We start from the raw sequence: 57671 nt of genomic DNA, 5'->3' as shown, positions 1-57671 counted from the left end.
GCTTCTACATCATCCGGACGGACACGACCAAGTGGATCACGGGGACTAATTGCATTTAAATCAATATTCAACTCACGCGCACGTTTCCTTGCTGCTGGTGATGCCATAACATCCGATTTATTTGCACTAACCTCTTCTTGTTTTTCAGGTACTTTCACGGTTTCTTCCATCGCTTCTACTTTTGCTGGTCCTGCTTCTTTTCCCGAAGTTGCGCTTGCTGTTCCGCTTTCATCAAGCTTGGCAATTACATCACCAACTTGAACATCCTCGCCTTCCCCCTGAATAATTTCCGTGATGACGCCAGTAAAATCCGAGTTCACTTCCACGTTAACCTTATCCGTTTCAAGTTCAACAATTGCGTCACCTTTCTCAATCTTATCTCCCTTTTGAACGAGCCATTCTGCAATTGTACCTTCTGTGATTGATTCTGCGAGTTCTGGTATTTTAATTTCCTGCACTTGAATTTCCCCCTTTTGAAAACTTGATTGCTTGTTGTATTATTAGATTTTGTTCATATTTATGGACATTTGGTAAGCCTGTAGCTGGAGCAGATCGGTCTGGACGTCCAATATAACGCAATTTCTGTCCCTCTTGTAAATGCTCCTGTAAATAGTCTTCAACAAAATCCCATGCACCCATATTCTTCGGTTCTTCTTGTACCCAAACAATTTCTTCTATATTTGGTAATTCATTGATTACCTTTTCTAGTTCCTCTTTAGGAAACGGATAGATTTGTTCAAGACGTAATGCACGTAACCAATCATAATTTTCTTCTGAGTTTTCAATTGCTTCTTCAATCTCAACCATTACTTTACCACTGCCAATTAATAGGCGTTTTGCACTTCCCTTGCTTATTTCTAAGTTTGGTTGGTCCTTTAAGGCTTCAAATCTTCCTTCTGTAAATTCATCTGCTGCCGATGAAACACGATTATTTCGAATTAGACTACTCTTCGGCGTCATCACAATTAGTGGTCTTGCCTCATCATGACCACCCATTGCCGCCTGTCTACGAACTAAATGGAAGAACTGCGCAGATGATGATGGATACGCAATGATTAAGTTATTCTCTGCAGCCATTTGCAGATATCTTTCCAATCTTGCACTTGAGTGTTCGGGTCCTTGTCCTTCATAGCCATGTGGTAAAAGGATAATTAAATTCGATTTATCGCCCCACTTTGCACGTGCAGCTCCAATAAATTGGTCGAAAATGATTTGCGCAACGTTAGCGAAATCACCAAATTGTGCTTCCCAGATTACCAATGTTTCTGGTGACTGAATACTATAGCCATATTCAAATCCAAGCACTGCTACTTCTGATAATGGACTATTGCGAATTTCAAATGATGCATTTGCTTCATCAAGTCCATGAAGTGGTACATACTTTTCACCTGTTACCGTGTCGTTCAGTGCCGCATGACGATGTGCAAACGTACCACGCTCTGAATCTTGTCCTGTAAGGCGTATTGGGATGCCATCTTTTATTATCGATGCATATGCTAATGCTTCGCCTGTTCCCCAATCTACTTTATTCCCTTCATCAAACGCAGCTTCACGACGTTTCAGAATTTTCTCCGTCTTTTTGAAGCCATTAAAGCCCTCAGGTCGCTTCATTAACCCTTGACTTAATGCTTTTAATGATTCTAAATCAATTCCCGTTTCGTAGATATCAAGATCGCTTAATAATGCTTTCGGCATATTTAGGACCTCTGTTTCAACTGTTTCATTTTCTTTCATACTCGTATAAATTTCTCGTAATTCCTTATCCACATTCTCTTCCAATTCCTCTAAATGGTTTCCTCCGATAATATTTCTCTCCTTCAGTGCCATGGCAAATACTTTTGTCACCGTTGGATGGTTATCGATTTCTTGATAGAGCTTTGGTTGAGTTGTTCTTGGTTCATCCATTTCATTATGGCCATAGCGGCGATAACCAACAAGATCAATAAGAAAATCTTTATTGAATTTCTTCCGGTATTCATAAGCAATCTTGATTGCCGAAATACAGGAAATAGGGTCATCAGCATTTACTCGGATAATTGGAATTTCAAACCCTTTTGCCAAGTCACTTGCATAGCGAGTGGAACGACCATCCTCACGGTCCGTCGTATAACCTAAAAGATTATTCGCGATAATATGAACCGTTCCTCCAGTATTGTAACCAGGCAGCCCACTAAGATTGAGTGTCTCCGCAACAACACCCTCACCAATAAACGCAGCATCCCCATGGATTACCACACAGAATGCCTTATTGACATCTCTAATAGGATTGCCCTTTTTCGAGCGATCATCCTGCGCTGCTCTTGTAAATCCTTCGACTACTGGATTGACAAATTCTAGATGGGAAGGATTATGTGCTAGTGTAATTCTTGTCGTTTCATCGCCATCCTTCACTTCTCTTTTTGCTCCGAAGTGATATTTCACATCCCCTGTCCAACCATAATTTATACCCCTTGATCCCTCGGAAGGAATCAATTCTTTATTTGGTGAACTATGAAATTCAGAAAAGATTCTATCATATGGCTTTCCCAGTACATGTGCGAGTACTGCTAAACGACCCCGGTGAGCCATTCCCATCATAATATTTTCCACCTTGTCAGTTATCGCATCATTCACAATCTGATCCAGCATCGGCACCATTACCTCTAACCCTTGGATAGAAAATCGCTTTTGCCCGACAAAGGTTTTCTGTAAGAAGTTTTCGAAGCCTTCAACATGTACTAAACGCTCTAATATTCGTTTTCGTACACCAGGAGATAACTCTAATCGAGCATTACCTGATTCAATTAATTCAAATAACCACGCACGTTCTTCATCATTATTCACATGATCATATTCAAAGGTAATTGTACCCGTGTAATATTTCTTTAATGTGTTAACAACATCCAGACCATTCTCCACGTCACTTGGTGCTTTCTCCCAAAGCCACGCCGCTGGAATCTCCTCTAAATCTTCTTCTGTTAGTTTATAGGTTGATGGATCAATTGCTCTCAGGTCATTCTCGTCCTTATACTCACCTACTGGGTAAATATCTGCAGCCTGATGACCGTAACGTCTAATAGCCTCAACAAGTTTCAATGCTGAGGAAAGCTTTTTTACTTTGTTTATTGTTAAATTGATTGATGTTCCAGAAATATCTTGGACATTATGATTCATCCATTCAGGTGCACCATATGTATCAAAGATTTCTTTGATTGAAGCCTCAACAGCATCTGGATTCTGTTTGTATAAATCATATTGTTGCTCAATATACCCCTTATTCGGTCCATAAAACTGTTCCCAGAATCTTTTAGTAGATTCCCTAAATTCTACTATCACGATGTCTACCTCCATAAAGTCATTCCCGTAATGTAAACGGTTAATATTTACATAAATATTATAAACTGCCCCTACAACTACTAATATACCCTATTTTCTGATAGTGTTCAATAAATCTATAAGAAAAGAATTATTCTAATTACCCTTTATTTCCCCAATTCTAAATTAAAACGCTATTTTCATATTTATTTATTCACTTTAACTTTATTATTCGTTATAATGAGGGTATTATTGGTAGTTAAGTAAGTATATTAACTTTCTTACTACATAAGTCAACTAAGGCAGTCAGTTTTCTAATAAATATGCTCTTTAATACATATTGATTGTAAGGGAGGATTTACGGATGAAACTAGCGTTAATATTCGGTGTCATCATTACATTTATCATTGCTGACTTCACTTCCGGTTATGAAGCTAAACCAGGAGTACCTAAGAAAAATCAATAAAGTGAAACTTCAATCGGTGGGTTTTTTTCCATCCCCACCGATTGTTAGTTGAACCGAATCGGACATTTACGGGATAAAGTGAGTCTACATTATCATCGTTAATATGCAAAAGACCACCAGGGTACCGACCCCCGAAAGTTAGAGTAGAAAATCTAACTTTCGGGGGTGTTTTTATGGCCAAATATAGTGAAGAATTTAAAATAAAACTTGTCACCGAGTATTTGTATGGGAAGATTGGATATCGATTATTGGCAAGAAAATATAATATGCCTAGTAGTACCCCATTAAAAAATTGGGTGAGCTCCTATAAAGCACGGGGTATGGATGGATTAAAACGAAGAAAGACGAAGAAGGAGTATTCTGTTCAATTTAAATTAGATGCGGTACAATTTATGTTAGAAACAGGTGCTTCTTATCAGGAAACTGCTGTTCAATTTCAATTGAACTACACTTCCTTAATTGTACGTTGGTTGAAAGCATTTCGTGAACAAGGAATAGAAGGCCTGAAACCAAAATCAAAGGGGCGACCTTCTATGTCTAAGAAAACCAATAATCAAAAGAAAAAAGAAGAGAAGAAGTTAACACGTGAAGAAGAATTAGAACGCGAGATTGAATTATTGCGACTGGAAAATGCGTACCTAAAAAAGTTGAGAGCTTTTCGGGAGAATCCCAATGCCTTTCTCGAAAAGCACAAACAAAAGTGGCATTCGAACTTAAAGAAGAAGGATTCCGATTAAAGGATATTCTCCTTGTCGTAGGCATTCCGGAAGCAACCTACCACTACCATGTGAAAAATTTTGGCAGAGAAGATTCGGACGTAGAAATAAAAGAAATCATTACAGATCTATTTAAAAAGTTTCATGAACGCTATGGTTATAAACGTATCACGAAAGAATTAAAGAAATTAGGACATTCTATCAACCATAAAAAAGTGTATCGTATTATGAAGGAACTAGGATTAAAATGTGTGAAATTTATGCGGAAATCCCGTAAATACAATTCCTATAAGGGAAAGGTTGGAAAAGTGGCAAAGAACAGATTATCCCGCCGATTTAGTACACCTATCCCACTTCAGAAATTAGTAACCGACATTACAGAATTCAAGTGCCGAGGCGAAGAAAAGTTATATTTAAATCCGATTCTCGACCTTTATAACGGAGAAATTATTGCGTATGAAATCAAGAAACGTCCAACGTTAGATCTTGTCATGAAGCCTTTAGAAGAAACAATAGAGATAATAAAGAATCGTGCAACCTACCGCACCACCATCCATTCCGACCAAGGCTGGCATTATCAGCACAATCAGTGGGTGAGGACATTAAAAGAAAATAAAGTGTTCCAGAGTATGTCACGTAAAGCAACTTGCGCAGACAATGCTTCGATGGAGAACTTCTTTAGCATTTTAAAGCAAGAAATGTATTATGGGGAAGAATTAGTAAGCTATGAAGAATTAAAAAGTCGGATTGAAGAATATATCTACTGGTACAACCATGAACGATCAAAAGAAAAATTGGCTGGATTGAGTCCAGTCGAATACCGAACTCAATCCAGCCAATCAGCTGCATAATAAAAACTCTAACTTCTGGGGGTAACCACCCAGCTATAAACTCGCCTGGTGGTCTTTATCTTTGGATCATTTTTATGGTTCTTCATATTTTAAGTAAGGGTTGGAAAGCCTTGTTGCCTAAGCGCTTCATATATAATGATTGCAGCGGTGTTCGATAAGTTAAGTGACCGTACTTTATCATTCATATGGATCCGTAGACATTTATCTTCTTTACCAATTAGTAAATCCTTTGGTATTCCAGTAGTTTCCTTTCCGAATACAAAGAATATATCCTGCTCTGAATTACCGAAATCATAATCGGTATAATGCTTCGTACCGAAATTTTCAATATAATAGAATTCTCCATTCGGATATTGTTCGTAAAGATCCTCAATTGAAGCATATTCTTTCACATTCACATTTTTCCAATAATCTAATCCTGCACGACGAAGCATTTTATCATCGGTTGAGAAGCCAAGTGGATGGATTAAATGTAAGGTTGTATCGGTTGCTAGACAGGTTCTTCCAATATTCCCAGTATTTGCTGGTATCTCTGGTTGAAATAATACGACATGTAAACTCACTTTATTCATTCTCCTAACCATAATCATTTCAACCAATAGTATACCACTACTCCCCACTAATTCTAAAAAATTTATATTGGATATTCGGTGTCCATGCAGTGGAATCCTCGTAAGACCAATAACGATGCCTGCTATTATCCGTATGTGCATTCACTAACGGCATCCCATAAGCATCCTTGGCAACAACAATCGTATTATGATCCCATTTGCCATTCCCTTGAAAATCATAACAAATGACATCTCCAGGAATCAGTTTCGCTGCATCCATCATTTCTTTTGCCTGTAGTCCTTGTCTCGACCCACTCAAATACCATCTTAATGAATGTGCTACCGCCCAACTGAAGCTCCAGTTATTACCCACATACCACCAGCCACGTTCCCTAACGCTTGCACCATGCATCGGCGCCCCCCCAGCACGTAGGCATTGGGAAATAAAATTGGTGCAGTCGACGGTAAATTTATGATACTCAGGATTATAGCCATTCCACCAACGCTCTGCATATTGAACTGCTGCTAGCCGATCATATGAAAAACGTGCAACAATCGCTTCTGCTTCACGTTCTGGAAAGGTGATTTCCCCTTCTTCTACTTCTCTTTCTTTTATCTTATCATGGTTCATTATCTCGTTTCGTGAATTGATAGAAAATTGATATGGGATGACCTGCTCCTCAATATGAAAATGCTTATCCTGTTTGATTAAGTACGTAAGATGGATTAAATATCGGTCATGCTGTTCATGATCGAAGCGAATCTTTTCAAATACCCGACCATTTCCCTCGATCCGAACAATTTCCCCTCCTCGTTCCTCCCATAGCGCTTTCTTTCGATTCCACCAGCTATCCTCATTCTGTTCCTGACGAAAAAAGTCCAACCAAAAAGCTTTTATTTTCTCCATGAAAAATCCCCTCCATATCAATTATATGGAGAGGATGCTTGACCTAAATCCTATTTTACAATTATTAATTAGCTACCTGTCTTTCTTGAAATTCTAAACCTTTTCTCATTTCAAACAATACTTGTTCGTCTTGTTCTGTTTCCATCGCTTTATTTATTGCTTCAAAAGCCTCGTCCGTTCCAATCTTCCCAAGTGACCATGCCGCTGTTCCACGAATAACAGGTCTCGGATCATCCCTCATCACGGTGATCATTTCTTCAACCGCTGTCCTATCTTTATAATGACCAAGCGCAATTAATGCATTCCGTTGAAGTGGCTTCTTCCCACGCCACGATCCGGAAATATGACCAAATGTCTCATTGAATTGCCGATTGGACATTTTTAGCATCGGTTTTAGTTTTGGCTTTGCGATGTCATGTACTGGTTCAAATTCTGGAGTAGTATGAAAATCAATCCCCTTATTTCGTGGGCAAACCTGCTGGCACGTATCACAGCCATATACTCGATTACCAATTTTCGTACGGAATTCATCTGGAAGAAAATCCTTTGTTTGAGTAAGAAATGCAATACAGCGCTGCGCATTTAATTGTCCACCTTGAACAAGCGCACCAGTTGGACAGGCATCCATACACTTTGTACATTCCCCACAGCTGTCTTCAATTGGATCATCGGGTATAAACGGGATATTAGTAATCAACTCACCTAGATAGACAAACGAACCGAATTCGGGCGTAATGATTGATGTATTCTTTCCACTAAAGCCAATACCAGCACGTTCTGCAACCGCTCGATCAGAAAGTTCACCAGTATCTACCATTACTTTATTTTTTGCATCAGGAATCTTTTCCATTATAAAAGCTGCGAGTTTCTCTAAGCGATCCTTCATCACAACATGATAATCGATTCCCCAAGAGGCTCTTGCAAATATCCCACGTCGCTCTTCTTTTGTACTTCTCGGCGCATCCTTCATTCTGGAGGGATAGGCGATTGCAATTGAGATAATGGATTGTGCCTCAGGAAGCAATCGTACCGGCTCTGTTCTTTCTTCTACCGAACCCTTTTCAAATCCAGATTGAAAGTTTAATTCTTGTTGACGTCTTAAACGTTCTCTAAGCTCACCAAAGACATCTGCCGTTGTAAAGCCAATTTTATCGATGCCAATTTCCTTCGCATAATCGATTATCTCTTGTTTAAGTTCTGCGGTACGCATGAACACACCCTCCTTCCAGTCTAGCTATTAATACCTATAGATTTAACAATACCCTAGCATATGCATATAATATTAAAAAACGAGGGTTTAATCAAGCTTCTAGGTGACAACCTTAGTTGCACTTAACTCGTAAATAAAAAACGCAACACTTCGTAGACTAAGTACGAAATACTGCGTTAAGACATATGTATGGAGCGGGTGAAGGGAATCGAACCCTCATCATCAGCTTGGAAGGCTGAGGTTTTACCACTAAACTACACCCGCAACATATTCAATTAAACTAACTTGCTAATTTGATGACAAGAAATAGTATATCAAATCCATATTAAGAAATCAATAGGTTATTATAAAAAATATTAACAGCAGGCTCTTATCTTAAAAATTATTGCTTGATTTGGAAACCGAGTTGGCAACTTTATCTTAAGGTAACAACCCTAGTTAAACTACTAAAGCAAGAATATTTTCTTCTAATCTGGCAGGCAATAATTGATACAAAGTGCGAACTACTTTAATGTACTAAAGGATCTCGGACCAGTCGCTCCAGAAATACACTACGCTTTACGCGGGGAGCTGGTGAGCCTACTCGCGCTATCGCACTTCGTAGTCTCACCTAGGCTCTTCTTCCCACAGGAGTCTCCGTGTATTTCTTCCGCTGGGGTTGCAAACAATCACATATAAAAGAGTAGCTTACCACTGACAATCGACGTTGATTGAAGTGAAGGAATAGGATCTTTTGTGTGAATAGCAACTTCTCTACAGTTCTGAAATAATAATTATCACTAATTCGCACTTGATATCGACTGTAATTTGAAGTTTTAAATGTGTCATTTGAAATAATTTTCAATCTGTAGGTTAATACACTAACTAACAGATAAATCAAGATAAACTAATCATTTACAATATTAAGCAATCAAGATAAACTATACTTACGGTTTTTTAAGGAGGGTGTTATGCATGTCTGTATATCCAATAATCATGACCCAGTCAAAATTTATTCATCAAGATCATTTATCCTATCCATTCGAGGAACGGGGTTTACAATTTGGTGACGGAATTTATGAAGTAATTCGAATTTACAATGGAAAATATTATCTATTTGAGGAACACATCGATCGATTATTCCGCTCAGCAGCCGCAATAAAAATCAACCTACCTTTTTCAAAGGATGATCTTTCAAACCTATTACTCCAATTATTAGATAAAAATAAAATGAAAACAGATGGAAAAGTTTATATGCAAGTAACTAGAGGTTCTGCACCTAGGGATCATGTCTTCCCAATCGATGTACTACCGAATATCTACGCATATATCGAAGACTTACCAAGAAAATTGGAGAATCTTGAAAACGGTGTGAATGCCATTACTGAACGAGATATTCGCTGGGAAAATTGCTATATCAAGAGTTTAAATCTCTTACCAAACGTATTAGCGAAGCAAACAGCAAAAGAAAATGGATGCTATGAAGCGATTTTGCACAAAGATGGCCTTGTAACAGAATGCAGTTCTTCAAATGTGTATCTAGTTAAGAATGAAGAAATCTATACCCATCCAGCAACAAATCATATTTTGCATGGTTGTGTTCGCATGGCAATTGAACGCTTTGCCCACGAGCTGAATATCCCATTCCATGAAGATGGATTTACAGTTGAAGATATCAGCTTGGCGGATGAGCTCTTCTTATCAAGCAGCACCTCAGAAATAATGCCAATTGTCAAAGTAGATAACACCCAAATCAGTACTGGAAAACCCGGTAAAGTAACAAAGCAATTACAAGCAGCATATGAAAAAGATGCCCATATTAACGTGAATAAAGCAACACAAACGATTTGAAGAACGGGCGCCTGCGCTGGACGTGGCTGTTCTCGGTAATTAAGTTATCCACAGCGTCCAATTTTGTAGTATCCTAAGCTAAAATGAAAGGAGTGATTCCAAAATGAGTCACTCTTTTTTCAATTCTATGACAGGGAGGTTAGCTTCTATGAAGAAAATAGCAATACTCGGCGGTAGTGGAGCTGGAAAGTCAACATTAGCAAAAAAGCTCGGCACATTCTTGAATATCTCAGTCTATCATCTCGATGCAATCCACTGGCAACCAGGCTGGCAAGCACTCGACCGTGAAGTTTTCAATGCAGAACAGCAGAAGATTTTGGACGAGGATGCATGGATAATCGATGGAAATTATAGCAGGACGATAGATTCGCGGTTACAGCAAGCAGATACTATCATCTTCTTACATTATCGAACGATTCGCTACTTATATGGAATAATCAAGCGCAGAATTCAATATCGTAATAAAACAAGACCAGACACGGGCAAGGATTGTCCAGAAAAAATCGATTGGGAGTTTTTCATCTGGGTTTTAAGGTTTAACAGCAATCAGGCACCTGCTATTTATCAGGAACTAAATCAGATTCATGATAAAACCATTCTAATCTTTCATTCTCCAAAACAATTAAAACGGTTTTTAATGCAATTAGATACAGCTCATCATGACAATCTAATTGATTCGTAACCCGAAATAGTTTAGAATGATGTAAAGTTCAGATAATTAGGAGGATTGATTATGATCAATCGCAAACGTGCGATAACAGCAGAAGATTTTACTAGAATAGAGGTCTTTAGTGACCCACAATTTACTCCGGATGGTAATGCATATACATATGTGTCTACAATTATCAACGAAAATAATGAATACGAATCAAATGTATTTTTTCAAAATATAGGCGAGAAAGAAAGAAAACAATGGACGTTCGGTCATGATAAGAATAGCAATCTAAGATTCTCGCCCGATGGAAGATCAGCTGTTTTTCAGTCAAATCGCAGTGGGGTAGACCAGCTCTGGCTTATACGTGCAGACGGCGGTGAAGCACAGCAGCTCACGACATTTAATAATGGAGCGGGTAACCCAATGTGGTCGAAGAATGGAAAATATATTCTGTTTAGCGCTTCCCTCGATTTAGAAGATGATGTTCAGAATCAAACAGAACTGTCCAAAGAGGAGCGCCAACAAGAGCTTGAGAAGAAAAAGAAAGAGCCGTTAGTTGTCGATCGTTTACAATATAAATCAAACGGCAAAGGATTCCATGATCATAAACGGACACAAATCATCCTTTATGATATCGAGGAAAAAATATACACTCAACTTACTACAAATGATGCAGACCATGGAATCCAGGATATTTCACCTGATAGCAGTCAAATACTTTTTACTGCAAATTTAAATCCCGATGCAGATTATGAAAATACAAATGATTTATTTCTTTTCAATCTTTCAACCAAAAAGCAGTCAAAATTAACGGATAGCAAAGGAAGCTACTACAATGCTCACTTCTCACCAAGCGGAAATAAAATTTCCAGTTTTGGTCATGAGTACCAATATGATGGTGCTACACTGAGTGAAATCTACGTTTTTGATATCACAACTGGTAAACGAACCTGTCTTAGCGAGACATGGGATTTCGAGCTCGGGGATGCAATGGCCGGTGATACGAGATTAGGTCAATCAACAAATGGTCCGATATGGTCCAAGGATGAGAATAGATTGTTCTTTCTTGCTACCGATTTTGGCGCAACTGGATTTTATCAAGTTACACTCGACCATGAATTAACTATCCTTTATAAAGATGACAATCATGTATTTGGATTTTCTTATGATGCCAATTCAGAATCGTTTATTTTGGGAATTAGCACACCAACCAATCCTTGCAACTTCTATCGATTAGGAAATGATAGAAAGTTAACACGTTTAACGAACGCGAATGCGGCATTTCTCGACGAAGTTGCAGTGATTGCCCCAGAAACCATCACAATTCCTACTGAAGACGGCTGGGAAATTCAAGGCTGGCTCCTTAAACCATACGGATTTGAAGAAGATAAGAAATACCCATTCATTTTGGAAGTTCATGGTGGGCCGCATGCCATGTATGGGCAAACGTTCTTCCATGAGCTTCAATTACTCGCCGCAAAGGGATATGTAGTGTTATATACGAATCCTCGAGGGAGTCATGGTTATGGGCAAACATTTGTTGATGCCGTTCGTTCGGACTATGGGGGCGGGACTATGGGGATTTAATGGATGCAGTTGATTATGTATTGGATCATTATGCATATATTGATAAAAATCGACTAGGTGTCACTGGTGGTAGCTATGGCGGATTCATGACAAACTGGATTGTCGGTCATACAAATCGTTTTAAGGCAGCAGTAACACAGCGCTCCATTTCTAATTGGCTAAGCTTTTATGGTGTAAGTGATATAGGTTACTTCTTTACGAAATGGGAGCTTGGGCATCACTTATTAGAAGATCCCGCAAAATTATGGGACTTCTCTCCTTTGAAATATGCAGACAGAGTGGAGACGCCATTATTAATTTTACATGGCGAATTGGATTACCGTTGTCCAATCGAACAAGGTGAACAGCTATTTATTGCCTTGAAGCATCTACGAAAAGATGTGGAATTTGTTCGCTTTCCTGGTGCAGACCATGAATTGAGCAGGAGCGGTGATCCAATGATGCGAATCGCGAGACTTGAGCAAATTTGCCGTTGGTTTGAGAAGTATTTGTAAATATGTAAAAAGTGAGGGTTTCATCCTCACTTTTTACATCCATATTATTAGTTTTTCACAGATAGTTGATCTAAATAATTTTGAATTGACAATGGAATTGCCACCACATTTTGATTCCGCTGGCAATCCAACATTGCTTGTAATGTTTCCAAACTAGTAAAGTATGGCGTTTGATACCTCACAGACAATTCACGTATATAGAAACCAATTTTTTCCTTTTCCCTTCCCTGATTAGGGATATTTAGTACTATATCAGGGGCTTTGTCATGCCAGTGTTGCAGTAAATCCTTTTTATTCTTCATCATTTTACTCGTATGGATTCCGTTTTCCGCTAAAAATTTAGCAGTACCTTCTGTTGCTGTGATATTCGATCCGAGCTTAACAAATTCATGAATTAAATCAAGACTCGCTTGTTTCATTCGATCTGAAATTGAAACAAATAATTGAATCGACTCCATACCTTTTTCCTCAATGTTACCAATATACGAAGCAACCTTTTTCAAAGCTTGATTTTTAGTCCAACCTAACCCGATAATTTCACCGGTTGATTTCATTTCTGGTCCAAGTACATGGTCAACACCCTTTAATTTGCTTGCTGAGAAAATCGGTGCTTTAATTGTCATATAATTCGGCTCTGGCAACAAATTCCTTTCCTCTGTAATCTCACCAATCGACGTCCCGAGTTGGGCCCTAACTGCCCATTCAATAATTGGTATACCTGTAACTTTGCTCATGAGCGGCACCGTTCTTGATGAACGAGGATTCACCTCTAGTACATAGATAATATCTTGGTGAATAACGAACTGAATATTCATTATACCAATAATTGGCACGGTCTTACTTATCTTAGATGCCATCTCAACCATTTGATCTTTCATCTGTTCTGTAATGGTAATAGGCGGAAACACACTGATGCTATCGCCCGAATGGACACCAGCTTTTTCAATATGTTCCATTATTCCAGGGATGACAATATTGCTTCCATCACTGATTACATCCATTTCGCATTCCAATCCCGGTAAATACGAATCAATTAGCAACGGCCAACAACGATTAAATGTATCTTTTTGAATTCGCTCTACATAGCCTCTTAATTCTTCTTCCTTATTACAAATAAACATCGATTGTCCGCCAATCACATAGGATGGTCGAATCAATACAGGAAATCCTAATTCCTTTATTGAAGTTGATAGTTCTTCTGCAGTATGAACAATTCTTCCATTTATATGAGGAATTTCCAACTGTTCTAATACGCCATAGAATTGTTCCCTATCCTCCATTTGATCAATCTGTTCTGGAGTGGTTCCATAAATATGGACACCTTCCGTCCTTAAATCATTTGCTAAATTAATTGCGGTTTGTCCGCCGAATTGAATGAGTACACCAGCAATGTCTTCTTTTTCGATAACAGTGAGCACATCTTCAATCGCTAGCGGTTCAAAGTATAAATCGTCCGCAACATAATAATCTGTACTAACTGTTTCTGGATTATTATTAATAATTACGGCATCATAACCTAGCTTCTTCACTGTTTGGGCTGCATGAACCGAACAATAATCAAATTCAATCCCTTGCCCTATGCGAATAGGCCCGGAGCCAAGAACGAGTATTTTCGGACGTGCAGACTCCACCTCCACTTCACTTTCTTCCTGCTGCCACGTTGAGTAGTAATATGAGTGAATGGTATTCGTCCCACTTACACCAGATTTTACTTTTTTATATGCTGGCTTCATCTTTATTTTTTTATAATAGCTTCGCAAATTCCCCGCTGTTGTTCCTACCAACTCCGCTATCCGTACATCGCTAATATTTAAGCTTTTTGCTTCCAATAACTTTTCTTTTGTAACATCTGGCCAGTCAAGCTTCTGTAATGATTGCTCACATGCAATGATTCCTGCAATCTTTTCTAAAAACCATGCATCGATTTCTGTGTGACGCCGGATTTCTTCAATATTCATATGTCGTCTAAATGCTTCGCCAATCGCAAACAGACGCAAGTCATTTGGATTCTTTAAAAGCTCAACAATTGCCGCCGATGTTAATTCATTCATCCCCGGCCAGCTTAAACTTGTGACATTCATTTCCAAGGATCGAATTGCTTTATTTAATGCACCAGCAAACGAAAGTTCCATTGCCATTACTTCCCCAGTTGCTTTCATTTGCGTACCAAGCGTCCGATCCGCTTCAGTAAATTTATCGAAGGGGAATCGTGGAAGTTTAACAACGACATAGTCTAATTTCGGTTCGAATGTTGCATACGTTTCCCCTGAAATTGGATTTATCATATCATCTAAATGGTAGCCGATTGCACATTTCGTTGTAATCCGAGCAATAGGATAACCTGTCGCTTTAGATGCTAATGCCGAGGAACGGCTCACCCTGGGATTCACTTCAATAATGCAATAATCATTTGTCTCTGGATTTAATGCAAATTGGATATTACATCCACCAACAATTTCTAATGTGCGAATTACTTTAATTGAGGCAGCCCGCAATAGCTGATATTGGCTATCTGTTAAGGATTGAGAGGGGGCAACAACGATTGAATCACCTGTATGGACACCAACAGGGTCCACGTTTTCCATATCACAAACAATCACACATGTATCAGAAGCATCTCGAATCACTTCAAATTCAATTTCCTTCCAGCCTTTAATGCTTTTCTCAACTAATACTTGGTGAATCGGACTTAGGTTTATCGCATTATCCAATAAATTGATGAGCTCTGCTTCATTATATGCAAACCCACCGCCTTCCCCACCTAATGTGTAAGCTGGACGAAGGATAACTGGATAACCAATTTCTGCAGTAAATTCCAATCCATTTTCAATTGATTCCACAACCTTAGATTCGGCAATCGGTTCTTCAATCGCAATCATCAGCTGGCGGAATTTCTCTCGGTCCTCTCCATTTTGAATCGCCGTAACAGAAGTGCCTAATAGTTTAACATTATATTTATCTAAAATCCCCTTTTCATCTAGTTTGATCGTTAGATTTAAACCTGTTTGCCCACCTAAACTGCCAATCATGCCATCCGGTCTTTCTTTAGCAATTATTTTCTCTAATGTCTGAGTGTTGAGTGGTTCCATATAAACATGATCCGCAACATTCGTGTCTGTCATAATTGTTGCTGGATTATTGTTCACGAGAACAACTTCGATTCCTTCTTCCTTTAATGCCAAACATGCTTGTGTACCTGCATAGTCGAATTCTGCTGCCTGCCCAATTACAATTGGTCCGGAGCCAATCACAAGTACTTTATTTAAATTCTTATGCTTTCCCATTGTTGTGAACCCTCCCTTTGCTGAAACAAAAATTAATACTTATATTCTTTCGTTTTCAATCAGTAATTCTTGAAAAATAGCAATAAATTGTGCGAGCTCTTCTTTTGTTGTTGTTAATGGTGGTAAAATTCGCAGCACATTGCTGCCTGCTGATAGGACAAGAATTCCTTTTTCTCTAAATTTCGTTATCCAGGTTCCTGCTTCACTAGTCATTTGCACACCGATTAACAACCCTAAACCTCTAATTTCTTTGATACTAGAATGTGATTCTTGTAATTCATTAAGACTGCCTAAAAACCATTCCGATTTCTCTTTAACATTAGATAAAAAGTCTTTATCCAACATGGTTTCTATTGTTGCTATTCCCGCAGACATTGCAATAGGATTGCCACCAAACGTACTGCCGTGGGTGCCAGGCTGGAATGATTCTGCAACTGAATCTTTAACAATCAATGCTCCGATTACGATTCCTGAGCCTAACCCTTTTGCCAATGTCATCACATCGGGTTCAATTTCAAATTGCTCATAAGCAAATAATGAACCGGTTCTGCCCATCCCTGTTTGAATCTCATCTACCATCAGTAAAATATCATGCTGTTTGCAAATTGCTTCCAGCTGCTTAATCCAAGAACTATCAACAGGGTTTACGCCACCTTCCCCTTGAACAAGTTCGAGCAGTACTGCAGTTGTTTTTCCATTATCAATTACCTCAAGTGCATCGGGATCATTTAAAGCTAAATAGCGGAATCCGGGTGTTAATGGTGTAAACCCTTCGTGGATTTTTGCTTGTGCTGTTGCTGCCATCGTTGTTCCTGTTCTCCCGTGAAATGAATTGCTGAAAGTAACAATTTCTACCCGCTGATCGTTTCCATGATCCTTTGCATACTTTTTCGCAATTTTTATTGCCGCTTCATTTGCCTCTGCACCACTATTACAGAAGAATGCTTTATCAAAGCGACTATTATCGACCAACAGTTGCGCAAGTTCTTGTTGAGCAGGAATATCATACAGATTGGAACAATGCCACAGAAGGTCTAATTGGTCTTTCACTTTTATTTGTACTTTTTCTGGGACATGCCCTAAATTACATGTAGCAATGCCCGAAGTATAATCCAAATATTTAGCATTGCTATCTGTCCAAACATAACTCCCTTTTCCTTTGACGATTGTTACAGGAAACCGATTATACGTATTGATGACTGCTGATGTTTCCACTAAAGCTTCAGACATGGTAAACCTCCTCCTTAATTACTTTAGTTCCTACTTCTTCGCCATGAATATATTTCTTTAAATCAATTGGTGTAAGTCCATTGATAATGATCGATTCTTCTACTCCTTCCGCTAACCCTTGTAAAGCTGAACGGACCTTTGGAATCATCCCACCGTGGATTACGCCTGAAACAATTAAGTCTTCTATTTTTGATTGCGTAAGATATTTATGAACAATTGCCTCATTATTAATTTTTTCCATTACCCCAGGGATATCACTAATCAATACGAGTCTTCCCTTCATGGCACTAGCGACAGCTGCTGCGGCAATATCACCATTGATATTATAATGTTGGCCCGACGCATCCATCCCAATCGGTGAAATAACTGGAATGGCACCATAACTCATGAGATGCTTGAGTAGCGAAGTATTGACATCCGTTACTTTTCCTACAAAGCCCATTTTCCCCGTTTCATCGAAAGGTTCCGACTGCAGCAGTGAACCATCGACACCACTAAGCCCAATTGCCCCCGTTCCAGCCTTTTGCAAGTCGGTGACGATTTTCTTATTAATGGAGCCACTCATGACCATTTCTACAACGTCCAATACTTCTTTCGTCGTTACACGTAATCCATCAATAAACGTACTTTCAACCTGCATTCGTGCTAATGCTTGATTAATTTCCGGCCCACCACCGTGAACGATAATTGGTTCACATTGACGGGATCTCTTTAATTCGGCGAGCATCTCGTAAAAAGTACTTGGGAGTTTAGCCAAAATACTTCCACCGATTTTCAAAATAATGACATTCAACACGGTCACCTCACGTCCGGTAAGAAGCATTTATTTTTACATAATCATAGGTTAGATCGCAGCCCCATGCAGTTGCTTCCCCTAATCCATTTTGTAAATCAACATTCAGCAACACCGTATCCTTTTCTAAATAGCGTTTTCCATCACTTTCATCAAAAACAACTGGACAGCCATCTTTTACAACCTCAATATCTCCAAGGGAGACACATATTTTATCTGGATCAATCGGTTGTTCACTGTATCCGATCGCAGTGATGATTCTCCCCCAGTTGGGGTCTGCGCCATATACTGCTGTTTTCACTAAGTTAGAAGAAATGATTGCTTTTGCCACCTGCTTTGCCGCAAGTTCTGATGGTGCGCCCTTTACATTCGCTTCGATCAATTTAGTAGCACCTTCCCCGTCCCTAGCAATTGACTTGGATAATCCCTCACTTACCATTTGTAAAGCCTGTAAAAATAATGACCACTTCGGATGTGCTTCGTTTAATGGCATATTCTCCTGCTGTCCATTCGCCATGAGCAGTACCATATCATTTGTGCTACTATCGCCATCAACCGTGATCATATTAAATGACTTATCAACGACGGTACGTAAAGCATGTTGTAAACTATCCGGCTCAACCGCGGCATCCGTTGTAATAAAGCCAAGCATCGTCGCCATATTGGGATGAATCATTCCCGATCCCTTTGCAGCTCCACCTATTGTAATTATTTTTTCGTCAATTTCCAATTGTACTGCCACGTGCTTTGTCACTGTATCGGTTGTTAAAATTGCCTCTTCAAAATTTTCTACACCAGCATGCTCTGGATTGCCCATCTCCTCAATCCCAGTACGTATTTTGTCCATTGGCAAGGATACGCCAATCACACCTGTGGATGCTACAGCAACATGCTCAAGGGCCACCCCCATTTTCTTCGCAGTCAATTCCTGCATTTCTAGTGCATCCAATAAACCTTGCTTACCAGTGAATGAATTCGCATTTCCAGAATTAACGACTACCGTCTGGATTAGCTGCCCTTTATTAATACATTCCTTCGTTATCTTCAATGGTGCTGCTTGAAAGGCATTTAATGTGTATACACCTGCTGTCGTCGCAGGATTATCAGAATGGATCCAACCAAAATCTAATCTTTTTCTCCTTATTCCACAATGCAGCCCACCTGCGGAAAATCCTTTCGGCATCGTGACATGGCCATTTTCTACTTTACGAATATCTTTTACTTCCGTTGCAATCATCTAGGTTCCCCTTTCTTTATGGAAAAATTGGAATTGCGTCTAATCCTTCTGTTTCTTCCCATCCATTCATTAAATTTGCATTTTGAATTGCCTGCCCTGCCGCTCCTTTGACGAGATTATCTATCGCAGAGGTGATAATTAGTTGATTCGTTCTCTCGTCAACATGCAAGCCAATATCGCAAAAATTACTGCCGTAAACATCCTTCGTTGTCGGAAAGATACCAATTTCCTTGATTCGGACAAAAGGATGGTTCACATAATAGGTTTGATATTGATCGATAACCTCTTCTGTCGATATGTCCCTTGCTAGTTCAGCATACATCGTACAAATCAAGCCACGCGTCATCGGAATAAGATGGGTGGTAAATGTGGTATGAATCGTTTCCTGGGCTATCTCTGATAAGGTTTGATCAATTTCAGGAATATGTTGATGTTTGCCGATTTTATATGGTGTAATATTTTCGTTTGTCTCAGAAAAATGCGTCGTTGCTGTTGGCGTTCTTCCGGCACCAGATACAGCTGTTTTTCCATCGATAACAATATGATTTGGAGTAATTACGTTATGCTCTAATGCGGGGATTAACCCAAGCAAAGCAGACGTCGGAAAGCATCCTGGATTCGAAATAATTTTAGCTTCTTTTACCTGTTCTTGATAAATTTCTGATAATCCATAAACAGCTTGATTTAATATTTCCTGTGGTGCTGCTTCTTTACCGTACCATTGTTCATATTGTTCCTTCGAGCGAAGACGTAAATCACCTGATAAATCAATGCATTGTACCGTTGAATCTGCAAATTTTGGAATGAGATCTTTCGCCACACCAGCTGGCGTTGCGAAGAAAATTATATCCACTTCTTCTATCAAGTTATCAATCTCTAATTTTTCCATTGGCTCCTCAACAAACCCGGTTAGATGTGGATAAACAGACGTAATCCGTTCGCCAAATTGTGAATGTGATATGATTTTCTTCACTTGTAGATGCTTATGGGCATGTAGTAGTCGAATTAGCTCGATTGCGCCATAGCCTGTTCCACCGATAATTGCTACGTTCTTCAACTTTCCCATCCCCCTTCTCTGTATTTTTGAATTATTCACTATTATAGATTTAAGTGATTTAGATTGCAAGCATATTTATGAATAAATATAAATATTTATGCAAAACTATCTCGTTTTAAAGCTATTTTATGCATAACATTTGTATATTTCCTGTTTGAATTGTTCATTATTAAATAATATGAAAGAACAAAAGCTTAAAACAAGTTTGAGCTGTGTACGGAGGTAAGGGAAGTCTCGCTAACGCTTAAGCGCTGGAGCTGGACGTGGCTATTCTCAGTAATTAAGTTATCCACTGTATTCAAATTTTATAGTTCCCTAGACAGCAAAAAAAAAAGAAGGCATTATGCCTTCTTTTTACTATCACGCAACATTTGATTGCTTGTTTTGGGTAATACAAGTATCGGTGCTGCGTTTATTAAGATTACAAGAACAATTGCACAAAGAATCGAAGCACCTAGCATTGCACCGCCGTTAACGATGAAGGAGTAGACATATGGTGACATTCCTTCTGGCGCATAGCTTCCCCAGAAAATCACTCCCGCAACGAAATGCCAAAAATAGCGGGAAAAACTACCGACAAAGACTGCAAGAATGATCCAGGACAAAGCCTTCTTCTTCCCATTCTGTAATGCATTTTGAACGACAGGATAAAACAAACCTGCAAAGCCTACAAATGCAAACGCAATGAAATATTCAATAAAAAATTGCGAAATCGTTAGAATGTAAACATCACCAGTCACAACCTGTAATAGCCCCCAAAGAAAACCCGACAAAACACCACCCTTAACCCCCCCAGCGTAGAGCCATAATAAAAATTGGCACCATCGCAATAGAAATAGATACAGCAGGTGTTAATCGAATCGAAGGCAACAAGTCTAGAATAAGTGCAAACACCGCTAGAAAAGATGCCTCAATCATCATAACTAGATTTCTGTTCATAAAAAAATTCCCCCTTTGATTAATCGAAACCACGGGGAAACGCAAAAAAATAAGAACGAATAAGTGTAACTAGTGCTGTCACCTAAAAGCTTGGGTTTTACCTTAGTTTTCTAATATTCATCCACATCCCTACGCTAGAATTAACTAACAGGTTCAAAGGGTTAGAGTGGATCTCTCCACTCAATCTCAGCAATATGCTCCCCCTGTGGTTCGTATCATATTTATATATCCAAATCATTGTAGCTCAAGTTATCTAATATTACAAGCAAATCAAAATTACTATGAATTTATGAAAAAAATATACATATATTAATCCACCACATACTTGCCTAAAAACTGTTCTAATCTCTTAACATATGTATCATGATCCATTACAATTGCTTCCCCATGACCTGCACCATCAACAAGTAGGAGTTCAGCATCACTCTTTGTATTTTCATATAGTTCCATTGTCATTTCTGTCGGTACAAATGCATCTGCCTTACCATGAATGTACAAAATTGGGACTTCTGCCTTTTTCACCTGCTCCAGCGCCGAAGCTTCTTTTAGTGAATATCCTGCTTTAAATTTCGTTACAAGTCCAGTTGTTGGTATGATTGGTATTTTCGGCAAATGGAACATACGCTCAAGCTGGTAGCCAAATAAATCCGCTACGCTTGTATAAGGACTATCAGCTACAACTGCTTTTACATTGCTGGGGAGTTCTTCACCACTTGTCATCAACACTGTTGCAGCTCCCATGGAAACACCATGTAACACAATTTCTGTGTCAGGACCAAGCTCCTTAACAATCCGATTGATCCAGCCTAAATAATCCAATCGATCATGCCAGCCAAATCCAATATAGTCCCCTTCACTTTGACCATGACCACGTAGATCAGCTGTAAACATATTATATCCAAGCTCTTCGTAGTAATATTGACCAAACAATGCCATATCACTTGCACTTCCTAGATAACCATGGGCAAAAACCACAGTTTTATTCGTAGGCACTTCCGCTTCCAAATAATACCCTTTTAGCTTTAAACCATCATAGGATTCCATTTCCCATTGCTCAAAATCTTGATTAGCCGCCCATGTGCGCCAATCCCCTTCGATAAATACATCCATCGCTTCAGCCGAAACTTCTAAATCAGCATTACCAACGAGAAAATCTTTTATATTCCGCTCAATTGCTAGATTATAAAAGAAAAATCCAGCAATGATATCTAAAATAAACAGAAGGCTAAGAAGCGCTATTCCCAGCCTCCACCAAAATTTCTTTCTCTTCACAAATCAGCCACTCCCTTATGATTCTAGTTCTATTATACTAGAATCTATAATAGAGAGAAGGTAATTTGAGATGGTAGTTTTTAGAAATAGTTTTAATACAGTATGATTTAGATAAACTGCGTACTAGTATTGTGCTTAGGGGTCTCAGGCTAGTCGCTCCAAAAATACCCTTCGCTGGGGTTAGTGCAAGAAATATTTTTACTATCTCTCTATAAAATGAGATAGTACTTCCTCTCTTATGGCTGTTGATTGTAGCGGAGGATAGGAGACTCCTGCGTTGCCCGTGGAAAGCGACTGTCCGGAGCGAAAATCAACTTTGCTCCTAATCCACAGTTTATTTCAACTATTAATTTAGAACCTAACTTTGATAAAAGCAAATAGCTACTAGTGGATTATTAGATATGCCTTCTCTCCATCAAATGAATGCCAATACCAATAAACACAACGCCCATTAAGAGCAGAATACTTATTGGAAATAATAGTTCCTTCAATGGATACTGATAGACGACAGCGCCGTTTAGCATTTCCATTCCATACGTAATTGGATTCAGCTTCGACAAGGTTATTAAAAACTTAGATTCTACTATCTCAAGCGGCCAATATGCACCACCAATCATTGCAGAACTAACTGCAATTATCGGGAGCACTGCATTAAATTGTGCGACCGTCTTGACAATCGCTGTCAGTAAAATTGATAGGGCGACGATAGCAAATACATAAACGCTCATTAATAACAAGGTTTCGATAAATCTGCCATGAAAATCAACACCAATAATAAAACGGAATACAGAAAAAATAATCCCCACTTGCAAGTATCCCACTAGGAAGCTATAAACTAAATTTGCAACGTACATTTCCCATTTTTTCACTGGAGATAAAATGATGCGATCCCATATCCCTTCCTTCTTCTCCACCAAAATTGGCAGCACATTATATGCAATCGTGTAAATAGCGAAAAATAACGTGAAGCCAAATAATGTCTGGAATGTATTATCATAGATAAATGCATCTTCCCCTCTAAAGTTTTCCACTTCAATGTTGAACACTGGAGCTGCAATTGATGCCTGCAACTCATCTAATATTGCTTTTTGCCCGGCAACTGTGGTTGCACCTGAAGCTGCCACGATATGTTCATATTGTGCTTGCTTGGCATATGCTTCTTCAATCGTTTGTTCAATAATCTTAGCACTGGGCGTTTCAACACCAACTATCATTTGAAAATTATCCTCACCCAATGCTGCTCCTGCTTCGGCTTTATTACTCGATAGCTGTTCCATTACCTCTGCCTCAGATGACCATACAAATGTATAGGTATCTGAATCCTCAAGAATATCGCCAATGATTGAATTCTGAATACCTTCACTAGTCGTATAAACTGGTACTGTAATAGCTGTATATGCACCTGTCCCGCCGATGATTAATGCGAAGCCAATGGACATCGCCGTCATCATCACAAATACCCATGGGCTGCGAATAAACATTTTGATTTTTGCCTGAAAAATACCAATCATGCTGCAGACCCCCTTTTTGGAAAACTAAATGCAGCTGCAACAATTAAGACAACAGCAAAGATAATTAAGAATAAGAGATGGTTGGAAATATCCGCTAAGCCTTCCCCTCTTATAATTCCTAAATACGCACTCATCGCTGCCCCATTAGGAGTCAGATCACCCAGCAGTTGGACAAAGGACGATAATTTACCAATCGCAAAGAAGCTGCCACCTAATGTTGCAAAGATTGTGACCACAATACTTGAGAAAAAGTTCGTAATCATCTCTGAATTAATCCTGTAACAGATGGCAGTCAATAAAACAGCTACGCCCCCGACAGCAACTGCAAATGCCAATGTAACCGCAAAAAAGGCAAGTAGATCTGGCCAAGTGACACCATAAAATATTCTGGAAAATCCAAAAATTATCAGCAGATGGAGAAAACCAATAATTGTACCAGAGAGAAAAATACCAATAAAATAGATCCAGCGTGACACATTAGCAAGAATGATTCGGTTAAATACATGGTTTTTCTTTTCTTGGAATGCTATCGTTCCAATTGTCGACGCAATAAACAGGACATTCATCACTGCCATCCCAATTGCATAATAGTCTCTTGCTGATGTCGGTTTCTCTTGATTAATTGAAATTATCTCACCAAATTGCTGTTCGCCAATTTCAGCCACCTGCAGTTCCATTCCCTTTTCACTGACAAAGCTACCAATTGTAAATTGCTCCTGGTATTGCTCAAGCATCTCCTGAACAATACTCGCTCCTAATGCTGCTTCATTTTGATACACCTTTAAGGACGGATGGACATCCTCTGCAAATATTAAAAAATGTAACATGTCATACGTAAAATTCTTCGGAACCTCAATAATCGTTGAATAGGAACCATCTTCCAATAATTTCTCTATTTCGTCAGCGTTTGCTAACTTGAGCTTGATAATATCCTCCATCGATTCGTTACCAAATACCGATTCTTTAAGTGTTTGAATTGGCGTAATCTGAGCGACACTCGACCTGATTTCCGCTACAGCTTCCGCTGGCAATCCTTTCTCATCAGCATCCCTTATAAAGCGGTCAATCTGTTCTTGCTCATCTTCTTCCTCAATGAGTGCTATCTTTAAATCAATTTCTACTGTTCCACCTTCCATAAAACTGGATAATGCTGTTCCCAGTATTGCAATTAAGATGATTGGCAGGCCGATCAGCAATAGGAGCTGTACGCGGCTTCGCAATAATAATAACAGTTGTTTCTTGATAATTTGTCCAACCATTCCAGCTCCCCCTAATCTCTTAATGCTCTGCCTGTCAGATGAAGAAATACATCTTCAAGTGTAGGTATTTTGATATCGACCGAGTTAAGTTCGATTTTCGCATCCTCTGCCATTTTTACTAATATCGGAAATATATTAATCTCTTTCGGAACCATAATCGTAATCTCTTTTTCTTCTTTAATTACTCGATTAATCGTCGGATTCTCGTGTAAAAAATTGATAAATGTATCATTCAATAACTCAGCCTGTATCAATATCGTTTTCTCGGCAGATAATATTCGTTTAATTTCATCTTTTGTTCCCGAAGCAATCATATTTCCTTTGTCCATGATATAAATACGGTCACAAAGATACTCCACTTCCTCCATATAATGACTCGTATATAATACAGTCATCTGCTTTTCCTGATTGAGTCTTTTCACAGTTTCCAATATATAATTTCTTGATTGCGGATCAATCCCTACTGTTGGTTCGTCCATAATAATTAATTCAGGTTCATGCAGCATTGCAACACCTATGTTCAATCTGCGCTTCATCCCACCTGAAAAAGTCTTGACAATATCCCTCCGGCGGTCTGTTAAGCCAATTTGCTCTAATACTTCATCGACTTTTCTTTTTAATAGCTGCCCTTTTAATCGGTATATTTTTCCGAAAAACTGTAAATTTTCCTCAGCAGTCAAATCCTCATACAGTGCAATTTCCTGTGGCACGACACCAATTATTTTTCGCAATGGTGCTGGATTTTTAATGATGCTCTTATTATGAAAGCGTACGTCACCTTCTGTTGGTTCAATTAATGAAGAAAGCATTGAAATTGCTGTTGATTTCCCCGCTCCATTCGGACCTAGCAAGCCAATGATTTCCCCCTTTTCAATAAACATATTTAAATTTTTCACTGCATACATATGTTTAAACTTCTTCGATAAATCGACTAACTCTAACACAACATCGCCTCCCCTGTTATTTTCAGTTTACGATGAATCAATAGCAATGCATACTGACCTGAGTCATAAAATATTTGTGTGTGGGATGACCTCATTCAATTTCCCTTAAAACAGCATAACCTCCACATCGAAATGAGGAGGTTATGATTGATTTTCTATATCATGTTTTACAGCATAAATTGCTAATTGTGTCCGATCACGCAATCCTGTTTTTTGTAAAATTGCTGTCAGATAATTTTTTACCGTACCGACAGACAGAAAGAGTGCCTCAGCAATTTCCTTATTCGTTTTCCCATCGCCAATTAATTTTGTTATCGCTATTTCTCTTGGTGTAAGCTCAATCGTCGTTTCTGGTTTATTCGCAGATCGCAGCAGCCTCGGCATAACTTTCGCCGCTACTTCATCATGAAGCGTTAATCCGCCATTCATACAGCTATGTACTGCTTCAATTAATTTCTTCGGCTCCGATGTTTTCAGTAAAAAGCCATTTGCTCCTTCTTTCAGTGCATGTAATGCATATTCATCGTCATTAAAAGTCGTTAAGATTAAGATTTTAATATTTGGCCATTGCCTTTTTATTCTTCTCGTTGCTTCAATTCCATTCATTTCAGGCATTCTGACATCCATCATAATAAAATCAATTACATTTTTTTCCAAAGCCTTGATAGCCTCTAATCCATTCTCTGCTTGATGGGTGACTTTTATATTTTCGTCTTGTTCTAAGATAACCTTTAACCCTTGTCTCACAATTGGCTGATCTTCAACTAATAATACGCGCCACATTCTATGCCCCCTCTCGCGGAATACTCCCTGCAACAACAAACTCTGTTTCTGTCTGGTAAATTGTTACCGTCCCCTTCACCTCATTAATTCGTTGCTTCAAATTTGTTAGGCCAAAGCCGTATGTAAAAGGGGTGGGGTCAAAGACGGTATTCTTAATTTCAAAGGAAATATCTCCCGTTGCTGATTTCCCCAGAGTAACTTGAATTTCTCTTGAGCCTGCATGACGCATTGCATTCGTTAATGATTCTTGAATCACCCTGTAAAGTGCAACGTTTTTAGCATTCGACATCCGGGCGGATAAGACCCCTTGTTTAATCGTGAACTGTACAAGAATATGACTTTCCACTTCAAGCTTATGAATCAGATGAACAATTGTCGCAATCCCTTCACTTTCCTCTGTTTGCAGGGCATTTACAGCTTGTCTTGTCTCTTCCAGGCTATCCTTTGCCATTTTCTTTAAATCTTCGTAGCTATTATTTGGTTCTTGAATCGTTAACATTTCAAGCTGCATAATTAATGCTGTTAAACGATGTCCAACCGAATCATGAATATCCCGAGCGATTTTTGTCCGTTCCTCAAGCCTTGCATTATTTTCAGTATTCAGGTTCATGCGCTTTAAATTTCGATACTCCCCAAGCAGCTGATCATAAATCTCCGCTTGCTCCCTTCTCTCCACTGTCATCCTGTTGATTACTAGGATTAGATAGTATAGGAAGGATGTCATAATAATCATTTCAATCCTTACTTCATCACGGGCAGACAGTAGAAGAAAGGCCTGAACTACCACAACAACTGAATACAACATGAACTGTCTCATTGTTAATCGAAAACTGGCATCAATTAACATATAAAGAATTATAATCACACTAAGCATTGCGTCATTCGTGTTTAGAATGCCATGAATAAATGTAATTGAGACAAGTAAAAGATACAGAATAAATAGGGACTTCTTAAGAGATAGGAAGAAATATATTCCCATACTCAAAGCAAAACAGACAATACTTACGGGGACCTGCTTACTGTCGATAATAATTATAAGCACCCATAAGATACTAAACACTGCAAAACGAAACCAGAATAATTTCATATGTAACTTTCCTGCCTTTAATTAAACATTTCTAGAGATAATTTAAAATTTCTCGCCATGCTTCTACTTTTCCAGTAAATGATTTTGTATATTTACCAGGGATGGGGCTAGTTGACGGCAGCTTTAGAACCTGGACAGCAGGATACCCCGTTAAATCAAAATTTTTCTTAAATGTCGTATAGGATTTCGTTCCATTACATGCAATCAAGCGAATCGAGGGATAATCTTCCAGCAGACCGATAATATCATTCGCTTCTTCATCAACAATATTACTGTCCAAGCTGCCTTGCCGATAGCAAGAACCAATTGAATCCCATAATGCAAGTCTATTACTCTTGGCAAATGTAACTTTATCTTCATATTTTTCAATAGGTTCCTCATTAAATAACTCAAAAAGGATTGGCCAAAAGTGATTTCTTGGGTTTCCGTAATATTCCTGCTTCTCAAGTGAGATTTCCCCCGGCATTGACCCAAGAATCAGCACTTTAGGATTTTGTGGCAAGATTGGTGGGAATGAGATTAGTTTTGGATCGATTGTTATCACTCCATTCATTATTATACATTTATTCTATATTAGTAATTGGCACATATCCTGTTTTTTCAACAAGTGATTGACCTTGTGGTGACAATATCCACTCTAAAAAGGGTTCAATATTCGGATTATTACTGGCTGCAGTCACTGCATAAAAATCGGAAGCCAGTGGATACGTATCGTCCTGAATTGTTTCTTTGCTTGGAAACACACCATCTATTTCCAGATGACGAATCGCATTATTCTTCACCATTTCCATAGAAAAATATCGAAAAGAAAAACCAATTGCATTTGGGTAATTCCGATATCTGGCAGTTTCTTCAATGATGCCACCCATTCCCTCCACAACATTTTCCTTTGGTGCTTCAACAACTGTAGTATTGCCCATTAAATTTATTAGTGCAGTTTGGCTTCCGCTATCCACCGGACGCTGAAATGCTCGGATTTTCTCATTGTTGCCGCCAAATGTTTTCCAATTATCCACTTTGCCAGAATAGACGTCTCTAATCTGCCTGACCGAAAGTCCTTTAACAGGATTTTCGGCATTTACAAAAAACACAAACGCCTCCCTGCCGATAGGCGTCATTTCCAGTTCAACATCACGTTCCTCAGCATCTTGTAATTGCTGCTCTGATGGGCCAGCAACGAAGATAACATCTGCCCTGCCATTAATTAAATTTTGATAGGCATCTGGTGTTGTATTCACCATCACTTCACTCGAATACATATCATATTCTTTTTCCGGATATGTTGCTTGAGCAATAGCTGCATATAACGGATACAATGCAGTTGCACCGTCAAGAACAAGCAATTCATCACCCATTTTGAAATTTGTAGGATTATCCAATGTAGCTAAGTTTGACTCCTTCTCAAATGGCTGGTATGTATATAAATCAACTTCCTGATCCTCCATTGTTTCAAAGCTATTATGGTAAGCCTTGATTTGCTCAAAAACAACTACCGCCACAATACATAGCATAAAAAACGTAATCGCACTGATTTTCCAAATTTTAGGCTTAAGAAAATGGAATATGCCGTTACATATAAAGAAAAGAAGCCCTGCAATCACAATTGCAATAAAGGTCGGGTAAAAGATTACTTCACCGGTAAGCAATAGAAAAAAGATTATAGCAAAGCCAAAAATGATGAACATGAAACTTATAGCAAGAAATAATATAAGTCTGAGCCAGAAATTTGATTCCAATGTTTCCACTCCCGTTTAATCTGGTAATCGTATATACTCAAAATTCCTTTTAATTTGGTAATCAAATTAAAGCTTGTAAAAGGCTTACTTTCAATTTAATCAACACATCACTATTAACTTTAATTTCAGGCTCCACCCAAGCGAATCCATCATCTTTAAACCTTGGTACAACATGCATATGATAATGTTCCACATCCTTGAAAATCCCATTGTTCTGCATAATAGTAATTCCATCCGTATGTAATAGCTTTTCAAGTGCACTTGCTACTTTTTGTGCCACAATAATTACCTCTAGCAGACTTTCTTGGTCAACTTCGGTGAATTCGGGGCAATGCTTTTTTGGAACAACGAGAACATGGCCGTGATTGATTGGAAATTTATCTAAAAAACAGCATACATAATCATTTTCATAGATAATGTATGCTTCGGACTCTCTAGCAATAATCCGGCAGAAAATACAAGGATCCATTGTTTTACTCCTTATTATTTGTAATGAATGATAATTACTTTTTCGATTTAGCTTTCACAATTAAAAAGTGGGGATTTTTCATTAAATATTGATAACCTTTAAGATACTTATGCTTCATTTGGTCACGTGGTTGCGGTTCAATTATTTTACCCAACTGAAAGAATCGTATTGTTTCCATCACAATTTCCTGCAGTGGTCTTCGATAAAAATGAACATCAACTGTTAGATCAGACTTTTTCCATGTATCTGTAAGCAGTTCTTTTTGAAAGTAGTCTTCACTATCGAAATTGTGGAAATCCATAAAAGGATGATGAACAGAAAATAAGAACGTACCTTCATGTTTTAATATACGATTGAATTCTGAGAAAGTACGATCCCAATCCTTAAGATAGTGCAACGATAGAGAGCTGATAATCAAGTCAAATTCATTTTCCCCAAATGGCAGATCCTCTTGTAAATCATGACAAACAAACTTTGCCTTATCACCAATTCTTCTATTTGCCGCTTCTATCATTTTCTTGCTTATATCGACCCCTGTGACAATTGCTCCCTGATGTGATAAATACTCGGAATACCAACCCGCTGCACAACCGGCATCAAGCACAGATTTCCCAGCTATGTTACTCGGAATGTTGCTGATCATTGCTGGCCTTTCATAATCGTTATTATAGGGATTATCGAAGTCTACATTTTCTTCATATGTTTTTGCTAATTTATCAAATATTGCACTTGTCTTTTCCATCACAATAAGGACCCCTTTTTTTATTATCCCTAACCTGGAGCGTTTAGTTCTTAGGCAATTCCACCTCTTCATCTACCAAACTGCCTAACTTTACATATTCAATAATTTTACTCGTTTCCTTCTCCACTCTTTCTCTGCCATAAGGGGTTTTAAACCAATTATTCTCCCTTGTCGTTCGATCATTCACCGCACATAAGGAATAGTTTATCCAGGCAGGCATATAGGTTTTCAGTGTCAGATAGGTTCTGCGCATATGATAGGTAGTCGTCACTACTAGCAATCTATTTATATTATGAAGTCCGAATGCACGGTCAAACACTAGCAAAGAGGCTAGAACATTTTCCTTTGTATGCATGGAATTATTCTCGATTAACATATCTTCTTTGGGCACTCCTAACTCCAGCGCCTTTTCCCGTAATAACTCCGCCTCTGTTAAGCCGCCCTTCTTCCAGGAGACGCCTCCGGAAAATAAGAGTTTCTTTGCCCGCCCCTCATTATATAGCTGAATTGCTTTTGGCAATCGGTACTCCACTGCTTTGCTGCTGCCGAGAACAAAGATACAGTCACCTTTTTCATGATTATCTTCTATATTTCTGTAAATTAATGCGGTCTTCTGCTCATCCGTTAGCATTTCCGATTGCAGTTCTGAAATTTTCATTGTACACCTCTGTAAACTCATACATTTTATTTACTGTTACTTTTCACACGTTCGGATTTTTCATCGTCATCTTGTTTATTAAATCGCAGCTTTTTTAAAAAAACGTATAATTTGTTTTTCATAGCAAATAGCCTTCTCTTAACTGCTGGCGTTTTGCTCATTTTTATTATCAGATAAGTCAATAGGAATAAATTCCATGCAATTAAATATAGAAACATAACCGTTATAAATATTGCCCATAAATCCCCTGTTTTTAATTGTGCCAGTAAATATCCAAGCTCTGTTAGACCATTTGATCGCTGTACAACATAAACGAAGCTAACTAGTGGCGCAAGCAGCGATAGGATAATTGCGAAAGAGGAAAGTGTGCTTAACCATTGTCTAACCAGTCCAATTACTCCCGTCACTAAAGATAAAAGAAGAAAGATATAGTAAATCACCCAGAACCAATTTGGTAAAGTTTCCATACTTCAACACTTCCTTAATTTATGAAAAGTCAATTTTACTTCTCTCTTGATGTAAATTGTTTGCATTACTAACTATATTCTTCATTAATCACGAAAATCCTTCATTTTTTGCAAGAATACCTCTATATTACTATACCCGAATCATGGAAATATTTTAACAATTTATACGCAGTTGCTGAATAATAATGTATATTAAGATTACTATAATATATGTTTGATTTAATCAGGGGTGTAATGAATGAAAGCTATTCTAATTGGGATTTTAGGTGCATTATTCTTTTCTGTTACATTCGTGCTGAACCGATCAATGGAATTGGAAGGCGGCAGCTGGGCATGGAGTGCTTCCCTTCGATATATCTTTATGCTACCAATATTATTCATAATTGTTGGCGGCAAAAGAAATATTAAGCCTGTTATTTTACATATTAAAAATCAGCCAATGCCATGGCTAATTTGGAGCACAATTGGTTTTGGCTTATTCTACGCTCCACTAACATTTGCATCCATTTATGGACCAGGCTGGCTTGTAGCTGCAACCTTCCAAATTACAATCATTGCTGGCTCATTACTTGTGCCATTTTTACATAAAGGGAATAAACAACGGATTCCTGTCCAGAGTGTTTTTATTTCATTAATCATTCTTGCAGGTATTTTTATCATGCAGCTCGAACACGCATCATCTGTTCCACTAATAAATATTGTACTTTGTGTCGTCCCGTTAATAATTTCTGCATTTGCCTATCCGCTTGGGAATCGCAAAATGATGGCATTGGTTGGTAATGAATTAAATACATTCCAGCGCATTTTCGGGATGACAATTGCTTCGATGCCATTTTGGATATTACTCTCCATTTACGGAATGAATGTGCATGGCTTGCCAAGTGAAAGCCAGTTAATACAAACATTTATTGTTGCCATTTCATCAGGTATCATTGCTACTGTTCTATTCTTCTATGCGACAGAAATCGTCCAGAACAATACACACAAACTTGCAGGCGTGGAAGCAACCCAGTCTGGTGAAGTTGTTTTTGCATTAATTGGTGAGATTTTAATATTAAGTGCACCGCTGCCAAGCCTGCTATCGCTGGCTGGAATCGGCCTCGTAATCATTGGTATGATCTTGCATAGTATTGTCTCAGCATTAGGAATGCGAAAAACACTGCCTCCGGTTCAGCGAGTATCTGGTAATGACTAATTCGTTACTCATTTAATGCATCATTGAGGAACTTGGTCAGTCTTTCCTGATACTCTGATGTGGCAAGTGTGTATCCTTTTGTATGAGCCGCATTTGGAACAATCCAAAGCTCTTTATTTCCACCCGCTTCAGCAAAAAGCTGTTGCGCCATTTCGGTTGGCACAAGCTCATCGTCTTCTCCGTGAATGATTAACAGCGGTCGCTTATTGTGCTTCACCTGCTCAATTGCTGACGCTTCTTCAAAAGTATAGCCAGCCCTTATTTTCGTCATGAGACTGGTGAAATCAAGTAATGGAAAAGATGGCAGGTTGTACAAATGCTTGAGCTGGTAGCTTAATTCCTCTTTAACCGATGTATAGCCGCTATCAGCAACAATCCCCTTCACTTCAGCTGGAAGCTTCTCGCCGCTCGCCATTAATACTAATGAAGCACCCATTGATTTTCCATGTAAGATAATTTGCTCTGCTTCATATTCCTTAATTAATAGCTCAATCCACTTTAAATAATCCAGTCGATCATGCCAGCCATAGCCAATATATTCTCCCTTGCTCTCACCATGTCCGCGTGCATCCGGCAGTAAAATATCAAATCCCTGATCATAATAAAATTTTGCATAGTCGCCCATATTTTCACTTTGTTCACGATATCCATGTGCGAGAATAACAGCTTTTCCTGTTGGTGAATCATTTTCAATGAAATTTGCCTGTAATGTTAAATGGTCATTTGAGGTTAGTTCTATTATTTGTAGGTCCTGATTATTGAACCATTGCTTTGCTTCTTCCAAGATCACTTGATCCTCTATCGACACGTCCTGGGTAATCTCATCCCCGCCATATAACTCGACCTCTACACCACGCTTGACACTTTCCCCGTAAAAATAATTAACCGCAAGAAATAACGCAGCAAGCAATAAAATAACAAGAGCACTTGCGACAATAATAATCTTCCCCCTCACGCATACTCCCCCTAATTGTTTATTTATATAATATTTTATTACTTAAAATATTCGAAAGAACACTACAGCTTCTCAAATATCGGCGTAATTTCAATTATATCGGTATTTTGCATAAAAAAATAAAAGCTCAGAATAAATCTGAGCTCCTCTCTTATGCTTGCTTTTCCTTCAGAACAGGTACAGGAACTGATCTTTTCGAAGGAATCATATTAAAAATGATATTCAAGATAATTGCCATTATGCTTCCTGCAACAATTCCATTACTCGTTAAAATTTGAATACTTAATGGCAATTGCGCGAATAACTCAGGGACAACCGTTACACCTAGCCCCATGCCAACAGAGCATGCAATAATCATTGAATTGCCTGGTGATTTAGAAATCTCACTACCTAACATTTTAATTCCTTGCGAGATAACCATTCCGAACATTGCAACCATAGCCCCGCCTAATACGGATGTTGGAATAATCGTTGTTAAGGCAGCAATCTTGGGAACTAACCCTAAGCCAATTAACATAAAAGCAGCTGCAAAAATTACTTTACGGGATTTAACACCACTCATTTGCATTAGACCGACATTTTGTGAAAATGCAGTGTATTGGAAGGCATTAAAGATCCCGCCAAATAAAATCGCAATTCCTTCTGCACGATAACCTTTTGCCAAATCATTTTCCGTTAATTTCTTCTCCGTGATATCACTTACCGCAAAATATACACCAGTAGACTCAACAAGTGAGACCATCGCTACTAAAATCATCGTAATAATGGCAGGCCATTCAAATGTTGGTGTACCAAAATAGAATGGCTGAATGATATGGAAGTAAGATGCGTCACTTACTGCCTCAAAGCTTACTTTCCCCATGAAAGTTGCCGCAACTGTACCTGCAATAAGTCCTAATAAAATAGAAATTGACCGCATAAAACCTTTTGAAAATCGGTAGATCAAAACAATAAGAATTAATGTACCAAAGCCTAAAGAAATATTTGTTAATGAACCGAAATCACTTGCACCTTGTCCACCGCCTAGATTATTAATTGCAACAGGTATCAGGGTGATTCCGATTATGGTAACCACTGTACCAGTTACAATTGGCGGGAAAAATCGGACAAGCTTGCCAAAGAACGTTGCAATGACAACAACAAATATACCTGATGCGATGATCGCACCATATATTGCTGAAATACCATACTGAGCCCCAATCGCAATCATCGGCCCAACTGCAGTAAACGTGCATCCAAGCACTACCGGCAACCCAATTCCAAAGAAGCGATTGCTGACTACCTGTAATAATGTTGCAATCCCACACATAAAAATATCAATTGCAACGAGATATGTCAGCTGTTCAGCAGTAAGCCCTAAAGCATCCCCAACAATTAATGGAACAAGAATCGCACCAGCATACATTGCTAAAACATGCTGAATTCCTAATGCCGCTGTTTTCATATTGTAGTCCCCTCCTTAAATGTCACTTTTCCAGCTGACAGAGAATCAATAATTGCCAATGATTCTACACGGATGCCCTGATCGCGAATTAACTTGCCACCATCTTGGAATCCTTTTTCAATCACAATTCCAACTCCAGCTAGAGTTGCATCTGCTTGCTTCACAATATCAATTAGGCCTAATGCCGCTTGTCCATTTGCAAGAAAGTCATCAATAACAAAGACAACATCATCTTCTGATAAATAAGAATTGGATACCGATATTTCGTTCGTTTCATTTTTAGTAAAGGAGTGAACCTTTGCAGAATACAGATTATCTACTAATGTAAGGGATTTTCGCTTTCTTGCAAATACGACAGGAACACCCAAGCTTAATCCCGCCATAACAGATGGTGCAATCCCTGATGATTCAATCGTTAAAATTTTAGTAATGCCAGCATCAGCAAACAATCTGGCGAACTCCTCACCAATATATTTCATTAATTTTGGATCAATTTGGTGATTCAAGAACGAATCCACCTTTAGTACCGAATCAGATAATACTTTTCCTTCAGCTACAATCTTCTGTTCTAATAAATTCATTTCCTTCCCCTTTCTCACGCTTTAGGGCAATTAAAAAAGCCCCAAAAACGTTCTCCATTCATACCATGAGGGGAGCAATGTTTTCGAGACTTGAAATTCGAAATATGTGAAAGAATTATCCTATTTTAATAGAATAAAACTATCATTCCGTTGCTTCTCATAGTCGGCTCATTTACGGTAAACCGGTAGAAACTTGCAGGCCATATCCCCGCGATTATATGAAAATATTATTCAATTAGAATAGTTATAGTATAGCACCCAAATCTTGAATTTCAATATCTGGCATTAATAAAAAACCATTCGAATAATTATGATAAGTCAACATACTATATGCCCCTTAGAGTTGAAATTGCATATGTATTTGTCCAGTTGTAATTAACTAGCGAAAAGTGAAGTGTGGTTCTATTACTAGCTATAGTCAGCTCTAACAACAAGCAATGTGAAATAGATCTATTTTAATTATAACCTCACTGCCATTCCAAGAATTCTAGTCGATTTCCAAATGGATCATGAATGTAAAATCGATTGGCACCCGGAAGTCTATCATCTTCCGTATAGGCTACATTTTTTGTAATTAAATATGCTTTCATTCCATCTAAATGTTTAACACGAAATGCTGGATGTGCTTTCCTAGCAGCGTTAAATGGTTCCTCAATGCCAATATGAATCTCTACAAATCCAAATCGAAACCAAACACCACCATTTTTCTGTAGTAAAGCTGGTTTTTGTACTTCTTGAAAGCCTAGTATATCTTTGTAAAATTCACGCGCCTGTTCCTCACTTCCATGTGGAGCTGCTAACTGTATATGATCAATCGACTCGTAATGGAAATCCATATTCTCCCTCCTTTATGGTGTCATTGTATCTTATATTTGCAGATAATTATAATACCGATTTCAAATCTATTCTTGATGGATTTAGTTATAACTTCACGATAAAAATAGATTTATTCCAACCTTTAACTCCACTTATATAGTAGAAAAATTTTTATTCCTTCCTATTCTATAAATAACGTTATTTATTTACCATTTCTTTGAAAACAAGGTTTAGCCAAGCTTTTCGGTGACAGCCTTCGGGGAAGTTCGGTTAAAGAGCGACGTCTATCGCAACACCGAACTGACCTACATTCTGTAGACCACCTATGTAGTTAAGAAAGGATTTATACTTTCTTAACTACCAATGAGATAAGATCTGCTATATGCACAATATCCTGTTGGAATAATGTAATATACCGATCAAATTCATTGTTCAATAGATTCTTAGCCTTGATTGTTAAGTCTTCAAGCTTCAATGGTTTTCCCGGGGAACCTATTGGGATATCTGTTCTCGCTTGATATGTTCGTCCATCCGCTAATACTATTTCAACAATACAATATCGACCTTTTGGATAGCTTACTTTTGCCAAAGGAATGGCTGGGTCATATACTCTCTTCATCTTAGCGATAAGTGATTTGACATCTTCTCGAATCGTTTTTACGGAAAATGAATCAATCGATAATTCTACCCCAAGCAGCAATAATGCCACACAATATTCCGCACTAAATCTTCCTTCTTCACCAGTTTTTGGTGACGTATAAACGAGTGCAACATCGCCTTTTTGCGGAAAATATAATTGAATACACTTTATTTTCTTTATATCAAATGCGTATTTCTCAATCAATTCCTTTGTAGCATCAATTGGATGGGCATTAGCAGAGCAACATGGGTATAGTTTAAACCATAAGCCCGGAGTATCAACAGCCCAACTATCACCCCAGTTATCGTACAGTAAACTTGGATTGGAATCCTTCTTTCCATACATTGACAATAACCCATTATTATTAGCAATTGTATTATTGCTGCCAACGATCTGATTCGTAGTAAAATGAAGTATTTGCCACGCCTTCTGTGCTGCCCAACCAGCATGCAGCGGTTTAATCATTGTCCCAAAATGACTTCTCGATCCACTTACCTGTGAGACACATAAATCAATCGATGCACTACATTCCTCTTTTGAAAATGCTAGATAATATGCACCTGCAGCTACTGCGCCATATAACCCAGCTGTTGCTGTCGTATGAAATCCCTTTTCATAATGACTTTTCCCTAATAATTTAGATATCCGTGTCATCACTTCAATCCCAATTAAATATGCCTCATAAAATCGTTCCGAAGCTTTGGAAGTGTCGACCAACGTTAGTAATAAACTTAAAATCACTGCGGAGGGGTGGCCGCGAATCTCCGAATGGACATCATCCAAATCAAGTGCATGTGCAGAATAGCCATTTAATAAACATGCATCGTATGGGTGTGCTTGTTCGCCAGTCCCTATTACCGGCACACTACCATCTCCACCAAAATAGATTTGAGCATTCAACATATTTTTGAAATTTGGATCATAGTTAGCAGTTATATGGCAGCACATTATGTAATCGAATAATCCATTTTTCAAATTCTGTTTAGTTAAGCTGCTAAAATCTTCAAACTTCTGAGTCGAATAGATCTTCTCGACCAATATATTTGTAACATTATTCATTTTCTAAAGCTTTTACTGCTAATGTTGCAAAGAACTCAGCTGCAACTTTAATCGCATTTTCACTTAAATCAAATTCTGGATGATGCCATTCCTTTGGACCGTTTACTCCCATCCATACGAAGAAGCCAGGAATATAATTCTGGTAATAAGCAAAATCCTCTCCAGCTGAACTCGCTTCCGCATCTACTGCTTGATATCCAGCATCCTCGACGGAGGCACGAACAATATCCTCATATGCTGCAGCATTATTGACAACTGGCAAATAAGAATCCCATTTAAAATCGACTGTTCCTCCATTACCGTCTGCAGTTGTTTCTGCTAACTTTTTCATTAAACCAGGGATAGCATCGCGCGCTTCCGGCTGGAACGTACGAACCGTTCCTTGAAGAACGACTTTATCAGGAATAACATTCCATGTGTTCCCGCCATTAATGCTCGTAATGCTAATAACTGCATTATGGAATAAATCGATTCTTCGGGAGATAATCGATTGAACCGCATTTACATACTGACTTGCCATAACGATTGGATCGATTGCATGATGTGGAATTCCCGCATGCCCACCAATACCATTAAACGTAATCTCAAATTTGTCCACACTTGCCATTAACCCTTCTGATTTAACACCAATTGTTCCAACTGGCAAATCAGGCTTATTATGCATGCCAAAAATAGCTGTAACATCTTTCAATACACCATGATCAACCAAATATTTTGCGCCTTGTGCAATTTCTTCTGCGGGTTGGAAGATAATTCTTACCTTTCCACGTAATTGCTCTTTTTGCTCGTTTAGAAGAATGGCTGTACCCAAAATAGATACCGTATGGAAGTCATGCCCACAAGCATGCATTTTTCCTTCAGTCTTCGACTTAAATGGTACATCTGTAGCTTCAGCTATCGGCAATGCATCAATATCCGCGCGTATTGCAATTGTTGGGCCATCTAGTTCCCCCTCGATTTCCGCAATTACACCGGTTTCCAAATTAAAGGAAACAACTGGAATATCATGGTCCTGCAGCCATTCTTTTATCTTCGCGGTTGTATTCACTTCCTCAAATGCAAGCTCTGGATTTTCATGTAAATATCTTCGCTTCTGAATTAAATCCTTTTCCATTTCATCTGTTAATGTAAACATAACATTATTCACCTGTCCCTATCTTCTTTAAGAATTGTTGTGTTCTTGGTGATTGTGGTCGGTTAAAGATCTCATATGGAGTGTTTTCTTCTACAATATTCCCATCCGCCATGAAAATGACCCGATCTGCTACTTCTTCTGCAAATTGCATTTCATGTGTAACGATAATCATCGTAGACTTTTGTTCGGCAATTTCTTTCATTACTTGTAAAACCTCTGAAACCCACTCTGGATCTAATGCAGATGTAGGTTCATCAAAAAGAATCGCAGAAGGATTTACGGCAAGTGCACGTGCAATTCCTACACGTTGCTGTTGTCCGCCAGATAATGTTGCTGGGTATTGATGGAATTTATCTTTCAAACCAACTTTCTCCAATAATTCCTTACCGATTTTTTCTGCTTCTGACTTCTTCATTTTCTTTGCTATGATAAGTGATTCTGTCACATTCTCAAGTGCCGTTTTATTTTTAAATAAATTATAGTGCTGGAATACCATCGCTGTTTGTTGCCTGAGTTGATAAATTGCTTTAGAATTCATTTTTCTTGCATCTACTTTTGTACCAGCAATTTGAATGATTCCTTCCTCTGGCTTTTCTAATAAATTTAAACAACGAAGCAATGTTGATTTCCCTGAACCAGATGGACCGATTATTGCGAGAACCTCGCCCTCATTCACGTGAATATCAATTCCATCCAACACAACATTATTACCAAATCGCTTTTTCAAATTTTTTACAGTAATCATAGATATGCTCCCTTTACGATAGATAAGGTTTCTCTAATCGTCTTTCAATTGCTTGCTGAATAAATGTATAGATAATAATCATGATCCAATAAATAAGCGCCAAAGCTAAATAAGTTTCAAAAAATCGCAATGATGATGCAGCGAGAATCTTACCTTGGGCAAATAATTCAACAACACCCAATGTAAATGCAAGCGATGTTTCTTTAATTAAACCGATAAAAATATTACCTGTTGCTGGTATGGCATTTCTCGTTGCTTGTGGTAATACGACTCTCCTAAACGCCTGAGCCCTTGTCATTCCAACTGATAGACATGCCTCTACCTGCCCTTTATCAACCGATCCGAGTCCTGCACGGAATATTTCCGCTAAATATGCAGCCTGCTTTAAACTTAGTCCAATGATTGCAGCAGCGATTGCTGTCATCCCAGCTAGTGCTGGGAAAATTTGTGGCAGTCCATAGTAAATTAGGAATAGTTGAACAAGTGTCGGGATTGCTCTAAAGAACGATACATATATTGTTGCTAGTTGTTTTAAAACAGGAATGTCCGAGCGCAAAATGAGTGCTAGAACTAAACCAGCAATTACTGCAATAATCATCGACACAATCGCCAAGATTAATGTTAACGGTATGAAAGGCAATAATGTTGGTATAACATCAATTAAATAACCTATATCTAAATTAAGATTCATTTTCTATCCTCCATAGAACTAATTCTTGACGGTGATATCCTCCCCAGCAAAATACTTCTGGGAAATTTCTGTTAGTGTTCCATCTTCACGGAGTTTCTCTATTTCTTTGTTAAATTCTTCTCTTAATTTCTCCCCATCATCATCTTTAACAAATGGGAAAGCAGTATCCTCATACACAAACGGGTCACCTACGAATTTTAATGGTAAATCTCCCTTTTCAATTTCAGCAATTAAAGCAGACTTCGTATTCACATATCCATCTACACGTTTATTAATTGCGTCATTCATTGCGCCATCACGGGTCTCATATGTTTTCGCCGAAATTTCCGGGTCGAATTGCTCTAAGTTTTTAATATTATTTGAACCTAGAACACCGGAAACAGTTTTTCCTTTAAATTGATCTAAGCTCGTATAATCATTGTCTTCATGTGTTACAATTGTTGCTCCTGCATATGCATATGGTTCAGAGAAATGGTATTTCTCTGCTCTTTCCGGTGTTACGGCAACAACATTTGCCACTGTATCAATTCTTCCTGTTTCCAGCTGTCCCATCAATCCCGCAAAGTCTGTTTTTACCCATTCCACAGTATATCCTAGGTTTTCCGCTACTTTTTCTAGCACTTCTACGTCGAAACCAACTAACTTACCATCTTCTTGATAGCTATTTGGATAACTTTGCGAAGTTGAACCTGCATACAATACTTTTCCATCTGTTTCTCCTGAACTATCATTTGATGCTTCATCCTCATTCGTTGTATCTCCACATGCTGCTAGCATAATTAATGCAATAATACCGATTAGTAAAACTGATAATTTCTTCATTATTCTCATTCCTTCCTTTTTCCTCAAAGTATCAAACAAACAATCTATCTTTGTTTGTAATTTTTTCCTAACAATAGTTTTTCAAAATAAACGGTGGTATGCCCTTTCCCTAAATCCGTTTCACCTACAACTTGATAGCCCCGTCTCAGGTACATATTCGCTAGCCAAGGATGTTCCTTCGCAGTGCCAAGACTAACAGACGGACAATGCAATACTTCTGTCAAAAAATCCTTCTCCACATAATCCAGCAGTTTCGATGCATAACCATTATTCTTATATTCAGGATCCACTGCAACCCACCAAATATGCGGCACCTCATATGGGCCATGATGATTTCCCCATGGCATACGCACGGAAGCTGTGGCCACAATTTTATCCCCATCCATCATATAAAAACAAATATTTTCGTTTATATTTTTCCTAACTAATTCCTCATTTGCGGTAGCTGCTGCAAAATGAATCCCTAAATCGCGAATTGGTGCATATGCTCTTAACGTTAAATCCAATAACTCTGGAATATTATCTTCTGTAGCTTGATAGAATGATAAATTATTCATCTAAGTAACCGCCATTCTTAATAGATGCAATAACTTCCATCACCTTTTCTCCTGCTAAACCAGTATAGCCACTTGGATCTAATAAATGATGAATCTGCTCTTCCGATAAAACCTTCCTGACATTTTTATCATTGATTAGTAACGTTTTAAATGGAATATTTTGTTCATATGCTTGCATTGATAATTCGTATATGAGATGATGCGCGGTTTGCTTACCAATATCTTCAGATAGAGCAAACATGATTCTTTCTGAAAGCAGCAATCCACCTTGTAAGTTTAAATTCCGCATCATATTTTCCGGTTTTACTACAAGACCTTTCAAAACAGCGATTGTACTTTTTAGTTGTGCAGATAAGTATAGACAAATCTCTGGTAAAGCCACCCATTCACTTCTCCAACTCATTGCATCTCTTTCATGCTCCATTACCAGAGATTCATGCAGCAATGCGACACTATGCAGAATCGGCTTTGTTAAACTAGCAATCCCTTCAAACATAGCTGGATTTCGCTTATGTGGCATCGTAGTCGAACCAACATTACCAGCTTGAAAAGGTTCTTCTACTTCATTAATTTCTGTTCGCATTAGATTGTAGAATTCATTGCCGAGTTTACCTAATGAACCACTCACTAATCCAAGTACTGATCCATATTCAGAAACACGATCCCTTGAGGAGTGCCAGCAGATGTCGGCAGTATGTAGTCCAAGTTTGTCTAATGCTTCTTTTTCCACTACCGGTCCGATACTTCCTAAAGCAGCATAAGTACCAACTCCTCCAGCTAGTACGCCAGTAAAGACTCTTTTCTCTGTTTCTGTTAATCTTGCTAAATGACGTTCGAATTCACTTAAGACAACCGCTAATTTAAAGCCGAAAGTCGTTGGTAATCCTTGCATTCCGTGCGTACGGGCAGGCATCGGTGTGTCTTTATATTTTTCTGCAAGTCCGATTAATAAATGAGCAACTTCTTTTATATCTCGAGTCAAAATTTGATGTGCTTCTTTTAATTGCAAAATCGTTCCAGTATCCGTAATATCTTGGGTCGTCACACCAAAATGAACGTATTCTCCATAATCACCAGATAGTTCTTGTAATTGATTAATTGTCGCCATTAAGGAATGCTTCAGCTTAACCGCTTCGTCAGCAAGGTTATCAATATCGAAGTTTTCCATCTTAGCAGCATTATGTATAACTTTCCCAGCCTCTTTTGGTATAATATTTAGTTCACTTTGAGCTAAAGCAAGCGCAGATTCTGCATCGAGAATTTTTTGTAATCTATTTTCATCATTCCATATAGAACGCATTTCTCCCGTACTAAAATTATTTTGCAGCATTCGTAAATCAACAACATGTGATCCCATACTTCCACCCCAACTACTTAATTTTGTTTTCCTAAGTTTATTCCTACTTAATTACTAAATTTTAATAAACCTCTTTAAAAATATCAACATAAACACATCGTCATTTTACAAAGTTATAACAATCCTGTGCAATTTTTCTCTTTATAAAGTAAAACTTCATTCTGTTATATGCGGGATAAATTCTCTATATTTCGTTATTCCTCTCATTTCTTCATATATTGAAATAGCAAGTATTCCATCCTAATGATTGCCAAAATAAAAACAGCTATGGAAAACAATCCGTATACATCCACAAACTTACAGTCAATGCCTTTAAATAGATTAATATTATCATGTTACTAGGAATTAAACTACTGTTAAATCACCTAACCAATAATCCCACTCAACAATTAAGCTAATGACTAAATAATGCAAAAAACCAGCTTCTATGCAATATAGAAGCTGGTTTAAATTATATATATGTAGTACAGGCCACAGGTGCCGTATTATGCTAATAAAAAGTTTTAAACCACCACTTCGCAAAGTGGGTGTTCGCAGAAACCTTCTTGTCTTCCGCTGCTTTGGCGGCCCGACATTCCAATTCCGATGTAAAACTCCCTATCCAATCATTAGAGGTTAAAACTTAATTAAATACGTACATCGTAGCTTGTAGATTTATACTACACCCTAACACTAAATAATGCAATAGTAATCATTTACCATTTAATTACTGATCCGCTAAATCCTTGTATTTTTCTTCTTTGCTCGCTGTTCAAGTTGTGATTTAGGCTCTTGTGTCGCTTCATCCTCTGATAAACCTTGAGGATCCACACTTGTATTCACTCGTTTTTTACTCCAGTTATCATTTTTGCTGTTCACTGCATCCACCTCCATTTATATTGTCCCTGGTATTTATCTTTATATTCCATCGCCATCAATACTTTTTTCTATACTACAGTGAAATCTTTACTTCACCATTGGACAAGCCTATTTTTCCAGCATGCTTATTATTTTCCATGCTTCCCGTATTGATCCCTTAATGACCGCTTCAAAACCTTCCCACTGGGGTTCTTCGGCAGTACATCTGTAATTTCAACATATTTAGGAACCTTAAATTTCGAAAGTCTTTCTTTACAAAATTCTAAGATATCCTTTTCCATTAATATATATCCTTCTTTTGGGACAATAATTGCCGTTACTGCTTCAATCCAGTATGCATCCGGGATACTAATTACCGCAACTTCCGAAACCCCCTCGATTTGATAAATCACCTCTTCTACTTCCCTACTCGAAACATTTACACCACCAGTGTTTATCATGTCCTTCTTTCGATCAACAATCGTAATATAGCCGTCTTCATCCATCACGCCTAGATCACCACTATGAAACCATCCTCCACGAAAAGCTTCTGCTGTTTTTGCAGGATCATGTAAATAACCTTTCATTGCATGCGGAGTTCGGTGGACGATTTCACCAATTTGCCCTCTTGGTAATTCATTATCATGATCATCAAAAATTTTCGTTTGGACATTTAAAACAGGCTGTCCTGCTGAGCCTAATTTGGTTAATTGATCTTCTGGCTGTAATACCGTAACTAGTGGTGCTACTTCAGTTTGACCATAACAGTTCCATAGCTTCGCATTTGGTAATCGCTCACTAAGTTCTTTAATCACTTCCATTGGCATAATCGCCGCACCATAATAACATTTTCTTAAAGTCGATAAATCACGCTTATCAAAATCTGGGTGACGGAGTAATGCAATCCATACTGTTGGCGGACAGAATAGTTGTGTTGCCCCCTCATATTCAATCGTTTTCAAAATAAGCTCAGGACTTGCTGCAGGTAATATAATTCCACTTGACCCAACGTAAACACTCGGTCCTAAAAACACATGAAGCTGGGCACTATGGTAGAGTGGCAATGCATGAATTGCCACATCATCCTTATTCATATTTGCGTCTACAATTGTACTCACATATTCACTAATAATACTTTTATGAGTCAGCATTACCCCTTTAGGTCTTGATTCCGTTCCGCTTGTATAAAGTACATGTGCCAAATCATCATCGGAAATATCTACTTCGATTGCATCTGTCAATTGACCATTACGAGTAGCAGCAAGGACTGTCCACTCAGAAAGTCTGCCGTAATAATCTTTCGGTACATCCATTAAATAACGATAGTTGACTTTCATTCCTCCAATAGCTGCATCAAGTATTGGAGCATATTCTTCTGAAGCAATAAGTCCATTAACTTCCGCATGCTCCAAAATATACTGCACATCTTCTTTGCGCAACATATAATTTATCGGAATCATTACCGCCCCAATACGTGAAAGTGCAAAAGTAACAATAACAAAATCCAAACTATTCTTAGACATTACGGTTATCATGTCACCTTTTTTCATACCATCTATTCGGAATTTGTTTGCGGTCTGATTTACCAAATCGTCTAATTCCTTATAATTTAACCTTTGTTCCTTGTATGCAAAGGCGAATTTATCAGGCATACGATCCCTTGTCCTTGCCAATAAATCTCCAAACGTATTTCTTCTCGCGCGTTCCAGCAGCTTACTCCATTCATTAGTTACATTTGCTTTTGAGTTCATTTTCCTCACTCCTTAGTTGCACTTATGTAGTTAGGAAAGTTTTTACGCTTTCTTAACTACCAAATGAAATTAACGATGACTATCATGCTGAATTTTCTTTATATTATCTTATTTCAGTTATTTAATATTAGCAAGTATTAACTTGATGTTAAAGAAATATATTTGTAGTGGTATTATTAATATTATGATAATTAAAGAAGGGGAATTTTACTATGGATGGTGGATATTTCGTAGGATGGGGCACACTTGCATTGATTAATGCAGGATTAGCGCAGGGAAAAAACAGAACCGGGCTTAATTGGTTTCTTCTATCATTATTTATTGGTCCGATTGCGACATTTATCTTATTATTTGTCGAAAAGAAATGAAGGAAACTACATTTATCAAAAAAAACAGGATTTATTTAAAATAAATCCTGCTGTTTTTTCTCGTTCGATTTACTTTTGGTGGATAATAGCCATGTTCATAAATTCTTCCCATTTTCATACTGCATTTTTCTAAAAATGTATCTAGTGTGTTTGTTTGGTAATCTTCCATTGCCTTCATGAAAACTTTGGCAGCAACTCTTGCATCTTCCAGTGCATGATGATGTTCAAATGTAATCCCATGATGTGCCGCGAGTGTATTTAATTTATGATTCTCTAATAGTGGCCAAACCTTTTGTGCTATCTTCACCGTACAGAGATAATCCATTTCTGGATATGGAAGCTCAGAATGATCCAATGAACTCCTAAGCACACTCATATCAAAGCTTGCATTATGTGCAATAACCAGCTGATTCTCTAAGTATTTACTCAGCGTTGGCCAAATTTCTGCAAATGTTGGTGCAGTTTCAACATCTCGTTCCGTAATCCCATGCACGTAAATATTATTAGAATTAAATGGCATTAAGGGATTAATCAAGCTATAAAACTCGTCAATAATCCCAACTTCGTTTGCAACGACAACACCGATTGCACATGGACTATTACGGTATTCATTTGCTGTTTCAAAATCAATGGATACAAAATTCATCGTCTAACCTTCTTTTTATTTTCCTTGTAATCATCTAGTCTCATACCTTCATTATGTCCCAGTTCGTTATGATACCCAATAATTTTTCTGATGGGTGACCATGCTTTGTAATAAGCAGAGCCTCCAGTCGATTTCCTTTACCTACTTGGTCTTTAAAGATTTCCTCTGCTTCATAAACAGAGGTATTGCTTGAAATCAGTTTAAAGTTATCGCCTTTTTCATAGGAGAGAACATCTCTAATTTCGATTTCTGATAGATGTGATATTTGCTCTACTGCATTTTTAGCTAACCAGGAGGTAATTCCTTTTTGCGAAACAATCCCTTTAAACTCTCCCCCATCATAAATTGGAAATTTTGATATATCCTTTTCATTAATTAATTTCAATAATGATGCCAATGGCTGACTCTGTTGAAAAACATATACTTTTCGGGAAAATAAGGGAATAACCTTTCTTGGCTGCATTAATTCCTTTTCAATTATTTCTATTTCATTCACAACAGAATCATGGGGCTCAGCAATTGCATAAGTCATGTCAATTTTATTATGTACAATCGCATTTCTTAGCTCTGCAAACTCGAGTAACGTATTGCTGTAGCGTTTCACGATTGGATTGGAATTGCTTAATATCTTGACAGCTTTCGAAAATCCAACTTCTCTTCTATCTCTTAAAAGTGTCTTCAGCATTCTTTCAATTCTGGTAAATGTTGTAAGAAATTTCTCTGAGTTTTTATACATCTTTTTAAACTCCCACATATTTGTATGATTAGTGCACGAGTGATGACATTCGATTTAATTACTAGTATTTTTTAATGTCTCATTGAACGACCCCCACTTTCACTTCATTTAGAAGTGGGGGATTCCTACGAACACCAAAGTAACCTCCAGTTATTTTAGTAGGCTATCCCCGTAGTTGTGTTAATCTAGAAGAACAGGTGTTATAAGTTAACCCCCTACCTGTCTCCACATAAGCATTTTTCCATTTTACTAAAAAATGATTGAATACAAAACGGGAACAACCAATTGTTTTTGCGATCAGAATAGCTTGTTCTTTGTTTGGGTAGATACGAAACTTGTAAGCTTTGTTCACAAGCACTTCATTCACCTCACATTACACAAACATTTGTTCCTATTATACCACAAGGCGCAAACTTTTTGCTACCGCCAACCGACATTCATCTCCCACCTACTCATTCACATTCCTTCAGGAGGGAGTCTTCTGTCGGGTAATGATAAATTGTTTCACTTCCACATTGGTAGGCATCCCACCCTGTGCGCCTAGTTTCGTGACAGATAGGGCTGCGGCTGCATTTGCATAGTGAACGGCATCTGTAAGTGGGAATCCACTCCCTAGCTGGGTTGCTAGTGCGCCATTAAAAGTATCTCCAGCACCAGTAGTGTCTGCCACTTTCACCTGATAACTTTTCACATCTTTTGACCTGCCATTTTCAAAGAACTGAACCCCATCCGCACCTTTTGTGAGAATAATCTTTTCGCGAATAGAATTTGAGATGGTTTCCTGTTTCATTGCTTCGAGCTCAATTTCATTTGGCGTTAGAAATGTACTGCCAGTCAAAATAGCTTCTGGTAACTCTTGAAATGGAGCAGGGTTTACTATAACAGGTATACTGTGTTCATTTGCAATTTCAATCGTCCGGACAATTGCTTCCAACGGGGTTTCGAGTTGAACTAATACAATATCACTATCGCGGATTTGTTCATGATATTGTTCAACTAATTCAGGTGTAACAAATGCATTCGCTCCAGATGCGACGATGATTCGGTTATCATGATCTGACATGATAATGCTGGCAACACCTGTTGCAACATCAGAGATCTTACTTATGCCCTCGACATTGATCCCCTCTTGTGAAAGACTTTTCAGCAGCGAGTCGCCGAAAGCATCTGTTCCAACTGCACCAATCATCGTTACATTTGCACCGAGTCGTGCAGCAGCTACGGCTTGATTGGCGCCTTTACCACCTGGGTAAGTTTCAAAGTGCTCGCCGATTACTGTCTCCCCTTGTTTCGGCATTTTCTTTGTTGTCATTGTTAAATCCATATTCAAGCTTCCTATTACACAAACTGCTGGAATCTTTTTCACGCTTCAACCACCACCTTATTTGCACGGAATAAAAATTTCCCGTTCACTTCTTCTCTATGTACTTTGCCAATTGATTCCAGATAAATTAAACGTGTAAGGCAGGACATAAATGGACTGAGATAAATAATAATATTTAATGTTCCATAAAACTCCATGCAAACTTCATATGCCGTTTTCCCTTCATTCTGGACTAATTCCAATACTTGCGCTAGCCGTTGCTGATGACGTATTTCCAGTTCTCTGGCCCGATCAGACAAATGATAAATCAACTCGCCGTGCCCTGGCAATGCAATATCTGTAGGATAGTCATGCATGATCGCTAATGACGGGAAATATTCGCGCAACGGATTATCTTCCTTTCCATTCCAAAGACCGATGACTGGTGAGATATCTTTTAAAACATGGTCGCCAATAACCATTAATTTCTTCTCCCGATTATAAAAACAAAAATGATCCGGAGCATGTCCAGGTGTCCAAATCGTTTCATATGTATCATTTCCAAGCTTAATCTGCTCATGATTTTCAAAAAATCCATCTGGTTCAAAGTCATAGATAAAGGATTGATTCCGCATTTTCTCTGGAATACCAGGTGCACCATGGGCGAGCAGTAAAGCTTTAAACTCCTCCTCCAGTTGAGGTCTGCAGTTAAGCTTCATCTCCTCATAGCCCGATTTAGAGACAATCACAGGCACATGAATTTGCTCCTGAAACCATTTGGCGAGTCCAATATGATCTTGATGGGTATGTGTCAAAACTACCTTTTCAATCGTTATCCCAGACGCTAGAAACTGTTTCCAGGTTTCGATTGCCTGTTCAGAATAGACTCCTGTGTCCACTACCGTATAGCCATTTTCGCCTTTAAATAAATAACTATTCAATTCACCCATTCCACCTGGAAACTGAATTACTAGTTTATCGATATTTTCCGTAACATTAATTAGCATCACATTTCCTCTTTTCTATATTCCCACGCACGCAAAACCTTGATTATCAACGCAATTCATACTAATATTTTAACTTTAGTTTTGGAGAATGCAATTTTTTAGAACTATTACGTGTTAGTTTAACATAAATAGTGTGGCTATTTTGTATGATGGAGACATACTTAGTTGAACTTATGCAGATATGAAATTCTAAATTTTCTATCTGCATAAGCACTTTTCCTTGTTTGAAACAACTAGTCATTTCTCCCACAGTACTCACATTGACCGCGCCGACGGTAATAATAGGAAATCGTGCTAAGTCCTAATGCTACTCCCCAGGGGATCCAAAAAAGCATTGGGCCGACTGTTCCGACAATTTCACTTAAAACTATCCCCTGAGCTGGAACAAGCTGAAGTGTTACAGCAAAAAAACCAAAAGTAAAAATAAAACCAGCAGATGTCAATGCAATCGCTACTACAGATGCAGGAATAACAGCCATCAGAACTGGTACTCTCTTACCCCCAATGAATGGAAACCAATTTGGAAAGACTTCTCCCCACTTCTGGATTAACCCGAGTGTTAAAAGTCCACCTCCAATACATAATCCTCCAAAGACCCACTCCGTTAATGTTGCCATAGGATTCACTTTTGCTAAATCCTCTAACATTTGTCGCTCAACACCTAAAGGTATCCCCAATGCCCAGGAAAATCTTATTATTGCATAGGGTAGCGGTGCAATAGCCGCGACATAAATTAGCCATTTCGTCCATCTTATTAATACAATTGGTTTTCCATTCTCTTTACGTCCACAATCCCTGCAAGCATTGCGCACTTTACGCTGATAAGAAATAATGGCAAATACCCACAGTAACCCACCAATAAGGCAAACAACTTGATTCAAAATCTGCCAGCCAAAGGGGAACTTAAACAAGAAAGCATAAGCCATGGCAGCAATCAATCTGTAATCAGGGATAAGCAGGAGCAAGAAAACAGCAAACCCCCAAGAAAAAAACACGATGAACCGAGGAGACACCTTTCTCCCCCACTCCTTGAGCATTGCTATGCTAAAAAATATTCCAAGAATACAAAGCACACAAAAAACGGCGCTGCCTGCTTGAACTGGCAAATAAGTGAATAAAGCTGAAAATACCCCCGTCCTCTCTTCCTGTATAAAGGGATATCCTTCTCCGCCAAGTAACCAGTAAAAATTCATGATTCCATAAATTACCGACCAAAATAAAGCTGCATACCCAATCCAGGAATACCACCGCTTTATTTGGCGTTTCCCCCGTTTATTCTCTAAACCTTGAGTGCCAATCTCCATTTGAACACAATCCTTTCTATATGTTATTAATAAAAAGGATACACTGCAAAAGTGTTCATTAAGGTGACCTCAAGTTAAAGATTTATTTAAGTTTTCACATCTAGATTACTTTCTTACTGCCAATATAAATGCTGGTTCCCGCTGATGAAGTCGAAATATCCCATTCTAGATTCATTTCCTTTATCATCAGCGAAACGATGGAGAGTCCTATTCCAGCACCCTTATCCTCTGATTCATGTTCAAAGCCTTCTCCATTGTCCTTAATGGCAATGAAGCTGGATCCATCGCGTTCAATTGTTTTTATTCCAATATATCGTCCTGAGCGAGCATTCCGAATAACATTTTGAGTGACGTTATCCAAAATACTTTTGAACCATATAGGGTCTACCTTCCATATTAGCGGTATTTCGGCTAAATCAATATCTATTTCAAACTTATGTTCTTCAAATATTGGATACCATTCCGCAACAACTTTGCGAACCTCATCTAAAATATCCGTTTCTTTCATTTCGATTGGATGTTTACCGGCTGAAAGTAATGTATAGGAAAGAAGATTATTGATCATTTTGTCCATATCCCCTAGTTTGTTTTCAACAATTTGAAGTGATTCTATTCCATTAGAGGATGATGGGGCATTCTTTGCGGAATACACATGCTGTCTCATGACTGTTAAAGGTGTCCGTAAGTCGTGAGACATATTTGCAATTAGCTGCTTTCTTAGATTTTCTTCCTTTTGCTCGCTCTTCTTACTGCTTCTTAGTTGGCTGATCATCTCGTTAAAAGCATCTTCCAGCCTGCCAATCTCGTCCTTCTTCTTGATCACTACCTCATCAGGAATCCCCTCATCGCCAGAGAGAGACATCGCTAACCCAAGCTTGACAAGCCGTTTACGTATGTTAATGAAAAAGAACCAAGAAATTACAAGAAAAGATCCGCTTACGAACAGGAAGAATGCAATAAATAAATAGTCTATTGATAGACTGCCAATATTTGTTTTAGATAAAGCCATCTGGAATACCATTATCCCTTGCATCGGATCATTTCCTATTAATGCTGAAGTGGTATATATATCTTGAGGTTCTCTATTTTGTAAAAACGTATCCACATAAAATTTCCTTTCTTCCATAAACGCAAGCGAATCAGCAAACGTCCAATTTCTCGGAATATTTGTAGGCCGATCTTCTATAAATCTAGACTCGCCACTTCCATTTATCCAAAATACCTCAGCTTCGGGATACTTATTTTTTATAGACTGAAGACGATGATCAATAACCTCTGCTTCTTGGCCATCTAATGCAGCAGCTGACCGTTTCCATAGCCCTTCCAATTCCTCTGTATCATACAATTTATTATTAAATAGAATATTTGAAGAATAGTAAACTGCTGGAATGAGAGGAATAAGTACGAGAGCAAATAGAATAAGCAGCAAATATCGAGCCATTAGAGATTGGAGAATATTCATGATTTCATCCTATAGCCAATACCACGAATTGTTTCAATGATTTGTGGCCGGCTTGTTTCGATTTCAATCTTTTCACGTAAATGGCGAATGTGAACCATTAATGTTTTATCCCCTTCTATGTATGTGTCTTTCCACACTGCTTCGTAAATTTGCTTTTTAGTTAATATTTGATTCAAATTGTCTAATAAATACATAAATATATGAAATTGTTTCCCCGTTAGTATGATATCTTTCTTGGAAATTGTATTGACGATGCGATTTGCCTTCTGATCAATTCGTAAATGCTTTATCTCGATAGTTTCTGGGGAAACAACACCTAATCGCCTTACTAGTACTTGAATCCGTGCAGCTAACTCATCAGGATGATACGGCTTTGTCATATAATCATCAGCAAAAGTGAGGCCCTGCAACTTATCCTCCATTGAAGTTCTTGCTGATAGCATCATAATCGGTGTATTCGGATACTTCTGCTTCATACGCTGACCGAGCGTATATCCATCTAGACCTGGAAGCATAATATCTAAAATAACAAGGTCAGCTTTTTCCATATATTTCATAGCATCATTTCCAGAAGTAAGCCAAATAACTTCATATCCACAATCTGTTAGAAATCCGCTTAACCATGTACCGATATCCTGGTCATCCTCTATATGCAGAATCGTTAGCTTCATAAACAGGCTCCTTCAGAGGTTTTGGTAAATTTGTAAATTTTCAATTAATTATATTATAAGAGATATTCCGGAAACCTGCAAATTACTCCTTCTTAAATTTTAAAGCTGATTACATCAGCAAAATCAAAAATAATAGACGATGTAACAAGTATCGTTAAGAGGAAGACAACAATCAAATAAAGGACTGTCCCCCACCTAAATGTAGATTGTCGAACGCCAGAGGCTTGTGCATAATGAGCGGCAGTTAAACCTGCCATAATACCCATAAAAGTAAACCACGGTTCGTAAAATAATAAGTCCAATAAAGCAAGGTGATCAACATCTACTTCCACAAACGCAGGGAAATCCATTGAAATGACATCGGCTAACACGAGCACTTTTGTAATCATCCCACTCACTCCATGCGTAAGCAAAAAGGCAGTTCCAATGAGCGTCGGAACGAGTAAAGTAAGTGGATGAATCTTTCTTCCCCCAATCAATGGCACCTTAAGTGGAATGGTCCTGCTCCAAGGTTTTATGAGTGCAATCAAAGCAAATCCGCAAAACATAATGACGAGACCTGCGATGTAACTTGCCATATTAAGCATTGCGGGATCTTTCATTTTAAATGGCATACCAATTGTTCCACCAGCAGCATGATAAAACCGAACGAAAACTGCATACATAAAAGCACACAAACAGCCAATGTATGCAGGCCATACAGCTGATTTTGTAAAGCGTTCAAAGAAATTCATTCTTTTAGTTGCCGATACTTTATTGATATTTTCCTTCTGCATAATAATTACCTCCAAATTTCTTATAATAAAATTCAAATAACCTCAATTTCATTCTAACTACCGAAAGTTAAATAAAAGTGAGGTCATATTTAAATTCTGTTTAATTTTTTTGTTGGAGGAAGTTCCACTTATGCAGTAGGAATACTACAGCAAAATTCACAATGTACCACTAAAATTAAAAAACCAGTCCTCGCTTATCGCTAAGAACTGAATAAATAATAACTTATGCAGGATTCAATATCCGTTGTAGGAATTGCTGTGTACGTGCCTCTTTCGGTGATTTAAGAACTTGTTGAGGGCTCCCTTGTTCTACGATATAACCACCATCCATAAATAGAACTTCATCCGATACTTCACCAGCAAATTGTAATTCATGTGTAACGATAACCATTGTCCAATTATCTCTTGCAAGGCCTTTAATTACAGTCAATACCTCGCCAATTAATTCCGGATCTAATGCAGATGTAGGTTCATCAAACAACATCAATTCCGGTTCCATTGCTAGTGCTCTTGCAATACCAACACGTTGTTGTTGTCCACCAGATAGCTGATGAGGATATAGGTTCATTTTATCCTTCAGTCCAACTTTTTCTAATAGTTCTTCCGCTAATTCCTTTACTTCAGCTTTTTTACGCTTCTGAACAATAAGCGGCCCTTCTGTCACGTTCTCAAACGCCGTCTTATGTGGAAAAAGATTATATGACTGAAATACCATGCCAGATTTTTGCCTTAGTTTTAATATTTCTTGTTTGCTAATTTTCTTTTCGAAATCAAGTGTCAGTCCATCATTAAACGTAAAGATTCCTTTATCTGGCTCTTCTAGCGAATTCAAACAACGAAGTAATGTTGTCTTTCCTGAACCAGATGGACCGATTATAGATAAGACCTTTCCTTTTTCAATATTAACATCAATATCCTTTAATACCTGGTTATCTCCGAATGATTTAGCTAAACTCTTAATTGATAGAAACACCGCTATTTCCCTCCTTATTTAGCAACGTACCGATCGAGTCGCTTTTCAATTATGGTTTGTACTAGGGATAGAATAAAACAAATTACCCAATAAATAATTGCCGCTTCTACATATAATAATAAAAAGTCATACGTTCTGGCAGCAATCTCCTGTGCCTTCCGGAATAGCTCTGCAACTAATATTAACGATGCAAGCGAGGTATCCTTTACTAAACTAATGAATGAATTCGATAATGGTGGCACTGAAACCCTCACTGCTTGGGGTAAAATGATCCTTCTTAGCGCTGTCGACCTAGACATACCAATTGTTTGTGCTGCTTCCCATTGTCCCTTTGGTATCGATAAGATAGCAGCACGAATGATTTCCGATGCATATGCGCCGACATTTAGTGTAAAGGCAATAATCGCACTTGGAAATGGATCTATTGTCAAACCGATTGTCGGTAACCCGTAAAAGATAATAAATAATTGCACTAAAAGTGGTGTACCACGGATTGCAGATACATAGACAACTGCTGGTACATGTAATACCTTAGAATTCGAAATACGCATCATTGCTATTAATAATGCTAATAATATTCCTAGAACAAAGGTAATTAACGTAAGTGGAATTGTATATTGAATTGCTCCAGTAATCATAGGTAAAAGGGAGTTAACAAATAACTCCCAGCCTCCCGTGTTTGCACTGATTGTAAATATCATGCTATTTAGTAGAGACATCTTCACCAAACCATTCTTCAGAGATTGCAGCTAATGTGCCATCTTCCTTCACTGCTTCTAATTGCTTATTGATAGCATCAACTAATTCCTCATTACCTTTATTAAAGACAATTGCCATTTCTGAAGTATCTTCACTCTCAGCAACAACTTTTATCTCTTTATCACCAGTTTGTTTCTCATAATCCAAAACTGCAAGCTTATCATTTACGGTAACATCTGCACGTCCTTGTTTAATCAATTCTATTGCCTGTGCTAGTCCTTCCACACCTACAAGTTTTGCACCATTCTCTTCTGCAATCTTACCATAGTTACTTGTCAGCGATTGAGCTGAGCTTCTTCCTTCTAAATCTTCAAAAGAAGTGATATCCGTATTATCCTTAGGAACTACAACAACTGCAGACGAATAAGTATATGGAATCGAAAAGTCGTAATTTGCGAGACGATCTTCGTTAATTCCAACTTGATTTGCGATTAAGTCAAATCGATTTGAATTTAATCCTGCAAACAATGAATCCCATTGTGTTTCTTCAAACTCTACTGTAACGCCCATTCGCTTTGCTACTTCTTCAATTACTTGAACATCGTAACCAGTCAATTCGTCTTTCTCATTATGAAAGGTAAATGGTGCATATGTACCCTCTGTCCCGACAGTGAGCACCCCTTTGTCCATAACTTGATCATATAAATTTGTTGCACCCTCTGTAGATTTTTCTGCATCGATACCCTCGTTATTCTTAGAAGAGCCACACGCAGCCAATAATATCATTAGGGACAACAATATTAGTCCTAACATAAATTTATTCTTCATTTTCAATCCTCCAATAGCTTATTAAGAGATTTTAGTATAACCAATTGATTAAAATAAGTAAATTTCTCTGCTCAAGACGCCAGAGTAACATCCATTACTTTAGTATTGACCTAATGTAAATCTTCATTCCATTAGCGGTTTCTTTCTAATCTCCCTTAATTTTCAGAAGAATAATTTTATTTCCTTGACATTACCGGTAAACCATTGTAATCTATGAAATAACAATTTAATATGTATTTTTCTTATCCAGAGAGGTGGAGGGACTGGCCCAATGATACCTCGGC

At 38.1% G+C, this 57671-nt stretch carries 52 protein-coding genes, 1 tRNA gene, 1 other RNA gene, 3 pseudogenes and 3 riboswitches (2 of these 60 cut by a window edge); of the genes and pseudogenes, 7 read left to right on the top strand and 50 right to left on the bottom strand.

The window, feature by feature from the left end; all coding sequences use genetic code 11:
• On the bottom strand, positions 1-458 hold the start of the coding sequence (odhB, locus tag CWR48_RS11225; protein WP_115773325.1) for a 2-oxoglutarate dehydrogenase complex dihydrolipoyllysine-residue succinyltransferase. Its footprint begins 784 nt before the window's first position; the window shows 458 of its 1242 coding nt (coding positions 1-458); its start codon is at positions 456-458; its stop codon lies off the left edge, out of view.
• A complete protein-coding gene (locus CWR48_RS11220; RefSeq protein ID WP_115773683.1) occupies positions 445-3312 on the bottom strand; it encodes a 2-oxoglutarate dehydrogenase E1 component in 2868 nt (955 codons plus the stop codon). The genes odhB and CWR48_RS11220 overlap by 14 nt, the downstream gene beginning before the upstream one ends.
• Before the next feature lie 621 nt (positions 3313-3933).
• On the opposite strand from CWR48_RS11220, the gene CWR48_RS11215 reads away from it, so the two are divergent.
• Positions 3934-4497 (top strand): helix-turn-helix domain-containing protein, encoded by a 564-nt coding sequence (locus CWR48_RS11215; RefSeq protein WP_115773324.1) that lies wholly within the window; start codon positions 3934-3936, stop codon positions 4495-4497.
• Positions 4461-5327 (top strand): IS3 family transposase, encoded by an 867-nt coding sequence (locus CWR48_RS11210; RefSeq protein WP_170140748.1) that lies wholly within the window; start codon positions 4461-4463, stop codon positions 5325-5327. The genes CWR48_RS11215 and CWR48_RS11210 overlap by 37 nt, the downstream gene beginning before the upstream one ends.
• 89 nt (positions 5328-5416) lie before the next feature.
• On the opposite strand, the gene trmL is transcribed toward CWR48_RS11210, so the two are convergent.
• The 4 genes from trmL to CWR48_RS11190 all read right to left on the bottom strand — a co-directional run bounded on the left by trmL (position 5417) and on the right by CWR48_RS11190 (position 8259).
• Entirely contained in the window at positions 5417-5890 is a 474-nt protein-coding gene (gene trmL, locus CWR48_RS11205) for a tRNA (uridine(34)/cytosine(34)/5-carboxymethylaminomethyluridine(34)-2'-O)-methyltransferase TrmL (protein WP_115773322.1), read from the bottom strand.
• A gap of 46 nt (positions 5891-5936) precedes the next feature.
• Positions 5937-6785: an amidase domain-containing protein gene (locus CWR48_RS11200; protein ID WP_115773321.1), complete on the bottom strand. Its 849-nt coding sequence runs from the start codon at positions 6783-6785 to the stop codon at positions 5937-5939.
• Between the two features lie 64 nt (positions 6786-6849).
• On the bottom strand, positions 6850-7995 hold the full coding sequence (gene queG / locus CWR48_RS11195) for a tRNA epoxyqueuosine(34) reductase QueG (protein ID WP_115773320.1): 1146 nt from the start codon (positions 7993-7995) through the stop codon (positions 6850-6852).
• Positions 7996-8185: 190 nt separating this feature from the next.
• Positions 8186-8259, bottom strand: a tRNA-Gly gene (locus tag CWR48_RS11190).
• 690 nt (positions 8260-8949) lie between these two features.
• Here CWR48_RS11190 and dat point away from each other — a divergent pair.
• The 3 genes and pseudogenes from dat (at position 8950) to CWR48_RS11175 (ending at position 12561) form a co-directional block, all read left to right on the top strand.
• Entirely contained in the window at positions 8950-9825 is an 876-nt protein-coding gene (gene dat, locus CWR48_RS11185) for a D-amino-acid transaminase (RefSeq protein ID WP_115773319.1), read from the top strand.
• 148 nt (positions 9826-9973) lie between these two features.
• Complete coding sequence (locus tag CWR48_RS11180) at positions 9974-10507, top strand: DNA topology modulation protein (RefSeq protein WP_115773318.1); 534 nt, start codon at positions 9974-9976, stop codon at positions 10505-10507.
• A gap of 51 nt (positions 10508-10558) precedes the next feature.
• Positions 10559-12561, top strand: a pseudogene (locus tag CWR48_RS11175) (S9 family peptidase).
• 47 nt (positions 12562-12608) lie between these two features.
• Here the strand turns inward: CWR48_RS11175 and carB are convergent.
• The 18 genes and pseudogenes from carB to CWR48_RS11085 form a co-directional block, all read right to left on the bottom strand.
• Positions 12609-15845: a carbamoyl-phosphate synthase (glutamine-hydrolyzing) large subunit gene (carB, locus tag CWR48_RS11170; protein WP_115773317.1), complete on the bottom strand. Its 3237-nt coding sequence runs from the start codon at positions 15843-15845 to the stop codon at positions 12609-12611.
• Positions 15846-15884: 39 nt separating this feature from the next.
• Entirely contained in the window at positions 15885-17075 is a 1191-nt protein-coding gene (locus tag CWR48_RS11165; RefSeq protein ID WP_115773316.1) for an acetylornithine transaminase, read from the bottom strand.
• Positions 17068-17871: an acetylglutamate kinase gene (gene argB, locus CWR48_RS11160; RefSeq protein ID WP_342772455.1), complete on the bottom strand. Its 804-nt coding sequence runs from the start codon at positions 17869-17871 to the stop codon at positions 17068-17070. Before argB ends, CWR48_RS11165 begins: the two co-directional genes overlap by 8 nt.
• A 7-nt stretch (positions 17872-17878) precedes the next feature.
• Positions 17879-19105, bottom strand: coding sequence for a bifunctional glutamate N-acetyltransferase/amino-acid acetyltransferase ArgJ (gene argJ, locus CWR48_RS11155; protein ID WP_115773314.1), 1227 nt, complete (start codon positions 19103-19105; stop codon positions 17879-17881).
• A gap of 16 nt (positions 19106-19121) precedes the next feature.
• On the bottom strand, positions 19122-20162 hold the full coding sequence (argC, locus tag CWR48_RS11150) for an N-acetyl-gamma-glutamyl-phosphate reductase (RefSeq protein WP_115773313.1): 1041 nt from the start codon (positions 20160-20162) through the stop codon (positions 19122-19124).
• Positions 20163-20503: 341 nt separating this feature from the next.
• Positions 20504-21101, bottom strand: a pseudogene (thiT, locus tag CWR48_RS11145) (energy-coupled thiamine transporter ThiT).
• A gap of 109 nt (positions 21102-21210) precedes the next feature.
• Positions 21211-21315, bottom strand: a riboswitch (TPP riboswitch).
• A gap of 95 nt (positions 21316-21410) precedes the next feature.
• Positions 21411-22373 carry an alpha/beta hydrolase gene (locus CWR48_RS11140; RefSeq protein WP_115773312.1) on the bottom strand — a complete coding sequence of 321 codons (963 nt, stop codon included), beginning with the start codon at positions 22371-22373 and terminating at the stop codon, positions 21411-21413.
• 395 nt (positions 22374-22768) lie between these two features.
• Positions 22769-23884, bottom strand: coding sequence for an ABC transporter permease (locus CWR48_RS11135; RefSeq protein WP_115773311.1), 1116 nt, complete (start codon positions 23882-23884; stop codon positions 22769-22771).
• The gene (locus tag CWR48_RS11130; RefSeq protein WP_115773310.1) at positions 23881-25143 is read right to left on the bottom strand and encodes an ABC transporter permease; all 1263 of its coding nucleotides are present in this window, start codon (positions 25141-25143) and stop codon (positions 23881-23883) included. Before CWR48_RS11130 ends, CWR48_RS11135 begins: the two co-directional genes overlap by 4 nt.
• A gap of 11 nt (positions 25144-25154) precedes the next feature.
• Positions 25155-26087 carry an ABC transporter ATP-binding protein gene (locus tag CWR48_RS11125; RefSeq protein WP_115773309.1) on the bottom strand — a complete coding sequence of 311 codons (933 nt, stop codon included), beginning with the start codon at positions 26085-26087 and terminating at the stop codon, positions 25155-25157.
• Positions 26088-26228: 141 nt separating this feature from the next.
• Entirely contained in the window at positions 26229-26870 is a 642-nt protein-coding gene (locus CWR48_RS11120; protein WP_115773308.1) for a response regulator transcription factor, read from the bottom strand.
• A gap of 1 nt (position 26871) precedes the next feature.
• Positions 26872-27957: a sensor histidine kinase gene (locus CWR48_RS11115; RefSeq protein WP_115773307.1), complete on the bottom strand. Its 1086-nt coding sequence runs from the start codon at positions 27955-27957 to the stop codon at positions 26872-26874.
• Positions 27958-27988: 31 nt separating this feature from the next.
• A complete protein-coding gene (locus tag CWR48_RS11110; RefSeq protein ID WP_115773306.1) occupies positions 27989-28510 on the bottom strand; it encodes a DNA-deoxyinosine glycosylase in 522 nt (173 codons plus the stop codon).
• A gap of 10 nt (positions 28511-28520) precedes the next feature.
• The gene (locus tag CWR48_RS11105; RefSeq protein ID WP_245976786.1) at positions 28521-29693 is read right to left on the bottom strand and encodes a PstS family phosphate ABC transporter substrate-binding protein; all 1173 of its coding nucleotides are present in this window, start codon (positions 29691-29693) and stop codon (positions 28521-28523) included.
• Between the two features lie 61 nt (positions 29694-29754).
• Positions 29755-30162: an HIT family protein gene (locus tag CWR48_RS11100; protein WP_115773305.1), complete on the bottom strand. Its 408-nt coding sequence runs from the start codon at positions 30160-30162 to the stop codon at positions 29755-29757.
• A 34-nt stretch (positions 30163-30196) separates the two neighbouring features.
• Complete coding sequence (locus CWR48_RS11095; RefSeq protein WP_115773681.1) at positions 30197-30904, bottom strand: class I SAM-dependent methyltransferase; 708 nt, start codon at positions 30902-30904, stop codon at positions 30197-30199.
• Between the two features lie 43 nt (positions 30905-30947).
• Complete coding sequence (locus CWR48_RS11090) at positions 30948-31562, bottom strand: YdcF family protein (RefSeq protein WP_115773304.1); 615 nt, start codon at positions 31560-31562, stop codon at positions 30948-30950.
• Positions 31563-31588: 26 nt separating this feature from the next.
• A complete protein-coding gene (locus tag CWR48_RS11085) occupies positions 31589-32029 on the bottom strand; it encodes a hypothetical protein (protein ID WP_115773303.1) in 441 nt (146 codons plus the stop codon).
• A 238-nt stretch (positions 32030-32267) separates the two neighbouring features.
• Here CWR48_RS11085 and CWR48_RS11080 point away from each other — a divergent pair, with 238 nt between their 5' ends.
• Positions 32268-33224: a DMT family transporter gene (locus CWR48_RS11080; protein ID WP_115773302.1), complete on the top strand. Its 957-nt coding sequence runs from the start codon at positions 32268-32270 to the stop codon at positions 33222-33224.
• A gap of 4 nt (positions 33225-33228) precedes the next feature.
• On the opposite strand, the gene CWR48_RS11075 is transcribed toward CWR48_RS11080, so the two are convergent.
• The 14 genes from CWR48_RS11075 to CWR48_RS11010 all read right to left on the bottom strand — a co-directional run bounded on the left by CWR48_RS11075 (position 33229) and on the right by CWR48_RS11010 (position 46614).
• Positions 33229-34179 carry an alpha/beta hydrolase gene (locus CWR48_RS11075; RefSeq protein WP_115773301.1) on the bottom strand — a complete coding sequence of 317 codons (951 nt, stop codon included), beginning with the start codon at positions 34177-34179 and terminating at the stop codon, positions 33229-33231.
• Positions 34180-34330: 151 nt separating this feature from the next.
• A complete protein-coding gene (locus tag CWR48_RS11070) occupies positions 34331-35623 on the bottom strand; it encodes a nucleobase:cation symporter-2 family protein (RefSeq protein WP_115773300.1) in 1293 nt (430 codons plus the stop codon).
• The gene (locus CWR48_RS11065) at positions 35620-36204 is read right to left on the bottom strand and encodes a xanthine phosphoribosyltransferase (RefSeq protein WP_115773299.1); all 585 of its coding nucleotides are present in this window, start codon (positions 36202-36204) and stop codon (positions 35620-35622) included. Before CWR48_RS11065 ends, CWR48_RS11070 begins: the two co-directional genes overlap by 4 nt.
• 140 nt (positions 36205-36344) lie before the next feature.
• Positions 36345-36446: riboswitch (purine riboswitch) on the bottom strand.
• Between the two features lie 225 nt (positions 36447-36671).
• Positions 36672-37040, bottom strand: a complete 369-nt coding sequence (locus tag CWR48_RS11060; RefSeq protein WP_115773298.1) for a VOC family protein — start codon at positions 37038-37040, stop codon at positions 36672-36674.
• 323 nt (positions 37041-37363) lie between these two features.
• Complete coding sequence (locus CWR48_RS11055; RefSeq protein ID WP_115773297.1) at positions 37364-38719, bottom strand: MmgE/PrpD family protein; 1356 nt, start codon at positions 38717-38719, stop codon at positions 37364-37366.
• Positions 38712-39854, bottom strand: a complete 1143-nt coding sequence (locus tag CWR48_RS11050; RefSeq protein ID WP_115773296.1) for an amidohydrolase — start codon at positions 39852-39854, stop codon at positions 38712-38714. Before CWR48_RS11050 ends, CWR48_RS11055 begins: the two co-directional genes overlap by 8 nt.
• A 4-nt stretch (positions 39855-39858) precedes the next feature.
• The gene (locus tag CWR48_RS11045; RefSeq protein WP_115773295.1) at positions 39859-40599 is read right to left on the bottom strand and encodes an amino acid ABC transporter ATP-binding protein; all 741 of its coding nucleotides are present in this window, start codon (positions 40597-40599) and stop codon (positions 39859-39861) included.
• A 13-nt stretch (positions 40600-40612) separates the two neighbouring features.
• Entirely contained in the window at positions 40613-41290 is a 678-nt protein-coding gene (locus CWR48_RS11040) for an amino acid ABC transporter permease (RefSeq protein ID WP_115773294.1), read from the bottom strand.
• A gap of 18 nt (positions 41291-41308) precedes the next feature.
• Positions 41309-42121, bottom strand: a complete 813-nt coding sequence (locus CWR48_RS11035; protein WP_245976785.1) for a transporter substrate-binding domain-containing protein — start codon at positions 42119-42121, stop codon at positions 41309-41311.
• A gap of 35 nt (positions 42122-42156) precedes the next feature.
• Positions 42157-42669 carry a GNAT family N-acetyltransferase gene (locus CWR48_RS11030; protein ID WP_115773292.1) on the bottom strand — a complete coding sequence of 171 codons (513 nt, stop codon included), beginning with the start codon at positions 42667-42669 and terminating at the stop codon, positions 42157-42159.
• Complete coding sequence (gene purB, locus CWR48_RS11025) at positions 42662-44026, bottom strand: adenylosuccinate lyase (RefSeq protein ID WP_115773291.1); 1365 nt, start codon at positions 44024-44026, stop codon at positions 42662-42664. The genes CWR48_RS11030 and purB overlap by 8 nt, the downstream gene beginning before the upstream one ends.
• A gap of 464 nt (positions 44027-44490) precedes the next feature.
• A non-coding RNA gene (gene ssrS / locus CWR48_RS11020) (6S RNA) lies at positions 44491-44677 on the bottom strand.
• Positions 44678-44743: 66 nt separating this feature from the next.
• Positions 44744-44884, bottom strand: a complete 141-nt coding sequence (gene sspL, locus CWR48_RS11015; protein ID WP_245976784.1) for a small, acid-soluble spore protein L — start codon at positions 44882-44884, stop codon at positions 44744-44746.
• 128 nt (positions 44885-45012) lie between these two features.
• A complete protein-coding gene (locus CWR48_RS11010) occupies positions 45013-46614 on the bottom strand; it encodes a fatty acyl-CoA synthetase (protein WP_211316735.1) in 1602 nt (533 codons plus the stop codon).
• A 212-nt stretch (positions 46615-46826) separates the two neighbouring features.
• Here CWR48_RS11010 and CWR48_RS20420 point away from each other — a divergent pair, with 212 nt between their 5' ends.
• Positions 46827-46982 carry a hypothetical protein gene (locus CWR48_RS20420; RefSeq protein WP_170140747.1) on the top strand — a complete coding sequence of 52 codons (156 nt, stop codon included), beginning with the start codon at positions 46827-46829 and terminating at the stop codon, positions 46980-46982.
• Positions 46983-47013: 31 nt separating this feature from the next.
• On the opposite strand, the gene CWR48_RS11005 is transcribed toward CWR48_RS20420, so the two are convergent.
• From CWR48_RS11005 to CWR48_RS10950, 12 genes and pseudogenes are all read right to left on the bottom strand, one after another.
• Entirely contained in the window at positions 47014-47628 is a 615-nt protein-coding gene (locus CWR48_RS11005) for a 3'-5' exonuclease (RefSeq protein WP_115773289.1), read from the bottom strand.
• A gap of 40 nt (positions 47629-47668) precedes the next feature.
• The gene (locus CWR48_RS11000) at positions 47669-48364 is read right to left on the bottom strand and encodes a CBS domain-containing protein (RefSeq protein WP_115773288.1); all 696 of its coding nucleotides are present in this window, start codon (positions 48362-48364) and stop codon (positions 47669-47671) included.
• A gap of 169 nt (positions 48365-48533) precedes the next feature.
• Positions 48534-48722, bottom strand: a pseudogene (locus CWR48_RS10995) (helix-turn-helix domain-containing protein); the annotation flags it as partial.
• Positions 48723-48830: 108 nt separating this feature from the next.
• On the bottom strand, positions 48831-49730 hold the full coding sequence (rbsK, locus tag CWR48_RS10990; protein ID WP_115773287.1) for a ribokinase: 900 nt from the start codon (positions 49728-49730) through the stop codon (positions 48831-48833).
• Complete coding sequence (locus tag CWR48_RS10985; RefSeq protein WP_115773286.1) at positions 49727-50674, bottom strand: MBL fold metallo-hydrolase; 948 nt, start codon at positions 50672-50674, stop codon at positions 49727-49729. The genes rbsK and CWR48_RS10985 overlap by 4 nt, the downstream gene beginning before the upstream one ends.
• Positions 50675-50907: 233 nt before the next feature.
• Positions 50908-51978 (bottom strand): hypothetical protein, encoded by a 1071-nt coding sequence (locus CWR48_RS10980; protein ID WP_115773285.1) that lies wholly within the window; start codon positions 51976-51978, stop codon positions 50908-50910.
• A gap of 100 nt (positions 51979-52078) precedes the next feature.
• Positions 52079-53440, bottom strand: a complete 1362-nt coding sequence (locus CWR48_RS10975; protein ID WP_115773284.1) for a sensor histidine kinase — start codon at positions 53438-53440, stop codon at positions 52079-52081.
• Entirely contained in the window at positions 53437-54111 is a 675-nt protein-coding gene (locus tag CWR48_RS10970; protein ID WP_115773283.1) for a response regulator transcription factor, read from the bottom strand. Before CWR48_RS10970 ends, CWR48_RS10975 begins: the two co-directional genes overlap by 4 nt.
• Before the next feature lie 92 nt (positions 54112-54203).
• Positions 54204-54887 (bottom strand): DUF3995 domain-containing protein, encoded by a 684-nt coding sequence (locus tag CWR48_RS10965; RefSeq protein WP_170140746.1) that lies wholly within the window; start codon positions 54885-54887, stop codon positions 54204-54206.
• A gap of 223 nt (positions 54888-55110) precedes the next feature.
• Positions 55111-55860, bottom strand: coding sequence for an amino acid ABC transporter ATP-binding protein (locus CWR48_RS10960; RefSeq protein ID WP_115773282.1), 750 nt, complete (start codon positions 55858-55860; stop codon positions 55111-55113).
• A gap of 14 nt (positions 55861-55874) precedes the next feature.
• Positions 55875-56561, bottom strand: a complete 687-nt coding sequence (locus CWR48_RS10955; protein ID WP_245976799.1) for an amino acid ABC transporter permease — start codon at positions 56559-56561, stop codon at positions 55875-55877.
• A 1-nt stretch (position 56562) separates the two neighbouring features.
• Positions 56563-57387: an amino acid ABC transporter substrate-binding protein gene (locus tag CWR48_RS10950; RefSeq protein ID WP_115773280.1), complete on the bottom strand. Its 825-nt coding sequence runs from the start codon at positions 57385-57387 to the stop codon at positions 56563-56565.
• A gap of 239 nt (positions 57388-57626) precedes the next feature.
• A riboswitch (SAM riboswitch) is annotated at positions 57627-57671 on the top strand (it continues 56 nt past the right edge of the window).

The organism is Oceanobacillus arenosus (genome assembly GCF_003369575.1).
GTDB lineage: Bacteria > Bacillota > Bacilli > Bacillales > Amphibacillaceae > Oceanobacillus > Oceanobacillus arenosus.
This window is presented reverse-complemented; position numbering and strand designations above follow the sequence as displayed.

Coding starts and splice junctions, on each gene's coding strand:
- CWR48_RS11215 (WP_115773324.1), top strand. CDS start 3,934: ATGGCCAAATATAGTGAAGAATTTAAAATAAAACTTGTCACCGAGTAT.
- CWR48_RS11200 (WP_115773321.1), bottom strand. CDS start 6,785: ATGGAGAAAATAAAAGCTTTTTGGTTGGACTTTTTTCGTCAGGAACAG.
- queG (WP_115773320.1), bottom strand. CDS start 7,995: ATGCGTACCGCAGAACTTAAACAAGAGATAATCGATTATGCGAAGGAA.
- dat (WP_115773319.1), top strand. CDS start 8,950: ATGTCTGTATATCCAATAATCATGACCCAGTCAAAATTTATTCATCAA.
- CWR48_RS11180 (WP_115773318.1), top strand. CDS start 9,974: ATGAAGAAAATAGCAATACTCGGCGGTAGTGGAGCTGGAAAGTCAACA.
- carB (WP_115773317.1), bottom strand. CDS start 15,845: ATGGGAAAGCATAAGAATTTAAATAAAGTACTTGTGATTGGCTCCGGA.
- CWR48_RS11165 (WP_115773316.1), bottom strand. CDS start 17,075: ATGTCTGAAGCTTTAGTGGAAACATCAGCAGTCATCAATACGTATAAT.
- argJ (WP_115773314.1), bottom strand. CDS start 19,105: ATGATTGCAACGGAAGTAAAAGATATTCGTAAAGTAGAAAATGGCCAT.
- CWR48_RS11135 (WP_115773311.1), bottom strand. CDS start 23,884: ATGATTGGTATTTTTCAGGCAAAAATCAAAATGTTTATTCGCAGCCCA.
- CWR48_RS11130 (WP_115773310.1), bottom strand. CDS start 25,143: ATGGTTGGACAAATTATCAAGAAACAACTGTTATTATTATTGCGAAGC.
- CWR48_RS11120 (WP_115773308.1), bottom strand. CDS start 26,870: ATGTGGCGCGTATTATTAGTTGAAGATCAGCCAATTGTGAGACAAGGG.
- CWR48_RS11115 (WP_115773307.1), bottom strand. CDS start 27,957: ATGAAATTATTCTGGTTTCGTTTTGCAGTGTTTAGTATCTTATGGGTG.
- CWR48_RS11110 (WP_115773306.1), bottom strand. CDS start 28,510: ATGAATGGAGTGATAACAATCGATCCAAAACTAATCTCATTCCCACCA.
- CWR48_RS11100 (WP_115773305.1), bottom strand. CDS start 30,162: ATGGATCCTTGTATTTTCTGCCGGATTATTGCTAGAGAGTCCGAAGCA.
- CWR48_RS11095 (WP_115773681.1), bottom strand. CDS start 30,904: ATGGAAAAGACAAGTGCAATATTTGATAAATTAGCAAAAACATATGAA.
- CWR48_RS11090 (WP_115773304.1), bottom strand. CDS start 31,562: ATGAAAATTTCAGAACTGCAATCGGAAATGCTAACGGATGAGCAGAAG.
- CWR48_RS11085 (WP_115773303.1), bottom strand. CDS start 32,029: ATGGAAACTTTACCAAATTGGTTCTGGGTGATTTACTATATCTTTCTT.
- CWR48_RS11080 (WP_115773302.1), top strand. CDS start 32,268: ATGAAAGCTATTCTAATTGGGATTTTAGGTGCATTATTCTTTTCTGTT.
- CWR48_RS11070 (WP_115773300.1), bottom strand. CDS start 35,623: ATGAAAACAGCGGCATTAGGAATTCAGCATGTTTTAGCAATGTATGCT.
- CWR48_RS11065 (WP_115773299.1), bottom strand. CDS start 36,204: ATGAATTTATTAGAACAGAAGATTGTAGCTGAAGGAAAAGTATTATCT.
- CWR48_RS11060 (WP_115773298.1), bottom strand. CDS start 37,040: ATGGATTTCCATTACGAGTCGATTGATCATATACAGTTAGCAGCTCCA.
- CWR48_RS11055 (WP_115773297.1), bottom strand. CDS start 38,719: ATGAATAATGTTACAAATATATTGGTCGAGAAGATCTATTCGACTCAG.
- CWR48_RS11050 (WP_115773296.1), bottom strand. CDS start 39,854: ATGTTTACATTAACAGATGAAATGGAAAAGGATTTAATTCAGAAGCGA.
- CWR48_RS11045 (WP_115773295.1), bottom strand. CDS start 40,599: ATGATTACTGTAAAAAATTTGAAAAAGCGATTTGGTAATAATGTTGTG.
- CWR48_RS11040 (WP_115773294.1), bottom strand. CDS start 41,290: ATGAATCTTAATTTAGATATAGGTTATTTAATTGATGTTATACCAACA.
- CWR48_RS11035 (WP_245976785.1), bottom strand. CDS start 42,121: ATGAGAATAATGAAGAAATTATCAGTTTTACTAATCGGTATTATTGCA.
- CWR48_RS11030 (WP_115773292.1), bottom strand. CDS start 42,669: ATGAATAATTTATCATTCTATCAAGCTACAGAAGATAATATTCCAGAG.
- purB (WP_115773291.1), bottom strand. CDS start 44,026: ATGGGATCACATGTTGTTGATTTACGAATGCTGCAAAATAATTTTAGT.
- CWR48_RS11010 (WP_211316735.1), bottom strand. CDS start 46,614: ATGAACTCAAAAGCAAATGTAACTAATGAATGGAGTAAGCTGCTGGAA.
- CWR48_RS20420 (WP_170140747.1), top strand. CDS start 46,827: ATGGATGGTGGATATTTCGTAGGATGGGGCACACTTGCATTGATTAAT.
- CWR48_RS11005 (WP_115773289.1), bottom strand. CDS start 47,628: ATGAATTTTGTATCCATTGATTTTGAAACAGCAAATGAATACCGTAAT.
- CWR48_RS11000 (WP_115773288.1), bottom strand. CDS start 48,364: ATGTATAAAAACTCAGAGAAATTTCTTACAACATTTACCAGAATTGAA.
- CWR48_RS10985 (WP_115773286.1), bottom strand. CDS start 50,674: ATGCTAATTAATGTTACGGAAAATATCGATAAACTAGTAATTCAGTTT.
- CWR48_RS10980 (WP_115773285.1), bottom strand. CDS start 51,978: ATGGAGATTGGCACTCAAGGTTTAGAGAATAAACGGGGGAAACGCCAA.
- CWR48_RS10975 (WP_115773284.1), bottom strand. CDS start 53,440: ATGAATATTCTCCAATCTCTAATGGCTCGATATTTGCTGCTTATTCTA.
- CWR48_RS10970 (WP_115773283.1), bottom strand. CDS start 54,111: ATGAAGCTAACGATTCTGCATATAGAGGATGACCAGGATATCGGTACA.
- CWR48_RS10965 (WP_170140746.1), bottom strand. CDS start 54,887: ATGCAGAAGGAAAATATCAATAAAGTATCGGCAACTAAAAGAATGAAT.
- CWR48_RS10955 (WP_245976799.1), bottom strand. CDS start 56,561: ATGATATTTACAATCAGTGCAAACACGGGAGGCTGGGAGTTATTTGTT.
- CWR48_RS10950 (WP_115773280.1), bottom strand. CDS start 57,387: ATGAAGAATAAATTTATGTTAGGACTAATATTGTTGTCCCTAATGATA.